Source organism: Flavobacterium sp. CG_9.10 (assembly GCF_015752245.1).
GTDB lineage: Bacteria > Bacteroidota > Bacteroidia > Flavobacteriales > Flavobacteriaceae > Flavobacterium.
This window is the reverse complement of sequence record NZ_JADOVD010000017.1, coordinates 1-57,671: the sequence shown is the minus strand read 5'-3', so window position 1 is coordinate 57,671 and position 57,671 is coordinate 1. Positions and strand designations below refer to the sequence as shown.

The window sequence follows — 57,671 nt, the reverse complement described above, 5'->3', positions numbered from 1 at the left end:
CCAGCGACGGTTCCGTTATACGCTCCTCCAGTTTCTTCACCCACAAAAGTGGCTCTTTTTGAACCTTTTAGATTCGAGGAAATAATGCTAGATGCCGAAAAGCTAACGCCATTAATAAGAACATAAATTTTTCCTTTAAAGGAATTTTTATTCACTTTATTATGTTTTGTTTGTGTTGCGTAACTATTTTTTCCGTCTTTATCCTTGTGAACCGTCAAAGCTAAATACGAATATAGTAATGGAGAAAAAATAGTTTTTATCGTTTTTACAGCAAAGGAACCTCCATTAAAATAGGCACCTTCAAATAAACTTGATTTTGAGACTACTTCAGATTTGTCCAAAAATACAAAGGCAGAGTCTGATAAGTAGGAGTATAAGTTAACGATTTCACTCAAGCGTCCACCTCCATTATTTCTCAAATCAAGAACAAGTATTTTAGATTTATTTATTTCAATTTTTCTAAAACTTTCTTTGTAAAAAGTTCTAAAATCTCCGTTCTTAAAGCCTCTGATTTTGATTACCGCAACACTGCTGTCTTTCTCCTCAAAGTGTATGTTTCGACTATAATTTTTTGAAACGGAGTCATAACCATTAACTCTTTTCTTCTTTTTAATTGCCTTTGATTTTGCTTTCTCCACCGCAGTTAACTTGATTGGAATTTTTTTTACCCGTTTTTTAGTTGTGTCTTCCTTAAGTCTTCTGATTGTAATTACTTTTAAGCTATCATTAAATTTAAAATTATAAGTAAGACTATCTTTTATACCATTTTGAGTGCTAAAAAATGAAGAAAATCTCCTGCCAGAACTACGGCTTTTTAAAGTAGAATTATAGCCATCGGAACTATAGTACTGATTGTATTCTTGAATTAAATCTGCAGGTTTTGTTCCGTTTACCGCAACAACTTCTGTTCCCGCTTTTATGGTTTTATTATAAGATTTGTTTTTGATAACATACAATTTATCATCAATAAAATCAAAATCAAATTGAGATAATGGCCCTGTTCCTTTTTTAAGAAGTGCTTTAGTTTCCTTTTTTGTCATTAATTTTTCAGGAGGATATAAAAAGGTATGTCCTTGCCTTACTGCTGAAACTACGGGACTCAATTTTTTGTAAAAAGCAAGAGGAGTGAGGGGTTCAGTAATCGTTGATTTTAGACTGTCAAATTTATAATCTAGATCTTTTTTAGCTATATACCAATATAAATTAGGATGTAAATGCTGTAATTTTTTATAAGTAAAATCAACATCCGATTTCAGCTTATCTACTCTTATTAGATCAGTTAACTGCTCATTGTGTTTTTTTACAGAACTACATTGGGCAAAAAATAAGAGGATGAAAACGTATGGAATTATTTTTTTCATGCTTTTTGAAAAAGGGTTTTTGTCTTTTGTTGTTCTAGTATGCAACCGAGTAGCTATTTTGTTTTTCAACTTAAATTTATCTTATTTCTTCTTTAGTTATTACTTTCTCGTATGCTTTTCTGCTGCTTCCTCTAAAATACACTTCGCCACAATAGGTGTACCCTAATTTTTCAAGAACTTTCATCATGGCAAAGTTATCAAAATTAGTATCTGCTTTGATGCTGAAAATGTTGTTGCTCAACGCAAATTCTTCTATGAATCTCACTAATTTTGTTGCTAAGCCTTTGCCTAAATGATGTTCGGAAATCGCTATACGATGAACTACTACAAAATCATCGTTCGTTAGCCATTTCCCTTCTATTTTTTTATAAGCAGGTTCGTCATTGATTAACAGCGCACTATAGCCGATGATAGTATCTCCTTCTATCAAAACAAATCCCGCATTTTTGTCAATGTCGTTTTGTATCACTTCCGGATTTGGATAACCGTCTTGCCATTGATTACTCCCGTCTTGTTTTCTACGTGCTATTGCCTGCTGTAAAATAGCCCATATTTGAGGAAGTTCTGATGGTATGGCTTTTCTAAATTGGTAGGTCATTAGTAAGATAAGTTTTTTATTGGAGGATTGTTTTGGTTATTTTATGTTAGTGGGCATAAGTGGGACGCTCGCGCTAGCTAGCTTTGCAGGTAGTTTTTTAAATATGAGGAGTAATTCTGTTTTCGATTTTGTCATCAACTTCTTGTTGAAGTATGTTTTTGATATAAGTTATAAAATCTTCAACAGCTTGAGCATTCAAGGGATTTATTTTTATATATTCTTCTCTTTTTTCCTTTATTATTTGGGTCCATCTTCTTTGTGTATACTTAACTGCCATGTCTTTATAAAGATTTTCTTTTATTATTCTCAAAGTAGCACTTATATCCAGTGATAAAATGCAAAACATTGTTTCCATATCTTCTTCTAAATTTTCTCCATCTTCGTCAACTTCAAATATTTTTTTTAGTTTTTTATAATTATTTGTAACAGTGAAACATTTTTCAAACGTATCAATAGAGTTTATATGAGCAAATTTGTTTCTAATCTCCATGAATATTTGGAATTTTTCCCTATGTAATTTGTCAAGTTGATTCAAATCTAATAACAAGTTTGCTTTGGCATTAAAGCTTAGAGCTTGGGTCGTAATACCAAAAGATTTAGATTCTTCCGGTATTATCCCAAGTAGTTTTGCAAGTACAAGATTGATTGCTTCTTCTGTTTTTACAGATAACTCTATTACTAATCCTCTAGGAGTATGTTTGATTTCGTTTTTCATAAAATTACTTCTAACTCTTAATTATTCGTGAAAAACCTTCATATTTCTAATCTAAAATAAATTAATCTACGAAACTTTGTTTTGTTTTATTTCTCAAATATAAAGAAATAAACTACAAGAAAAAAGTAGGAATCCTATTGTTTTTTAAATGAAATTGTTGTGAAAATAGTCCGTAGTCATGTAGCCCCGATAGCAGCGGCATCTCCCGCCTTTTTGGCGGGAATACAGCGGATAGCGGGAGGGATGTTGTTATGGAAATAGGTGTTTCTGCTCCTAGAAATAAAAACGATTAACTTCGTTGAGTCTGAAGGTTTCTCGATAAATTTTTTGTTGCATTTCATTGCACAAAAAAACACTCGAATCGACGTTTTTAATAATGAATTACACCTGAATCACACCTAAATTAAATTTCTTTTCAATAGGGGAGTGATTCGCCGCTTCGATACCCATAGATATCCAAGTTCGAGTGTCCAACGGATCAATAATAGCATCGGTCCACAATCTGGAAGCGGCGTAATACGGAGAAGTTTGCTCGTCGTATCTTGCTTTGATTTTGTCAAATAGTGCTTTTTCTTTGGCCTCATCAACGATTTCTCCTTTTGCTTTAAGCGAAGAAGCTTCAATTTGTGCCAATACTTTCGCTGCTTGTGTTCCGCCCATAACGGCTAGTTCCGCGCTTGGCCAGGCGAAAATTAATCTTGGGTCATACGCTTTTCCGCACATGGCATAATTTCCGGCTCCATAAGAATTTCCAACAATTACGGTGAATTTTGGAACTACCGAGTTAGAAACCGCATTCACCATTTTGGCACCATCTTTAATGATACCGCCATGTTCTGATTTGGATCCAACCATAAAACCGGTAACGTCTTGAACAAAAACCAAAGGAATTTTCTTTTGGTTGCAATTGGCAATAAAACGAGTGGCTTTATCAGCGGAATCAGAGTAGATAACGCCCCCAAATTGCATTTCGCCATTTTTGGTTTTTACTACTTTTCGTTGGTTAGCAACGATTCCCACTGCCCAACCATCGATTCTGGCATAGCCGGTAATAATTGTTTGACCGTAACCGTCTTTGTAAGCTTCAAACTCGGAATTATCAACCAAACGATTAATGATATCCATCATGTCGTATTGCTCATTACGAGCTTTCGGTAAAATTCCATATAGGTCATTTTCATCTAAAGCTGGTTTTGCCGCTTTTATTCGGCTGTAACCTGCTTTGTCGAAATCACCAATTTTATCAACTATATTTTTTATTTTGTCTAATGCGTCTTTGTCATCTTTGGCTTTATAATCGGTAACTCCCGAAATTTCACAGTGCGTAGTTGCTCCGCCCAATGTTTCATTATCGATGCTTTCGCCAATGGCTGCTTTGACTAAATAACTTCCTGCCAGGAAAATACTTCCTGTTTTTTCAACTATAAGCGCTTCATCACTCATAATTGGCAGATAAGCTCCACCAGCGACGCAACTTCCCATAACTGCGGAAATTTGAGTAATTCCCATGCTGCTCATCTGCGCGTTATTTCTAAAAATCCTTCCAAAATGTTCTTTGTCCGGAAAAATTTCGTCTTGCAAAGGCAAATACACTCCCGCACTATCCACTAAATAGATGATTGGCAATCTATTTTCCATGGCGATTTCTTGCGCACGTAGATTTTTCTTAGCGGTAATAGGAAACCAAGCGCCTGCTTTAACCGTGGCATCATTGGCCACGACAATGCATTGCTTTCCTCTGATGTATCCTATTTTTACAACAACTCCACCGGAAGGACAACCACCATGTTCTGCATACATTCCTTCACCAACAAAGGCTCCAATTTCAATACTTTTAGCTTTGGCGTCAAGCAAATAATCAATGCGTTCTCGAGCAGTCATTTTGCCTTCGCCATGTAATTTTTGGATGCGTTTTTCGCCACCTCCCAATTTAACGATGCTCAATTTTTGTCGTAATGCAGAAAGTAAAAGTTTATTGTGGTCCTCGTTTTTATTGAAGTTCAAATCCATGATGAAATAGTTGTTAAATAATTAGTGCTAAATTAAAAAAATTATGGAATAAATTTCATAAAATTATTTAGTTTAGAACATTAATCGAATATATTCTTGATATTAAAGCAAAAAAACAGAACCTAAATCCTGTTTTTTTATGAATTTAATAATAAACTTGATATTTATTTTTTTGAATCAGTAACCATTCTTTTTAAAATAGCCCATTGTCGTAATGCATCACGTGCTTCTACAGCCGGGTATCCTAGCATTGTTTTTCCCGCGGGAATATCTCCAGTTACCCCGGAACCAGCGCCTATCACAGCTCCGTCACCAATAGTTACGTGGTCTTTTATCGAAGCGCTTCCGCCAATAATAACACCATTTCCTAACGTAACTGAACCTGCCAATCCACTATTTCCGGCCATAATGCAAAATTTACCCAATTTACTATTATGACCAATTTGCACTAAATTGTCAATTTTGCAGCCATCTCCTATTATTGTAGAACTGAATTTTCCTCTATCAACACAACTGTTTGCTCCAATTTCGACACCATTACCTATAATTACATTTCCAATATGTGGAATTTTCACTAAACCTTTTTCGGCACAAGGTCTAAATCCGAAACCATCTGCTCCAATTGTTGCATTTGGGTGGATGATACAATCGTTTCCAATTTGGGACCGTTCTCTAATTACAGCTCCTGACCAAATGATCGTATTTTTTCCTATAGTACATTCGTCGAGAATAGTTGCGTTTGGATAAATGGTGGTGTTTTCTCCAATTTTGACCTTTGGCCCAATATAGGATCCCGCTCCAATTTTTGAGCCAACACCAATAAGCGCTGATTTATCTACAGTGGCAGTTGGATGAATTTCTACATAGAATTGAGGCATTGGACGTGCAAAAAGTTCCAATACTTGCGACATCGCTAAATCCGCATTTTTTACTTTTATAAAAGCCCTATTTTCTCCTGGTGCGATCGAAATATCTTCGTTTACAACAGCTACACAAGCTTTGGATTTTTCCCAAAATTTTTCGTATTTTTTATTTCCAATAAACGAAATTTCCGAAGTCTTAGCAACTTCAAGTTGTTCTGGTGCAGTAATATTTTGGGAAGTATTCCCTACAAGAATTCCTTTTAGGACTTCATTTATTTCTTGGACTGTGTAGGATTTCATTGGATTTGTAATAGATTTGTTTGGGTATTTTCACCAAATAAAACAATTTACAGTTGTAATTCCAAATCTTTCATAATTTCTTAACAAGTTCAAAACTGGTCGAGTTTGAGCTATCATCCTAAAATGCAATATTTTATCCTTAAGTTTGCCGGTTAATTTATATACGTTACTATGAGAATTCTTCGACTAAAAATTTCTTTCTTTCTAGTTCTTTCTTCTTCTTTTATTGCAAATGCTCAGATTCAAGCTTTATTTAATAATAAAACCCAACTCCGAAATATGACGGAACGCTGGGAACTAGATACAACTGCCGTTAGAGGAACTTTTTTAGTCACTCCTTATAAGCCGATGTATGTTTTACCGGTTCAATGGACTAGTTCATCTAATGAAAGACCTACTTCTGGAAATGTCGATCCTGATTATATTGCGCCTGATGGAGTTGATTATAATAACGTTGAGTCAAAATTTCAATTAAGTTTTAAGACAAAAGTATTACAAAACTTTTTTTGGGGACACGGAGATTTTTGGGTTGCCTATACTCAAATATCCCACTGGCAGATTTATAATACTAAATTATCGCGCCCTTTTAGGGAAGTAAATTATGAACCGGAATTGATTCTAAACTTTCCTGTAAAATTTAAACTTTTTGGTTTTAATACTCGAATGATTGGTATGGCCGTAAATCATCAATCAAACGGAAAAAGTGATCCCTTTTCTCGTAGCTGGAACAGAGTTATACTTCATGCCGGATTTGAGCGCAATAATTGGAGTATTTATGTTAGGCCATGGTTTATATTGCCAGCCGCAAAAAATGATAATCCCGATATTGCAGAGTATATTGGACGGGGGGATGTGAATATAATTTATGCTAAAAACGGAAATATTTTATCATTTATTGGAACTCATAATTTGAATTTTAATTCAAAATCAAAAGGTGGCGCTTCATTTTCCTGGTCGTACCCAATTAAAAATAATTTAAAAGGTTTTTTTCAGGTTTCTCATGGTTACGGGGAATCATTGATAGATTATAATCACTCTCAAACTACAGTTGGTCTTGGAGTTTCATTAATAGAATGGCTTTAGGTTTTAAAATTACTGTTTTAAAAATCTGTACTCAAACATTGTAATGGTCTTGCGATAAATTGGCTAGGTTTGTTAATGAGAGTAAAAGTGCTTTTAAAATACTACCGTGAGTTTTTGCTAGTTTTTAAATAATAAATCCATCATTAAAATGAAAATATTAAACCGTTTTTTGTTTTTGCCCGCAGTACTGTTTTTTTATAATAGCCTTCAGGCTCAAACAAAAAATAGTACGGTCAAAAATGCATTATTAATTGCAGAGCAAAATAAAAGTAAATTAGAAAATAGTGAACAATTATTGGTAGTGTATAATTATCAGCCAGAAAGTTATAGCGCTTTTTTTGTAACCTTAGAGAGAAAAGAGGGCTATTGGATGGTTAAATATGATCCGGTACAAGTTGGTATTGGGAAAAATGGTTTTGCATCACCGCTTAGTAAACTTGAAGGCGACGGCAAGTCCCCAACTGGTATATTTCGTTTAGGTAAATTATTTACTTATGAAAAACAGTTCGGCACACTACTGGAAAACCAACAAACAACTAAAGACGACAAATGGATTGATGATCCAAATTCTGATGATTATAATAGATACGTAAGAGGCTCTACCGATGCAAAATCGTATGAAAACCTTTTGCTAAATAATGATGCTTACAAATATTGTATGGTTATAGAATACAATACCAACCCAGTTGTAAAAGGAAAAGGTAGCGCTATCTTTCTTCATTTGGGTGTAAAAAAACCTTATTTTACTGCTGGTTGTGTTGCAATTAATGAAGAAAATATGAAGTTGATAGTAAATTGGTTGGATCCCAAACTAAACCCAATAATAATTATGGGTAATTTTAATGATTTAAAAAATGGTCTGTAAATTTTGCGATGGCACTAGTCTAAAAAATAAGTTTTAAAAATTAAAAAAAGTCCCCTCAAACATTTCGATAAACGAAAGTTGAGGGGATTTTTATATAATTTAGTTTGTGTTTTATGACATTCACTGAAAACTGACTACTATTCCTCTTCCCGTTGTCCCATCATCATAAGATAGGCTTTAAGGAATTCATCGATTTCGCCATTCATTACGCCATCAACATTGCTGGTTTCGTAGCCTGTTCGTACGTCTTTTACCAATTTATAAGGTTGCATGACATAGTTACGAATCTGGGAACCCCATTCTATTTTCATTTTTCCGGCTTCAATATCAGCGCGTTGTGCTTGCTGTTTTTTTAATTCAATTTCGTACAACTGAGAACGTAACATCTGCATAGCACGTTGTCTGTTATCTTGCTGTGATCGGGTTTCAGAACATTGAATTTGGATTCCTGTAGGTTTATGAACTAATTGTACTTTGGTTTCCACTTTATTTACATTTTGTCCCCCCGCACCGCTGGATCGTGAAGTTGTAATTTCAATATCAGCAGGATTAATGTCAATCTCGATACTGTCATCTACAAGTGGATATACATAAACCGAAGCAAACGAGGTATGCCTTTTGGCATTACTGTCAAAAGGGGAGATACGAACTAAGCGATGAACGCCATTTTCTCCTTTTAAATATCCAAAAGAATAATCGCCTTCAAATTCGAGTGTAACAGTTTTTATACCAGCCGCTTCGCCTTTTTGAAAATTCAGTTCTCTTATTTTGTAGCCGTATTTTTCGCCCCACATCATGTACATACGCATCAGCATTTCTGCCCAATCACAACTTTCGGTACCACCGGCACCTGCTGTAATCTGAACAACTGCACTCAAAGTATCGCCTTCATCCGAAAGCATGTTTTTGAATTCAATCGCTTCGATATGAGATTGAGTTGATACGTATTGTTCGTCTAATTCCTCCGCTGTAAGTTCTCCTTCTTTATAAAAATCATAAGCAAGCTGCAACTCGTCAGTCATTTCGACTGCTTTGTTGTAATCCTCAATCCATTTTCTTTTATTTCTAAGATTTTTTACAATGAGTTCAGCTTCTTTTGCGTTATTCCAAAAGTCGGGCGCAAAAGTTTTCTCTTCTTCGTTAGAAATTTCAATTAATTTGGCATCAACGTCAAAGATACCTCCTTAACGCACCAAGGCGCTCTACAATACCTTTAATTTGTTCGGTAGTTGTCATAAATTATGTAATTTTGTGGCACAAAAATAGATAATTTTTTACGTAGAGACAAGTCGCGACTTGTCCGTATCAAAAATAATAAAAAATAATATGGAAATAAATTTAGTTAGCGATACGATTACTAAGCCGTCATACGAAATGTTACAGTATATGTTTAAAGCCCAAGTGGGTGATGATGTGTACAAACAAGATCCTACAGTTATTGAACTTGAAGCCAAAGTTGCCGCAATGTTTGGCATGGAAGCCGGTCTTTTTTTTCCGTCAGGAACCATGGCTAATCAAACGGCGATAAAATTGCATACACAACCCGGAGAACAATTGATAGCCGATAAATATGCGCATGTTTATCATTACGAAGGTGGTGGTGTTTCTTTCAACAGTGGCGTTTCTTGTTGTTTGTTAGACGGAAATCGCGGAATGATTACTGCGGAGCAAGTTGCCGGAGCGATTAATGATCCTGAGTTTTATCACAGTCCGTTAACGAGTTTGGTATGTGTGGAGAATACAACTAATAAAGGTGGCGGTGCTTGTTATGAAATTGAAGATTTGCAAAAAATAAAGCAGGTTTGTGATGCCAATAATTTGAAGTTTCATATGGATGGAGCCCGAATTTGGAATGCATTGGTAGCCAAAAAACAAGACCCAAAACAATTCGGGAAGTTGTTTGATACCATTTCTGTTTGTTTGTCCAAAGGTCTTGGAGCACCAATTGGTTCGGTGTTATTGGCAGATAAAGCAACTATTCACAGGGCTTTAAGAATCAGAAAAATTTTAGGAGGAGGAATGCGTCAGGTGGGATATCTTGCTGCAGCAGGAATTTACGCTTTAGATCATAATATCGAGCGTCTTGCCGAGGATCATCGAAGAGCGAAAGAAATAGCCGACGTATTGAAAAAAGTGAATTGGGTAGCATCGGTAGAGCCTGTTGAAACTAATATTTTAATTTTTTCTTTGGCAAGTAACGTTAATGATACCGTTTTGATAGAAACATTAAAACAGAAAAATATTTCCATTAGTTCTATGGGTCATGGAAAATTAAGAATCGTTACACATCTTGATTATCGAGAAGTAATGCATACGTATGTACTAGAAACTTTGGAGAAATTAACCTTCTAGTTTAAAAAAGTTTAAGGTTTAAAGTTGTGCAATAATCAACTTTAAACCTTAAACTTTATTTTTTTTATTTAAATAAATTATCCATTCCTGGAATCATTGGCATATCCATTTTTGCAACAGCATCAAGTTCAGCTTCATTTGTTTTAGTAGCTTTTTCAATTGCTTTATTCAAAGTTAAAATCAAATAATCTTCCAGTTGCTCTTTGTCTTCCAGTAAAGAATCGTCAATTGTAATTGATTTTATTTTTCTATTGGCAGTCAAAGTTACTTTCAATAAACCATCTGTACTTTGCTCATCGATAAGAACAGTGTCCAAACGTTTTTTTGTATCCTCTATTTTTTGTTGGGTTTCTTTAAGATTTCCCATCATTCCCATTAAATCCATTTTGATAAATTTTAAATTATTGAAATACGAAATTACTACATTCAAAGGAATAACCAATGTTAAATTAGATGAAAAACGGAGTCGTTTTGAAATGACTTTGTGTTATTTTTGTAAATTCACATAAATAATAAACTCGTAAAATGTCAGAAAATATACAACCGCCTGTCGCTAAAATAATTCCTAAAAAACTAGAAAATTTAGGAGATTCAAGAACTGATAATTATTTTTGGATGAACGATAGAGAAAATCCGGAAGTTATTGACTACTTGAATAAGGAGAATGAGTATTATCAAAAAAGTACTGCGCATACCAAAGATTTTCAAAAAGATTTATTTGAGGAAATGAAAGCCCGCATCAAGGAAGACGACGAATCGGTTCCTTATTTATATAATGGTTACTTCTACATTTCTCGTTTTGAGAAAGGAAAAGATTACCCTATTTATTCTCGAAAAAAGGAAAGCCTTTCGGCAAAAGAAGAAATCATGTTCGACTGCAATGAAATGGCTAAGGGACAACCTTTCTTTCAATTTGGGGGGATGAGCATTAGTATGGATAATAAATTAGCGGTTTTTAGTTTTGATATTGTTGGAAGAAGAATATATACTGTTCAAGTTAAAAATTTAGAAACCAATGAAATTTTAGATGATAAAATAGAAAAAGTGACCGGAACTGCGGTTTGGGCAAATGACAACAAAACTATTTTTTATTCCAGTCAGGATGAAGTTACCTTACGATCGGATAAAATTTTCAAACATAAATTGGGTACAAAAACTACGGAAGATATTTTAGTTTATTTCGAAAAAGACGATACTTACAATGTTGAAATTGCCAAATCTAAATCCAAAAAATATTTGGCAATAGAATCGGGTAGTACATTAACAACGGAATATAGAATCCTAAATGCCGACAATCCTGACGGGAAATTTGAAATTTTTCAAAAACGAATTCGCGGAGTAGAATATAGCATCAATCATTATAAAGACAGTTTCTATATTATGACCAATGCTGATGATGCGGAGAATTTCAAATTGATGAAAACACTCGAAACGGCTACAACCAAAGAAAATTGGACAGAAGTTATTGCGCATCGAGAAGATGTTTTATTGGAAGATATCGAGATTTTTGCCAAATATTTAGTGGTCGAAGAGCGTTCTAACGGTTTGAATAAAATCCGTATTATGCCTTGGAGTGGAGAAGGGGAATATTATTTGCCTTTTGAAAGCGAAACCTATACGGCATATAGTACGACCAACGTTGATTTTGACACAGAAATTTTGCGTTACGGGTACCAATCTTTAGCGACACCTTCTTCGGTTATTGATTTCAACATGAGGACTAAAGAAAAAGAAATCAAAAAGGAGCAACAAGTTCTTGGTGGTAAATTTGATAAAAATAATTACACCGAAGAACGAGTTTGGGCTACTGCCGCTGATGGTACAAAAGTGCCAATCTCAATGGTGTATAGAAAAGACATAAAAAAAGACGGTAAAAATCCCTTGCTGCAATATGCTTATGGTTCTTACGGACATTCTATGGATGCCACTTTTTCTTCTACCAGGTTGTCATTATTAGATAGAGGATTTATATACGCTATTGCACATATTCGAGGAGGTGAAGATTTAGGAAGACAATGGTATGATGACGGGAAATTATTAAAAAAGAAAAATACTTTTACTGATTTTATAGATTGTTCTAAATTTTTAATAGCGCAAAAATACACCTCACCAGAGCATTTATATGCCGAAGGCGGTTCAGCAGGAGGATTATTAATGGGGGTTATAGTAAATATGGCACCAGAATTATACAAGGGTGTTATAGCACAAGTTGCTTTTGTGGATGTAATAACCACGATGCTTGATGATAGTATTCCGCTTACAACCGGGGAATATGATGAATGGGGAAATCCAAATAAAAAGAAATATTACAAGTATATGCTGTCTTATTCACCTTATGATAACTTGAAGAAACAAAATTATCCTAACATGTATGTTTCTACGGGTCTTCATGACTCTCAGGTGCAATACTGGGAACCGGCTAAATGGGTGGCTAAATTGCGAACTATGAAAACAAATAATACCGTTTTATATCTTGATACAAACATGGATGCAGGTCATGGAGGAGCATCTGGACGATTTGAGGCGCTAAAGGAATTAGCTAAAGAATTCAGTTTTTTATTAGATTTAGAAGAAATTAAAAAGTAATTCAAAAAATTTTGTTAAATTTGCAATGTTTCGAGGTTAAATAAAAAGCTCCTTGAGTAACTATTTTTTTATGAAAGAAGAAATAAACGCTTATAATAATGTATTAGAATTAATAGGTAATACTCCACTTATTAAGCTAAATAGAGTCACCGAAGAGTTAGAAGGTAATTTCTACGCGAAGGTTGAAGCTTTTAATCCGGGACATTCTTCTAAAGACAGAATAGCATTATACATAATCGAAGAGGCGGAAAAAAAGGGGATTTTATCTCCAGGTGATACCATAATTGAAACTACATCCGGAAATACCGGTTTTAGTTTAGCAATGGTTAGCATTATAAAAGGCTATAATTGTATTCTTGCGGTTAGTTCAAAATCATCCAAAGATAAAATAGATATGCTTCGTAGTTTAGGAGCTAAAGTTTATGTTTGTCCTGCCCATGTTTCTGCCGATGACGAGCGTTCGTACTACAATGTTGCCAAACGTTTGCATGAAGAAACGAAAGGTTCTGTATATATCAATCAATATTTTAATCAATTGAATATTGACGCACATTATAAATCTACCGGACCAGAAATTTGGAAACAAACAAATGGTAAAATTACGCATCTTATCGCTTGTAGCGGAACGGGTGGCACTATATCAGGAACTGCAAAGTACTTGAAAGAGCAAAATCCAAATATTAGAGTTTTAGGTGTTGATGCTTTTGGTTCAGTATTAAAAAAATACCATGAAACAGGAGAGTTTGATAATGATGAAATTTATCCTTACAGAATAGAAGGTTTAGGTAAAAACTTAATTCCATCAGCTACCGATTTTGATATGATTGATAAGTTCATCAAAGTTACCGATGAAGAAAGTGCTCATGCAGCCAGAGAGATTGTAAAAAAAGAAGGTTTATTTGTAGGATATACTTCAGGTGCGGTAATGCAGGCCATAAAACAATATGCCGAAGACGGAGAATTTAACAAGGACAGTAATGTAATTGCTATTTTTCCAGATCATGGTTCTCGTTATATGAGTAAAGTATTTAGTGACGACTGGATGAACGAACAAGGATTCTTTGACAGCATCAATGAAGAAGAAGCTCAAAAAATAGAATTTATAAAATAAATTTAAAATTATAGTTTTATAGTCCCATTTGCTGATGCAAGTGGGACTTTTTTTTGACCATTGATAACACTATTTATTTTAGTAATTCAGGATTACTAAGTATCAATTCTATCTTTTTAATAGTGATTGTGATCTGACTCATTTGCAGCTCTATATTTCTAAAAAAGAGACTAATATCTCTATTGACCCAACTTTCAGAAATAACTCTTGAACCCAAACTAATTCTTAAAATAGCACTTTCAATTTCGTTAGTATATTTTACATCAACTGCTTGACCAATATGACATTTTTGGGCAGCAAGTCGGATGATTTCTAAAGAGGAATCTACAAACTGATCGGATAAATCGGAATTTAATAAAGTATAAAGTTTTTTTACTTTATCGACGGATAAGACTTCATTATCTTTAAAAATAAAGAAAGGAAAAATGGTGCGAATATTTCTTATTCCAAACTCTTTACTGCTGTAACACTTCGTTTTGGTTTCATCACCATAAATAGGCTGTAAAAAAGTAGCCTCTTTTATTGAGTCGTCAACAAAATTGCAAAACATCTCGATACCCATATTTCGGTATAAAATAGGTGTTTTGTAATATCGGTCCATTTCAACTACGGCAGCATTCCAGCGCATATAGGAACCATAGTTGTAACCATCAGATAATTCATTTGAACAGAACCAAGAAGTTGGCCAATCAGAATGATTGTAATATTCTATTAAACCTTTTGGCAATGTGGTTTTTACAGAATGAATTAATTTATTGACACTTTCAGGTAGGATTAATGCGCCGCAATATGGAGGACCCGTGAAGAATTTACTCCCTGTTATGGTAACAATATATCCTTTATTTAAATAATTTTGTATGTCTTTTGGATCTAATCTAAGCTGTGAACCATCTACAATTATCTGAATTGATAAATCTTTAAGTGTATTTAGTTTTTTAATAAAATCATCACTAGGAGATTGATAGCCTAATTTCGATTGATCCATTGTATGCAACACTGCGTGCCTGCCTAGATCTTTGGTTCTGGAAACGGCATTAAATACCTCTTCATCTAATTGATCAGAAGATTTTAACGCGCCATTTTCATCTCTAAAAGGGATTTTAATTAAATCAACATCTCTAAAACCTTCAATTTTATCGCCTTTTTTTATCGGATAATTTAAAGCTGTTGTGTTTTCAAAATGATATCCTTTTAAGGCTGCAGCAACACCACTACCAGTTTCATCAGACGCAACCAGAATATGTGTAATTTCTTTGTCGGAAATAATTTGCGTTATAGCTGCTATTTGAAGTGAAGAATCAGTCCCTGATGGTGAAAATATTATTTCGCATTCCTCATTTAATTTGAATATTTTTCTAAGGTTGTTTTTTAGTAATTCAGAAAACTCGATAGTAGTATTTTTAAAACCATTTTTCAAACTGTTTCTAATTAATATACTTCTAACTTTATCTGTTTTATCAAAAGCAAAATTCGAAACGCTTGACGCTGTCGACGAGGCAAAAGTGAATGCATCAGGTCTTGGAAATGGGCGGCATCCGTACTTATTTAGCAAATGAATTTCGTCGATATTTAATCTGAGATCACCTCCAGACATCAATAAGTATTCTGTAGGTTTTGCTAGATTTTCAACAATAGGTTTCCAAGATTCTTTAAGTTCATAGTTTGAATTTTTTAAACCATGAAAAGATTGTAGCTCTTCGTGTTTTAATGTATATTCTCTATTTAAATCAGTATCATTTTTAATTAAATTAATTAAAACATAATCAAGATTTTCTAATTTTTCTTTATCATCTTTAGGTAGTAAATTATAAAATATTCGAAGCACTTCAAGTGCCGCGATATCACATAATACAGTATCTTTTTTTTCGTGGTCCAAAGCTTTATACCATAGCTGCCATTCGATACCATATCTTAAATAAACTAACGCTAATATGGGCTTGTCTAAAAAAGACGAACCAATTATAATCGATTTATTGGGTACAATTTTGAAAATAGTTGGCTCACTAGTTGAGGTGATAATATTGATGTTATTTATCTTTGGTACGGTATTGAATCTTTTTAAAATGCGAACTAAATAGTTTACATTTTCTTTTTCAAATAAACTTGTTCTTTTATATTGATTTTCAATTAGAATGTTGTTTGTCATAGGTATTATAATTTAAAGCGTTCCTTAGAACGATATTCTTTATTAGCAATATTTCGTTGATTAAATAAACTAATTCAATCAACGACTATATTCTGTAGAAAAATCATCATTAAAACCTGATTTTTCACTTTTGTATTTTTTATTTTAAGCGATAATGTTCTATTTATAAAATAATGATGCTCCAAATTTTTTTTTGGTTTCGCATTTATCAAAAATTCAACAAATATACTGAACTTGCAAACCATGAAAAAAAATATTAAAAGATACTCGTTTGAAAATCTCCCCCATTTAATTTTAGTCTGTTATTTAAACTGTATTTATAAAGGTGGTAATATACCAATTAAAAATAGTATCTAATACGTATATTGATTTATTAACTAAAGGACCTGAGAAAAGGTGATAAGCACAATAGCAACTATGGCTAATAGTAATCCAAAATAATTGTAACCGCTAACTTTCTCTTTAAATACAACTATTCCTACGATGCTTCCTATAATGATTACGCCCATATTCATTGCAGCAAATACTGTAGATGGATTTTTGGCGAAAGCCTGATGTGCTTTAAGATAAAATAAAATATTTCCAAAATTAAACACTCCTACAAGCGCTCCAAAAAGAAAATTTTTACTTTTAAACTGGGCTTTTTTAAATGCTATTTCGTAAAGAACTACTGCCAAAATTAAGATCAGTGAAATTCCAAAAACAATAAATAGCGAAGTTGTAAAAGGTAAGCTTGTCGCCAAAGCGATTTGTTTGAACAAGATGTCTATTGCTCCAAAACCCACTAATACGACCGCTGGATATATCCATTTGTTATTTAAATTGTCGGTTTTTTTTGAAAGTATTAATAGTAAAGCGGGTAGGGCTATCAAGAAGGCAATCAGTTTGATACTGTTGAATTCTTCATTGAATAATAACCAAGCTGCAATTACAGGAATAAAGAGGGAAAGGCGTTGTGCAGCATCTGTTTTTACAATTCCCATGTGCTTGATGGAAGCAGCTAAAAATAAAAATATGGTGGGTAATAAAATCCCTAGCGGAATATAAATACTCCAAGGTGCTGATGTATTAATTGCGGTTAAATCAGGGCTATAAAAGGAATAACAAAGCAATAGGGCAACTACATAATTCCACGCAACTACTTGGGTTGTATTTAAAATGTATTTTCGGCCTACTTTGAAAATCACCCCTACAGTTACGCTACAGAGAATACTTAAAATAAGAAATAACATGGGCTTACTATTAAATGCATACAATTGGAGACAAAAAACTCCAGCCGGAGCCAGAGTTTTATTTATAATTTGGAATGAAGTTTATGCCTCTTCCATTGTATGATACACGTTCATTACGTCATCATCTTCTTCTAATTTTTCAATAAGTTTTTCTACATCGGCCACTTCAGCTTCCGTTAAAGTTTTGGTGATTTGAGGAATTCTTTCAAAACCAGAAGAAAGGATTTCAAGACCTCTGCTTTCCAATTCTTTTTGAATCGTTCCAAAACTATTAAATGGAGCATAAATTAGAATACCATCTTCATCTTCAAAAACTTCTTCAGCACCAAAATCAATTAATTCTAACTCTAATTCTTCTGGATCCATTCCGTTAGCCGGAATTCGGAAGTTACAAGTATGGTCAAACATAAATTCTACTGAACCTTGAGTTCCCATTGTTCCATTACATTTGTTAAAATAACTTCTAACATTAGCAACAGTTCTGTTATTATTATCGGTAGCCGTTTCCACTAGAATCGCTATTCCATGAGGTGCGTATCCTTCAAATAAAACTTCTTTATAGTTGGCAGTATCTTTATCAGTTGCTTTTTTAATAGCGCGTTCCACATTTTCTTTAGGCATATTTGCAGCCTTTGAATTCTGAATAACTGCTCTTAATCTTGAATTAGCATCAGGATTTGGTCCACCTTCTTTAACAGCCATTACGATATCCTTCCCAATTCTGGTAAATGCTTTAGCCATCGCAGACCAACGTTTCATTTTTCTACCTTTTCTGAACTCAAACGCTCTTCCCATTTCTATTTGTTATTTTGAACTGCAAAAATACAGTTATTAGTTATTTTACCAAAATCAATTTAAATTCTTTTCATCTATTAAAGATGATTTGGTCTGTTATTTTTTTATTTTAAGGTATTAAAATCTTCAATTATAGTAATTGCTTCATTTAGATAATGATTTGTTTTCAAAGCGTCTAATTGGAATTGATTGTAGGTTTTTTCTAAAGGGTGATTAGCGAGAAGATATTGATTTAAATTGGAGTTGTACACATTCAAATCAATACTCTTAGAGTTAAACGCACTAATATCTTCCCACAAACTCGTTGCATTATTTTGTTCAGCAAAAATAGCATCAACTGTAACTACTATCGCTGTTTTTGGTTGGTTAACTAAATTATCTATTCTCGTATTGATAGTCTTAATACTATTGAAATAAGGATCGTTTGCAATCCTTTGATTACTGTTTTTTGTTATTTTTACGATTAAACTATTTTTAAAATAAGTCCTGAATTTAAGAGAGGTATCGATGCTGTCGTTTTTAAAAGCCGTTGGAAAGTTACTTTCTTTTTGAAAGATGGTTTCGTAAATTTCAGGAAGGATTACATTTGGAGATATACCCACACTTTGATGGCTTTTTCCTGTAATTCTATAAAATTTGTTGATGGTTACTTTTACAAAATTTTCCTTGTCATTTTCTTCCAATGGAATAATGGTTTGCATAGTCGCTTTTCCCAAAGTCGTACTTCCTATTAGTAGCGCTCTATTGTAATCCTGAAGAATCGATGAGAAAAATTCACTCGCTGACGCTGAATTTCCGTTTATAAGAATTACGATAGGATCTTTATAGAACATTCCTTTAAATGGATCTTCTATTACTGTTTTGGTTTTGTTTTTGTCAATTACCACTGAAATGGGACCCTTATCAACAAATATTCCAGCGAGTTTTATAGCTTCTTCCATTGAACCGCCACCATTATCTATTAAATCAATAACCAGTCCTTTGATATTATCTTTTTGTAATTTGATTATTTCCTTTACAACATCCTGAGCACAACCTTTGCTGTTATTTCCTTCGAAATCAGAATAAAAACTGGGGATTTTTATATATCCTATTTTGATATCTTTTTCAATGATAAAACTGTAAACCGTGTTTTCTTCATCTTTGATAACTTGCTTTTCTACAAGTACATCAAAGTTTTTTCCCGCTTTACGCTTTAAGGTTAACAGAATATTTTTATTTGTCTCTGATAAAATCATATTCGAAATAGATTCTAACGTAGCACAGGTAACCAGTAAAGTTTCCTTTTGGTTTGAAATCGACACAATTTGATCTCCTTTTTTTATTTTTCCGGTTAGAAATGCAGGACCATTCGGGTCTAACTCATCTATTATAATTTCACTTTTTTCATTTAGGCTTACGTTTAGCCCCAGCGATAAATGTTCTTTTGATAAGGAGGCGACAAAACTGGATTTAGTATCATCACTAAAATAAGAAGTATGTGGATCGAAATAATTGCAAAAGTCATTGTAAAGACTTTCTTCGAAATCCATGTCGTTTTGTAAAACAGTATTTATTTTACAAAGTTCGTTTTGTATAATTGTATTTTTTGCTTTGGATTCCAATGCCTTAAAATTGGATTTTATAGAATCCAGATTTTTGCTGCTATTAGAAATATCATCCAGAATTTCATATCTAATTTTTTTTCGCCAAACTTTCTCCACCTGGCTTTCCATTAAATAAATAGGAAATGCTTTTTTATAAAACCGAATCGTATCTTTCAATTCATAATCGATAGCTTCGCGATTAATTTTTTCTAAAATAACTTTATTTCTCAAAAGGTCGTTTTTGTAAACAGTCGAGATTTCCGTTAGAAAAGAACAATCGTTGCTTTTGATGAGATCATCAATGTTTAATCGGTATTTTTTAGAAAGGATATCGTATTCTGATTTCAGGAAGATGTTCCTTGAAGGATCAATTTTGTCAATAAAACTATCAAAAACAAAAACCGATAAACTGTCGTCTACCGGTTTTGGATTAACATGCTCACGCTGAATTAACGCATTTATTTTGGTAAGTTTTTCACAAGTTGCAGCATCATTTTGACCAAACAGGGAAAATGTAGCTAAGAATAGTGCGAGTGAAAAAATTCTCATTTAAATTTTATTTCTTGTAAAAAGGCAATTTTACCACTTTGGCAGATACATCATTTTTACGAATTCTTATAAAGATATCACTATCTAAAGCGCTATTTTCAACAGTTACGTATCCTAAACCAATTCCTTTATTCATTGACGGAGACATCGTTCCCGATGTCACGATTCCAATTACGTTTCCTGCAGCATTCACAATTTCATAATCATGTCTTGGCACCGCGCGTTCTTGCATTTCAAAAGCAACCAGTTTTTTAGTAACTCCGGCTTCTTTTTGTTTTTTCAAGTTTTCTGAATTGGTGAATTCTTTATTGAATTTTGTAATCCAACCCAAACCAGCTTCAAGAGGAGATGTAGTATCGTTAATGTCATTTCCGTACAAACAGAAACCCATTTCTAAACGCAACGTATCACGGGCAGCCAATCCAATTGGTTTAATACCAAATGCAGCACCCGCTTCAAAAACTTTATTCCATACTTGTTCCACTTCTGAGTTTTTGCAATAAATTTCAAATCCTCCAGAACCGGTATAACCCGTAGCCGAAATAATTACGTTCTCAATTCCTGCAAAATCACCCACTTCAAAATGATAATAAGGAATCGCTGATAAATCTTTTGATGTTAATGATTGCATTGCTTCAACGGCTTTTGGTCCTTGAATTGCCAACAAAGAATAATCATCCGAAAGGTTTTTCATTTCCACACCCAAATCATTATGAGCTGAAATCCAATTCCAATCTTTTTCAATATTCGAAGTATTTACTACTAGTAAATACTGTTCCTCTTTCATTTTATAGACAATCAAATCATCTACAATTCCGCCGTCATTGTTTGGCAAACAAGAATATTGCGCTTTTCCAATCGTCAAAGTGGAAGCATCATTCGAAGTCACTTTTTGAATCAAAGCCAATGCATTTGGACCCGTAAGCAAGAATTCTCCCATGTGTGACACGTCAAAAACACCCACGGCATTTCTAACCGTTTCATGTTCCGCATTCACCCCTTCATATAAAATTGGCATATTATATCCGGCAAACGGAAGCATTTTTGCTCCCAAACTTTCATGTATGTGCGTAAGCGCAGTATTTTTCATTGTGATTTTGTATAAAATTTGATGCCGCTAATTTATCGCTTTTATTCCGAGTGACAAAGGCGATGGCAAGCAAAGTTTAAAGTTTCAAACGTTTTCGAAAATCATAAATAACTTTTCAAGATAATTGTTTTTTGGAGCTAATTCCAGCTATCCATTTCAAGTCCTCGTCTCGCCAACAAAAGGCGTGACTGTGGGCTTTCCATTGCTATCTGGGCTAGGGCATTTGTTTTTTCAATTCAATCTTTTTTTAAGACTTAGCTTGGTTTACGAAACAAAAAAGACAAATCAAAAATAGGTTTGATTTGTCTTTTTTAGCCAAAAGTCTCGCTCTTAATACTTTGCTGATTGTCCTGCTTTTGGCAATGAATTTTTTATGAACATTCTAATATCTTCATTTGCGGTTTCCAAATCCTTTTTTCTTAAATACATCATGTGTCCGCTACGATAACCTTTCCAACTCATTCTGTCTTTTAGTTTTCCGCTGGGATCCATTTGCCATAAATTGTATTTTGCATTGAAATAATCACAAGCGCCATCATAATATCCGGATTGAACCATGACATTTAGATAAGGATTTTGCGCCATGGCCTGACGTAAATTTTCACCAGTTTCATCATTTGATTTATCCCAAGGATTTACGGAACCAAACATATTGTATTTGAAGTCGGTTTTAAAATTCAAATCATTACGAATATAGGTATTGATTGCGGGTGTAAAGGAATGCAACCACGAAGTGAGTTCAGCATTAAAATCAGGACCTTCACCGGCATCTTTACGATCAATTCCTTTATAGCGGGAATCGAGTCTTCCCACTGTAAAACCTTTATCGCGCAACAATTCTTTCCAAAAATAATTATAAGGAACGTCCAGATTATTTTGCATAACGACTTTTTCCGAAATCCCAGAATAACGCGCTATTTTCGCAGCTATTTCCTTTCTTTTCTGCTCGTCAAGTGAACCACCTTTGCTTAACGATGGAAGAAGTTCATTGATGGTAAAATCTTCGACTTCTGGGAGCATATCAGTTAAATCTTTATTCTGTAAATCGGGAGGTAACATTTTATGATACCATGCTGTAGCTGCAAAATACGGGAGTTTTAGCGCTCCATCAGCAGCTACGCCACGAGTAATTCCTAATGTTGTTGGGGACACTAAGATAACTCCGTTTAGATACATCCATTGATTGTTTTGCAATTGGAGCGCCAATCCGGAAACACGAGTTGTACCGTAGCTTTCGCCAATAAGATATTTAGGCGAAGCCCAACGGTTCGTGCGAGTTACAAATCCACCAATCCAATCAGCTAAGTATTTAATATCGGCATTTATGCCAAAAAATTTAGTTGTTGGTATCTCTTTGCTTGTGGCTCTAGAATAGGCAGTGTTAACGGGATTTACAAAAACGATATCCGCCACATCTAAAATAGAATAGGGATTTTCTTTGATTCCATAAGGTTGCAAAGGATATCCTTCCTCATCAATATTTAATAAACTGGGACCGGTGTAAGCAATTTGCATCCAAACGGAAGCAGAGCCTGGGCCACCATTGAAAGAAATCACCAATGGGCGTGAAGCGCGATCTTTAACATCGGAGCGTTCGTAATAGGTGTAAAATAATCCTGCAATTGCTTTTCCATCTTCGTCCCAAACTGGCATCGTACCCGTGGTTGCTTTGTACGGAACTCGCTGTCCTTTTATGGTCGTTGTGTGTTCTGTAACCACATTTTGATCGGGATTGAATACAAGATTAGCGGGAGAAGGTTTTTCCTCTTTGGTTACCACTTTTGTTTCTTTAGATTCAGAACCAGTTTGTTGTGCGTACGAATGATTTATAAATGCGGTGAGTAATAATAAGAATACTGTTTTTTTCATAAGATAATTTATCTGGTTTCGTTTTAGTAGTAAATTTTGAAGTTACTAATGTATTGTTTTTTAAAACAATGACAATAATGTCCTAACTATTTGTCAGAATTAATTACGATTTAAAATGTATCGTTGAAGCAAATCTGCTGTATCTTAAATGTTTTGATTCCCAAATTTTAAATTAGAATAAACGATTTTGATTTATAATGTGTAATTTTAGACAAACAAATCCTACTATGAATACCATTTATATCGACCAAAAAGAAATTCTAAAACGCTATAAACCCATTGATAAACATACGCATAAAGGTATTCAAGGTCATGCTTTATTAATTGGCGGAAGCTATGGAAAAATAGGAGCTATTTGTCTCTCTTCCAAATCAGCGCTAAAAACTGGTTGCGGTTTAGTCACTGCTTTTATTCCCAAATGCGGGTATGAAATTGTGCAAATCTCCATTCCCGAAGTGATGATTTTGACAGATGTTCAAGAAAAATTCATCTCGAATATCACTTTCGATATTGTACCGCAAGCCATCGGAATTGGACCTGGAATCGGACAGGAACTTGCTACTCAAAATGCCTTACATGATTTCCTGAATACCAATACAATCTCCTTGGTTATTGATGCCGATGCGTTGAATATTTTATCTCAAAACAAATCATGGCTTTCATTATTGGCTCCAAAAACTATTATCACGCCACACCCGAAAGAATTGGAACGATTGATAGGAAAGTGGAATTCGGAGGAAGAAAAATTTGAAAAAACGAAAGCCTTTTCAAAACAATATAATTTGATTGTAGTCATGAAAGGCGCACCAACGCATACTATTGATGGCGAAACAATTTATGAAAATTCCACTGGAAACGCAGCGCTTGCAACGGCAGGAAGCGGCGATGTTTTAACGGGAATGATTACCAGTTTATTGGCGCAATCCTATGAACCGGTGAATGCGGCAATTCTAGGTGTTTACCTTCACGGATTAACCGCTGATATTGCTTTGCCGGAAACTGGTTATCAGTCTTTTATAGCTTCCGATGTTATTGCGAATATTGGGAAAGCGTATTTGACTTTAGAAAATGCTCAGAAATAGCAATAGCGGCTATAAAGTCCATCACAGTTATTTGTAAGTTTGTATCAACGCAAAAAGCGTAATTAAAATTAGATTATGGAAAATAACCCCCATCTAAGAACTGTAAATGTTACCCGATATATTACTCCTTTGCGAGAAGGCGGTTCTTTGCCTGCATTGGCGGAAGCCGATGATGATTTTAAATACGTTTTAAAATTTAAAGGAGCTGGTCATGGTGTAAAAGCTTTAATCGCCGAATTGATTGGCGGAGAAATTGCCCGTGTTTTAAAATTAAAAATCCCCGAATTAGTGTATGCCAATCTGGATGAAGCTTTTGGACGTACTGAAGCCGATGAAGAAATTCAAGATTTGTTACAAGGCAGTCAGGGACTTAATTTGGCTTTGCATTTTCTATCTGGAGCCATTAATTATGATCCTGTGGTAACAGTCGTTCATGCAAAACAGGCTTCAGAGATTGTTTGGCTAGATTCATATATTACAAATGTGGATCGAACGTTTAGAAATACTAATATGTTGATTTGGCACAAGGAATTGTGGCTGATTGACCATGGCGCTTGTTTGTATTTTCATCATTCCTGGACCAATTGGGAAAAACATGCCCATAGCCCCTTCGCACTGATAAAAGATCACGTATTGTTGCCGCAAGCTTCAATGCTACAAGAAACCGATGTTTTATTCAAAAGCATTTTAACGCAAGAAGTTTTGCAATCTATTGTTAATCTTATTCCTGAGGAATGGCTCAATTGGGAAGATAGCGATGAAGCTCCCGAAGCGCTTCGGGAAGTCTATCTTCAGTTTTTATTAATACGATTGAACCATTCTGAAATTTTTATAAATGAAGCCCAAAATGCAAGAGAAACACTTATATGAGTACTCCGTAATCCGGGTTGTACCTAGGGTAGAACGCGAAGAATTCCTCAATGTAGGGATTATTCTTTTTTGTAAACAAGCCAGATTTATAAAGGTACTTTATACCATTAATGAAAAAAAAATGCAGCTGTTTTCAAGCGAATTAGATTTGGAACAACTGCAATTAAACCTGGAATCTTTCCAAAAAATAGGTTGTGGTGCTAAAGACGGTGGACCTATCGCACAATTTGATATTCCATCTCGTTTTCGCTGGCTAACTGCATTGCGAAGTTCTGCCATACAAACATCAAGACCACATCCGGGATTGTGTAATGATTTGGAACAAACAATTCAAAAATTATTTGAAGAGATGGTTTTGTAAGTCTAATAATTAGTAGTTTATTACATTGTTCGTTTGTTTGTATCCGTTTTTTTTATCAAATATCACTAAAAGTGGGTATTGTCGTATCCTATTATTTAAAATACTTTTCGTCCTATAATTTTGAAGTATTGAGCTTTATATAATTGTCAGATAATCAATAATATTGTCTCAATCAAGGAATGATAAAAACAGTTTAGAAACTAATAATAGAAGAGGATGACAAATTCAGAAAAAATCAGAAAAGTAAATGAATTGCTTATTGAAGTAATCAAAGACGAAGAATATCAAATGGAAAGTTCTTTGAGCGGCTTAAAAGATGTAGTATTGAGCATAGTTGCAGATTATTGGCAAACGGTGCGAGAACCTGAAATTTTCATGGAAATTGGTATTGTTGAAATTGATGAGTTGCAACAATAGAAGGTGTCATAATAAGTCATCGCAATTTTTGTTTCGCTAATAGAGGTTAAGCAAGAAAGATTTAATCTAATCAAGAAAAATCGTCCATCAACTGGCGTTTATTGTCCATTTTATACTGTTTAGAGCTGTCGCATCTTTGCTAAGTCAATACCGACAATCAATTTAAACAAAAATAAAATGACAACATTTACAGTTCCAACAAGAGATCAAGTAGCACCGGCTAACCAAGACATTTTCGACAACTTACAAAAATCATTGGGTTTTGTTCCAAATTTGTACGCCACAATTGCTCATTCCGATAATGGTTTATCTCGATTTTTAGCGTATCAAAATGCTAAAACGTCTTTGTCTAACAAAGAAAAAGAAGCGGTAAACTTAATTGTAAGCCAAGTAAACGGTTGTGTTTATTGCCAAAGTGCGCATCTCGTTTTAGGCAAGATGAATGGTTTCTCCGAAGACCAACTATTGGATATCCGAAAAGGAAAAAGCACCGATGCGAAGCTAAGTTCTTTGGTGCAATTGGCTGCTGGTATTACCGCAAACAAGGGAAATGCCAGCACCGAGTCAGTAGATAGTTTTTTCGCACAGGGTTATACCAACGAAAATTTGGTAGATTTAATTCTGCAAGTGAGCGATAAAACCGCGATGAATTATTTGCATAATTTGACTCAAATTCCTGTTGATTTTCCTTTGGCTCCGGCTTTAGAATTAGAGACTGTCTAAGACTTCAGGGAATTTCTTCAAAAGGATCACACTACCGTTTTCTTTTAAATAACAGATAAATAACTACTAAAAAGCCACTCGAAACTGATTTCTGGAGTGGCTTTTTGTATTTTTTTTGGACGGGATTATTGAATCTTTTTTTTCAAAACTATAAATTCCAAAGGCTGTTCGGTAATTGGAATATGAACATCGCTTGCGGGAAACGGTTCTCTTGCACCTGTATCGATATAACCATTGCGTTTATACCATGAAATTAATTCCTCCCGAACAGAAATTACTGTCATGACAATTTTTGGTAATCCTAAAGCCAAAGCATGAATTTCAGCCTGCTGCAATAATTTTTTTCCAATACCGCTATTTTGCAATTCAGGAGAAACCGTCAGCATTCCTAAATACAATTGCTGCGCTTTTTCAATCAACAATACACAACCTATAATTGCATTGTTCTCCGTAAATTTTAGAATAGTATTTTTAGGATTGGCAATGGTTTCCGTTAGTTCTTGCTCCGTAGTTCTCAGTCCTTCTAATAAGTTTGCTTCCGTGGTCCATCCTTTTTTAGAAGATTCACCGCGATAGGCTGAATTTATTAATTTATTTAAGGAAGAAACGTCTTCTAATGTTGCTCTTGTAATCATGAAAAATAAATATTTTCTGGGTTGTAATTTTGAATTGTCAAAGGTAAAAAAACAAAATCACAATTGCTTTTCTTTTCGTTTTGAGTCTCATTGTTGCGGATACCGGAAAATTATACTCGTTTTGTGACATATCCACGTAGTGGTTTTTTAGTTATATTCTGCAATATTTTTTTCTAGATTTTTCCAAATATTGAATAATACTTTGTTGTTTTCTGATGCGTTTTCGTACTCTAATTTGCCTTTTTCACTCAAATGGTATCTTCTTTCTTGTTTGATAATTAGGTCATTTTTGATAAGCCATGAAATTGAAGATTGCAATTCTCTTGGAGTTGGAATTGCATGATTAATACCGTCTGCAATCATTGAAATTTCAGTGAGATTAGCTGCTGTAGTCTCAGATGCCATTGCAATTGCCAAAAATATCCATGATACGATTTGTTCTTGAATCATAAAATTAGATGTAATCTGTTCCATGTTGTTCCAGAAAGCTTTCATTTGTAAGTGTAGAATATTTCAATAAATTTTGTTTTTGTCTTGTTAATAAGCATAAGCTAGATCAGCGAAGTCTTATTTTCAAGTAACAGTATTAATTTTCGAATTTTATCCACATTTTTTTCCAGTCTTTCAAAGTTAAATTATTGATATTTATAGGAGCATCTTCACAGCAAATTTGAAGAGATTGATTTTTTTAATTTCTGAGGACCAAATAAATGTTCCAAATATTTTAGATGATGAAATTTTACCATTAAACTTGATTTTTGTGTTATCTAAAATGCTTTCAAAATAAAATGTTTTTTTTCTGAATTATATTTAACATTAGAAATGTAATTAGAAATTTGGTCTCCAATTAGCCCTTCATTATATGAAAGTTTACCAATTAAAGTGTTTCTATATTTCCACAATTGTAAAGTATAGCCTTTAGAATGTTCACCATCATTACTTTTTTCATTTGAATAGAACCCAAAAGTTTTTACTTCTTTTTCAATATCGAAAGCTGTCAATATTACAAATAAAGAGAATATAAAGATTCTTTTTTTTATACGATTTTTTTTCAATACTGCTATTAACACATTTAAGTTCTTTATCTACTTGAGAAAAGCTTCCTAAATTATGGTATGGTTGCGCTATAAAAGCAGCTTCTCTAAATTCAATCAAACTTAATGAATTTACTTACAGAAAACTAATTAACAATAAAAAAAATCCCTAAATAGTCGATAGAGAAAATTGTCCATGCCTTTGCGTACATTCTCCATTATTGTATTATGATTATATGATAACTGTGTTATTATAAAAATAAGGAATAATATAACCACTAAAAATAAATTCATGGAACAGTTACTGCCGCTTTCTCCATTTGACATGGAAAAGGCTTTGCTAAAAGTACAACTGGTCGAAAACGCTTGGAATAGCAAAGACCTGGAGCGAATAGCGTCAGCTTATACAATAGATGCGGAATGGCGCAACAGAGTGGAGTTTATCAATGGGCGAGAAGTGGTGAAGGAATTCCTGAAACACAAATGGGAAAAAGAACTGGATTACACACTCGAAAAAGAACTGTGGAGCTTTCGCGAAAACCGCATGGCCGTTCGTTTTGATTATGAATACCACAATGCCGAAGGACAATGGTTTAGAGCGAACGGAAATGAAAATTGGGAGTTTGATGAAAACGGTTTGATGCGTAAACGATTTGCCAGTATTAATGACTTGGCGATAGCAGAAAAAGACAGAAAGTTTAGAGAAAGATTGTAAAAAGCTGTCTGTTGATTTTTTGGAATCACTTTTTTTTGATAAAATTATGGTAAAATAATGGTTTCCTGTGATGCTTTGTTGGTTGTTTTTAGTATTTTGCCATCGAATCATTTTTATAGATTAAATTAGATTAATATGAAATATAGAGTAGCAACTTCGTCACTAAATCTGAGAGATTTTCCGTCGGCGAATGATAATTCTAAAATTTTAACACAAATCCCTTTTAGACATACCGTCAAATTAATTGAGAAAACAACAGCAGACTGGTGGAAAGTGAGGCTTTTAAACACGGAAACAGAAGGTTTTGTCTTTTCTAAAGACATTGAGCACGTTGACGAAACAACTGTAAATATTTCAGATATAGAAGTGCCTAATTTTGAACCAGGTTCGAAAGGAAGTCTTGATAACAAGGCGGAGACGTACAAGCCACTTGGCAATCCCGCCATTCCGTTTAGAGATTTAACAAGTGTTGAGTCAAAGCTATCGTCAATCAGAAAAATTATTGATGCGCTGGATGTTGAAAAAAGTTTCAGGTATCAGAAAGATGAATCCGACACGTATTGTAATATTTACACTTTTGATTATTGTTTTTTTGCCAAAGTCTATATTCCCAGATTAAGATGGACGGATAAAGCAATAGCAGAACTCAAAAAGGGGAACGAAGTACCATTAATTTTTGAAGATACGGTGAGGCCTTTTTATTCGAACTATATCTATGACTGGTTTTTGCAATCGTCTAATGCCTTTGGATGGGAAAGAATCTTAGATATTCATGAACTTCAAAATAAAGTAAATGAAAACGGTGGAGTGGGAATCATCTGTGCCAAAAGGTTTATTTTAAATAAATCAGGGCACGTTGTCGTGGTCGTTCCTGAAACCGAAACCGAGAAAGCATATCGATTAGACGGCAAAGTCATTTATCCGTTGCAATCTCAAGCCGGAATGAATAATTATAATTATTTTTCAGAGATAAGAGAGGAATGGTGGGATAGTAAAGATCCTGAGAAGGGATATTCTTCTGCTATCTTTTACTATCATGATTAAATATAAATGTACTCTAAATAAAAAAGACTTCTTGAAGCTCGATGCTCAAGAAGTCTTTTTTTATAGGATTTAAGTCGTATTTAGAATTATACTGCTATAGCATTTTTTGTAATTAGTAATGAACTACAAAAACCATTTTCATAATACCTATCGTGTAAACTGGAATAAATTTGATTGTAGATTTCTATAGGATCATTCGATTCTATTTTAATAGCCAATATATTTTCTAAAAGAGCAATAAGGTTTGACGGAACTGCAGTTTCTTTTCCGTGTACAATAGATTCATATACAAAGTTATTCCATTCTAAATCGCAAATAGGATTTTCAATTTCATTTAATATGGCATGATCCATAATAAAAATCAGAAAATGTAAAACTTCCTTTAGATATTTTTCGTTAAAATAATCAAATATTCTAAACTCAATACCGTGATTTTTGTGCTTGTGAAAATTTACGTCAAGTCCAATTTTATCAATTTTCTCATAATCTGATATTTCAGAATACCGATTCACCCACCATAACGGATTATCGTGCATGGGATGCGCATTGAAATCCATTTGCACTATTTTTCCGGTTTTCATCACATTAGAATCGTACGTTCCAACCCCAATGTATCTTGACATCGCACATCGTTGTGATGCCTTGGTTAAATTGACACTGCTGTCATTATGGGATAAATAGTCAGAAGATCCAAACTTGATCATAAACAACGGACTCAACCATTGAAATAACCGAATCGTGCGCTGATGTTTTTTTATAAAATCTACTTTGTCTTTAATTTCACCTTCCTTGTTCAACTCCGTTGGAATGGTTAAATTAAAATGATAAGTCATGTTGTTGAAAACAGAATAGTTCTCATTGTTTGAAACAAATATGGCAAAAGGATGATTTTCCGAACAGATCTTTATATTGCCAAATTGTGAGAATATATTTTCTTTCTGCAATAGCTGTTGCAAATTTAGTGTGAATTCTCGTTTAATGTTTGACAGCTCCGAAATAACGGTATCTACATCTTTTTTATAAAAATCTTGCGTAACAAATTCAATTGTATCGCCATCAAAAATGAATTTTTTTTGATGTTCGTCAATAAAATAGCTATTGTGTTTTTGTAATTTTTCAAAAATGCTTTCGCCAATGTACTCCGGGTTTGGTTCATTGTCAATTACATCTAGAGTTTTATGCTGATTGTTTACATCTGTTTTTGTAAAAGAATGGGAATTCATTAAAACAGGAATACTGTAATCCTTATCAGTTAATATTTTTTGCAACGAATTTTCGAATACGTTTTCTTTGTAATTATTAAAATGGTTTACACTATACTTTTCACGTATCCCATTTGTTAAAAAGAAATTCTTGTCTACCGTACGCTGATTGTCAAACTCTAAATAACATTCATTTTCGATACCTACTCCCCAATAAAAATCATTTGATTGATATTGGCTCATATATTCTTTATGCTTATCTAATACCTCAATTTCAAAACTAACTTCATTCATGTTTTGATCTGTCATAAACTTCTTTCTCTTTTTCTAAAAATTTGTTAATATAGGGTAACTACTGTGTCAGGTAGTGATGCTTGAGGGAGTGCATAAATCCGAAGATTTTTTGTTTCTAACAAGAGTAAATCAGTATTGGATACCTGCCAATTTTGCATTATGAAAACCGAGCTTTTTGTTACGAGTTTTAAACCTGAATTTGGACGCTCAATTTCAATGCAAAAGTAGATAAAATTTATGGCTAAATCAAGAGGTGTTTTTAAATTATTTTTTTTGCTGATTGCTCAATTTTACTTCTATGTAAATTTTTAATTTTTAAAGGTTTAGCTATAATGTTTTGGGACAAAACAGGAATGGAAATAATTAAGCGAAATAGTATCGTTCAATTTAATTTCCCAATGCTATATTGACTTTTTTTTAAGTGAAAACAAGTAGATTAAACGCAACCTTTCAGCAGTTGCATTAGGAGCACAAATTTTGCGGTTTTTCAAGACCAGTCGTCCCGCTATTCGCTTTATCTTTTGTCCCGAAAAGCCGGGACAAAAGGATGCCGCTACTATCGGGGCTACACGACACTTTTTTTAAATAGTAATACTTTTAGCCAAAAAAGGGGATGAAACAAATTATAATCTCAAAACGAATTCTAGATTTACAAAAACGAAAACAGAAATTTGCTATTTGGTTACAAGCAATACACTCAATTCTTAGGTTCATTCATTACCCAGAAACCAATTGAGTAGTTTCCCTCCATAAAAACAGGAACATTGTCCTATCCTAAAAACGCTTTCAATTCCTCAAAATTCTTGATTTTTACACTTACTTTTTCCTTATTCATCACGCTTTCTATTTGAGCAGGAATAGGCAATTTTACGTTTAAAACAGGTTCGACAACATCCAAAAATTTGATCGGATGAGCAGTTTCTAAGAAAATCCCAATCGCATTTGGGTAGTTTTTCAACTCTTTTTTCAATCCCAAATAACCCACGGCTCCGTGCGGTTCAGCAATATAACCGTTGGCATTGAAAATGGTTTTCATTGCTATTTTGGTTTCTTCATCGGTAAAAGTATAAGAAGAAAAATCTTTTTTGAATTGCTCCAAATCATTTTGATACATTTCCTGAATACGAATAAAGTTACTCGGATTCCCTACGTCCATCGCATTAGAAATCGTGGCGATGGAAGGTTTTGGATCGTAAATTCCGTTTTCTAAAAATCTTGGTACGGTATCATTTACATTGGTAGAAGCTATAAAATGTTCGATTGGCAAACCCATTTTTTTGGCAATGATACCAGCGCAAATATTTCCGAAATTTCCACTCGGACAAGAAAAAACCAGTGCTGCATTCTGTTTTTTCAAGGCTTTGTAAGCAAAGAAAAAATAAAACATTTGTGGCAACCAACGCGCAATATTGATTGAATTTGCCGATGTCAGATTTTTATGTTTCAAACTTTCGTCCAAGAACGCTTTTTTTACCATATCCTGGCAATCATCAAAAACGCCGTCGACTTCTAACGCTTTTATATTTTGTCCTAAAGTCGTTAATTGTTTTTCCTGAATGTCGCTCACTTTTCCCGATGGATAAAGAATAATTACTTCGACACCTTTAACACCCAAAAAGCCACTGGCAACAGCACCTCCCGTATCTCCAGAAGTCGCCACGAGAACGGTATTTTTACTGTCTTTTTTATCTTTGTTAAAGTACGCCAAACAACGAGACATGAATCTCGCACCTACATCTTTGAAAGCCATAGTCGGACCGTGGAATAATTCAAGAGAATAGATTCCTTTTTCGACTTCTACAAGAGGGAAATCAAAACATAAAGTTTCGTCAATAATTTCTTTGAGTACTGCTGCAGGAATTTCATCGCCCACAAATTGTTGTATAGCTTGATAAGCAATCTCTTCGTTGCTTAAATTCTGGATGCTGTCAAAAAAATCTTGTGGTAAAGGGGTAATTGTTTCAGGAAAATACAATCCTTTATCAGTTGCTAATCCTTGTATTACGGCTTCTTTAAAAGAAACGTTTGGCGCGTTATGGTTTAAACTGTAATATTTCATTTTGTTGTCATTGCGAGGCACGAAGCAATCTCGTTATTGTTAACTAATTATTCTCATTCCATCCGGATTAACCTTTGAGACGTGAATTTCATAAGGCAAATTCATTTCATCATAAACAGCGCTCATGGCTTTGGCGATTTTGTCTGCGGTTTCCTTTCCTTTGCTTAAAGCAAAAATGGAAGGACCAGAACCTGATATTCCAGAACCTAAAGCCCCGTTTTCAAGTGCAGTTTTCTTGATTAAATCGAAGCCTGGTATTAACACACTTCGAAGTGGTTCCACAATTTCATCATGAAGGGAACGACCTATTAAATCGTAATCTTTGGTATATAAACCGGCAACTAAGCCGCCCACATTTCCCCATTGCATAATAGCACTTTTAAGAGAAACGGTTTGTTTCAATACGGAACGTGCGTCTGATGTTTTCAACTCAATTTGTGGATGAACAACAGTTGCATACAATTCTGATGGGCTTTTAATTTTTATAATATCTAATGGACTGTAACTTCTAACCAATGTAAATCCGCCCAATAATGCTGGAGCAACATTATCAGCATGGGCGTTTCCACAAGCCAATTTTTCACCTTGCATCGCAAATTGCACCAAATCTTTTATTTCGAATGGATTCCCTAATAAGGCATTGATTCCAAAAACTGCTCCTGCGGCACTTGCAGCGCTACTCCCAATTCCGCTTCCGGCTTTGATGTGTTTATAAATTTCTATATCAAATCCAAAGTTGGTTTCTACCGCATTCAATAACGCTAATCCGGCAACACCAGCCACATTTTTTTCGGTTTCTAAAGGCAAATCGGCACCAACAATTTTAGTAATACGAATCCCTTTAACGTCTGATTTTTTAATAATCATTTCGTCACCCACATTGTCCAAGCAAAGTCCAAGAACATCAAATCCGCAGGAAAGATTGGCGATAGTGGCGGGGCAAAATATTTTTATTTCATTCATAATTTTAGTCTTAAAGTCTAAAGTCTTAAAGTGGTAAAGTCTTAGTATTGAATATAAAATCAAGTTGATAACTTTCAGACATTACGACATTCGACTTTACGACTTATTTACACGTTTCCAATTCTAATTACATCAGCAAAAATTCCTGAAGCCGTAACTGCTGCTCCAGCACCTGCACCTTTTATCAATAACGGCTGGTCTACATAACGGTCTGTAAAAAATAATACAATATTATCTTTTCCTTCCAGATTGTAAAAAGGATGGTCTTTAGGAATAAATCGTAAGCCAACATTAGCTTTTCCATTTTCGAATTGAGCAACATATTTTAGTCTTGAATCTTTGCTTAGTGCTTCTTTGTAAATAGCTTCAAAATGAGCAGCATTTCTATTTAAAGAGGCGAAAAAATCCTCATTCGATGTTGTTTCCAAACATTCAGCAGGCACGAAAGATTCATTGGCAATTTCGTCAATTTCCATTTTGTAACCGCTTTCTCGTATCAGAATTAATATTTTACGTGCTACGTCAATTCCGCTCAAATCTATTTTAGGGTCTGGTTCTGTAAATCCTTGTACACCAGCTTCTTTTACAACATCATGAAAAGTGTTGTTTTCATCAAAATTGTTGAAGATAAAATTTAAACTTCCGGATAAAACAGCTTGAATTTTATTCACTTTATCACCTGATGCAATTAAATTTTTTACGGTGTCGATAATTGGCAAACTTGCTCCAACATTAGTTTCGAATAAGAATGGAGCGTTATATTGTCTGGATAGTTTTTTTAGATTCTTGTAATTATCATAAGCCGATGAACAGGCAATTTTATTGCAAGTTACCACGGCAACATTTTGTTTTAAATAGTGTTCGTAGGTTTTAGAAACACTTTCATTAGCAGTAATGTCAACAAAAATACTGTTGCGCAAATTCAATGCTTTTACATTAGAAATAAAAGTTGCTGCATCTGCAGTTTCTCCATTCTCTAAAAGTGATTGCCATTCTTTCAAAGAAATTCCTTCTTCATCAAAATGCATTTTTCTAGAATTGGACACCGCAATAACTCTCAAGTTTATTTTTAAGTTGTCTTTCAGGAATTTCTTTTGTTGGTTAATTTGTTCAATGAATTTTTCCCCTACATTTCCAACACCCATCACAAATAAATTCAACTGTTTTGTGTTTTCTTCAAAAAAGTTTTCGTGTAAAGTATTCAATGCTTTCTTAACATCTCTTTCATTAATCACTGCTGAGATGTTCCTTTCTGAAGCACCTTGCGCAATCGCTCGGATGTTAACATTATTTTTCCCTAAAGTACTAAACATTCGGCCGCTTAAACCTTGATGGTTCTTCATGTTTTCACCTACCAAAGCAATGATGCAAAGGTTTTTTTCAACAATACAACGGTCAATTTTGTTTTGTAAAATTTCAATTTCAAAAGCTTTATTGATGGCATCTTCAGCAACCTCGGCATCAGTATCTAAAATTCCGATACAAATAGAATGCTCAGATGAAGCTTGAGTAATAAAAATCACATTGATATTTTCATGTGATAATACCTCAAAAAGTCTTTTGGAAGAACCGGAAACACCAATCATTCCAGGACCTTCAAGCGTAATTAAAGTAATGTTGTCAATATGGCTAATTCCTTTTACAGGATAAGAGTTTGGCGTAACATTATTCGAAATATAAGTTCCTTCTGCTTCTGGTTCGAATGTATTTTTGATAAGAATTGGAATATTCTTTCTCAAAACGGGTTGAATAGTAGGTGGATAGAGAACTTTGGCACCAAAATGCGATAGCTCCATCGCTTCTTGATAAGAAATGCTGGCGATTGGAACGGCTTGTTTTACTATTTTTGGATTAGCGGTAAACATACCGTTTACATCAGTCCATATTTCTAAATTAGTTGCGTTTAAAGCTCCCGCTAAAATTGCTGCAGTATAATCGGAACCGCCGCGACCAAGTGTAGTGTTTATTCCGTCTAATGTAGTAGCGATAAAACCAGGCATGATTACCACTTGATTCTCATTCGAGGCAAAAAAATCAGCAATCAATTGATTTGAAATTTCAAAATTTACTGCTGCTTTTCCAAAATGATTATTTGTTTTTATCAATTCGCGACTGTCCTTATAGCTGCTATTTTTTAGGTTTTGTTTTAATGCTTCTGCAATGATATAAGAAGACAATAATTCACCAAAACTTAAAATTGTATCCGAAGTTCGAGGGGATAGTTCGCCCAAAAGAAAACAGCCGTCTAACAAAGTTTCAAGATGATTGATGATTCGTTTTATATGGCTTAATAAACCACTTTGCTCGCTGACCGGAATTAATTCTTTTAGCGCGTCAAGATGTTTCTTTTCAATTTCGGCAACAATTTCTTTATAACTTTCATCATTTGAAGCCGCATTGATGGAGGCTAGCTGAAGCAAGTCAGTTACTTTGCTAAAAGCAGAAACCACTACGACTAGTTTTTCTTCGTTAGCTTTATTAATTATTATATCTAGAACTAGTTTTATATTTTGTGCATTGGCTACCGAAGTTCCACCAAATTTTAATATTTTCATTTTGTCTGTTTTAATTTAAAAATGCGAATTCTTATATATATCCATCAACCGTCTTTCTTTAGAAAAAAAGTATAAAAAATAGGATTATATGTGAAATGTATACCCCTAAGGGGTAGTTGTAGTTGTTGCAGCAGTAAATGTCAAAGAAGCATCAACCCAAAATTGAGTTGTTATCGAAGAGTGATATGTTGTTCTGTTGTTTGCCATTATTGTATATCAAAAGTACAGTTTTTTATAAAAAGCTAAACAGCCAATTCCTTTTTTGCGAATATTTTAATAATCCAACTATTAATTGGTCAAAATTATAGATTATTTAATTTACTTCGTATTTCTTCGATCTATTCCTATAAAAATCTAAATGTTTAAATAATTGTTGAATTATTTAAGCTGGTTTTTTTTATGTTTAAATTCTAAATTTATCCTTTTCAGGTTTTTATACTTAATTATTTTAATTTTAAATAAAAGAAATTGGATATTTTTTCAATTGAATTTGCAATCATTTGATAACAAAATAGAAAGAGATTTTTAAGTAATAATAAAATATAAGATTAATTAGATGAAATTTATTATTTAGGTTTTTTTAGACTTGAATTTTAAATTATCAACAAAATATGTTGCTTTTTAATATTGATTTATTCAATTTTGGACAATAAAACAAAACCTGAAATGGATAACATACATTATATAAGTACAGCCGTTCTTTCACTAGAAGATTTAAACGAAATTATAGCTCACCATAAATCTTTGGAACTCTCTGATGAAGCAAAAATTAATATTCAAAAATGCAGAGATTATTTAGATAAAAAGATGGCAACGCACTCAGCGCCCATTTATGGAATAAATACTGGTTTCGGGTCGCTTTGTAATGTGAAAATATCAAACGAAAATTTATCAAAACTTCAGGAAAATTTGGTAAAATCGCACTCTTGTGGGACAGGGGAGGAAGTGCCAAATGAAATCGTAAAATTGATGTTGTTGCTCAAAATTCAATCATTGAGTTATGGTCATTCAGGAATACAACTGCAAACGGTTGAACGATTAATTGCATTTTATAATAATGATATTTTACCTATAATATATACGCAAGGTTCCCTTGGTGCTTCAGGTGATTTAGCGCCGCTAGCGCATTTGTCATTGCCTTTATTGGGTGAAGGCGAAGTGTTTTTTGAAGGCAAAAAAGTGCATTCTAGTGTGGTATTAAAACATTTCAATTGGGAACCAATTGTTTTGCAATCTAAAGAAGGTTTGGCTTTATTGAACGGGACTCAATTTATGAGTGCTTATGGTGCGCATATATTGATGAAAGCTAATAAATTCTCCTATTTAGCGGATTTAATTGGAGCGATTTCTCTGGAGGGATTTGATGGGAGAATTGAACCTTTTAATGAATTAATACATTATATACGACCTCATAAAGGTCAGATTGTAACTGCCAATCGTATAAAAGGACTTCTTGAAGGGAGCGAGATTATCGAACAAGAAAAAACTCATGTTCAGGATCCGTATTCTTTTAGATGTATGCCTCAAGTTCATGGTGCCTCAAAAGATGCTATGGATTATGTGAAAAAAGTTTTTAAAACTGAAGTTAATTCGGTTACCGATAACCCGAATATATTCGCTGAAAGTGATCAAATTATTTCCGGCGGAAATTTTCACGGACAACCGTTAGCATTGGCGTTAGATTTCATGGCAATTGCATTGGCTGAATTGGGAAGTATTTCCGAAAGAAGAACCTATCAATTGATTTCGGGATTGCGTAAACTTCCCGCATTTTTAGTAGATAATCCAGGACTGAATTCGGGTTTAATGATTCCACAATATACTGCTGCAAGCATCGCGAGTCAAAATAAACAGTTAGCAACACCTGCAAGTGTCGACAGTATTGTGTCCAGTAATGGACAAGAAGATCATGTGAGTATGGGTGCAAACGCCGCGACAAAAGCTTTGAGAGTCATGGATAATTTAGAGCGAATTTTGGCTATTGAATTAATGAATGCATCGCAAGCCATAGAATATAGACGTCCGTTACAATCTAGTGATTTTATAGAAATGTTTTTAAAATCGTATCGCAAAGAAGTTCCATTGGTAAAAGAAGACCGAATTTTGCATTATGATATAGAGAAATCAGTGTCTTTTTTAAATAGCTTTGAGATAGAAGATGATTTGTTAACATTAGCATAACATTAGCATAAAATAAAGAAGTAATTTTGTCGCCTAAAATTAATAAAATGTCAATAAATAGTATTTTCCAGTTTTTAGTTCCAAAAGACAAAAAATTCTTTCCTCTTTTTGAACAAGCATCTAGTAATTTAATTGAATTGGCTTCCAATTTGCATGAAGCAGTAAATCTTCCTTTGAAGGAACGTGAGGTTCTTTTTCAAAAAATTGATGCATTAGAGCAAAAAGGAGAAGATATTACCCGCCAAACGAATCTTGAGCTTAGCAGAAATTTCATTACTCCATTTGACCGAGAAGATATTCATTCCCTGATAACTTCAATAGACAATGTGGCTGATAATCTACATGGAGCGGCTAGTAGAATGAGATTATATCAAGTGGATAAAATCACTAAATCAATTAGAAAACTGACGGAAATTAATCTTGAAGCTTGTCAAAACATTGATGTTGCGGTTAAAGAATTGAGAAATTTAAAAAAAATAAAAAACATCACCGATGCTTGTGCTCGAATAAGTAAACTTGAGAATAAGTCAGATACGGTTTATAATAAAGCAGTATTTGAAATATTCGAAAATGAAACAGATGCAAAAAATATAATCAAGTACAAGGAAGTATTATCAGTTTTAGAATCTGCTACGGACAAATGTAAAAGTGTAGCCAGCGTTTTAGAATCTATTTCTGTAAAACATTCTTAAGAACTGATAAATAAAATATGACTTTACTTTTAGTTATTATAGCACTAGCCTTAATGTTTGATTACATTAACGGTTTTCATGATGCAGCAAACTCCATTGCTACAGTTGTAGCGACCAAAGTATTAACACCCTTTCAAGCGGTAGTTTGGGCAGCATTTTTCAATTTTGTTGCTTTTTGGGTTTTTGGATTTGGAGTTGCAGATACTGTTGCAAAAACAGCCAAAACAGAAGAGATTAATTTAGTCGTAATTCTTGCAGGAGTTATTGCTGCGATAATTTGGAATTTAATTACCTGGTGGAAAGGTATTCCATCTTCATCATCACACACTTTAATAGGTGGTTTTGCAGGTGCTGCAATTGCTCACGGATTCTCTGGAGCAGTTACTAATCCAGACCATTATGGTTTTAAAATCGTAAACTGGTACAAAGCAACAAAAGAAGGTGAACTTTTACCAAGCGGTATTTTGGTTGTAATTTGTTTTATTGTTTTAGCGCCTTTATTAGGAATGTTAATTTCGTATTTCATTTCGTTATGGCTGATGTATTCCTCTAAAAAGAGCATTTATCCAAAACTATTGACAGGATTTATAATGATATTGACGGTCTTTTTTATCTATTCGATGATGGAAGGGATTGATAAACCATTAGAAAAACCAAGATTTGATTCTAATTTCCTAAGCATACTATGTGATCCTAAAAATATTAAATGGTTGTTAGTTGGATTTATTATAATGAGTATCTCTGTTTTTAATTTAATTTTCAGCAGTTTGTCTACTGCAAGAGCTGAAGGGATTTTAAAAAGAATGCAATTATTATCTTCCGCAGCATTTAGTTTAGGACATGGTGGTAATGATTCCCAAAAAGTTATGGGAATTATTGCAGCAGCAGTCGCTGTTTATTTACATACAAATCACGTTGATGCTTCAAGTATGCCAAGCTGGTTGAACGTTGTACTTCCAAATGATGATAAAGGAATCAAAGCGGAAATGCCAGATTGGATACCGTTAGCGTGTTATTCTGCTATAGCAATAGGAACTTTAAGCGGAGGTTGGAAAATTGTAAAAACAATGGGCTCTAAAATTACAAAAGTAACCGCTTTTGAAGGTGTTGTAGCAGAATCTGCCGGAGCATTAACTTTGTTTTTTACAGAACATTTTAAAATACCAGTTTCAACTACACATACAATCACTGGGTCAATTATTGGGGTTGGAGTAACCAAAAGAGTTTCTGCAGTTCGTTGGGGTGTTACGGTAAGCTTATTGTGGGCTTGGGTACTTACTATTCCAATTACTGCACTATTAGCAACCTTAGTTTATTATATGCTTAGTTTATTCCTTTAAGTTCAGAAGCTAAAATTCATAAAAAAAAGACCATCTGGCTTTGTGACAGATGATCTTTTTTTATGAATAAAATTGAACTTAAATGCTTTAAAAGAAAGGTTTATATCAAAATTTTTTTTCGTCTGAGTTTTCTTTTATAATGTGTTTGTCTTAGATTTTTATCGCCAGAAATGATACTGATATTTCCGTCGGTTTCAAGAATTGCTAATTTTACATCTTTAAAATTCTCAACACCGTGTTCTCGCATGGCTTCTCTTAATTCGTCAGATGTAATGTTTAGTTTGCTTAATGATTTAAAATCTAAATTTCCATTATGGATTAGAATCACCGGTTTTTCTTCTAATAGTTTACTGAAAGCCGGGAACTTGTACATCAGTTTTTTTAAAGTAAAATTTATAAAAAAAAGTATGGTTGCTGCTGCCAAACCTCCCCAAAGAGTAGTGTCATTGCCTACCATCGCGTTTTGAACGGAGTTACTGATTAATAGAATCAGAATTACATCGGCTGTATTGAGTTGCGATAATTCTTTCTTTCCAAAAATCCGTAAAGCTATAATCATAAAAATATAAACTGCTACGCTTCTGACTATAATGTCAATATATGCACTCATTTTTTATTCGAATAAATTTAATTATTTCAATTTAAAATTCTTTTCAATGGCTCTTATCATTTCACCTGCAATGTCTTTATTGGTAGCGCCTTCAATACCTTCCAATCCAGGAGAGGAGTTTACTTCCAATAATAAAGGTCCTTTTGAAGAACGGATTATATCAACACCGGCAACTTTTAAATCCATTGCTTTAGCCGCTTTTATCGCGATGCGTTTTTCTTCGCTTGTTACTTTTATAATAGACGCAGTTCCCCCAAGATGAATGTTGGCTCTAAATTCGCCAGGCATAGCTTCACGTTGAATCGCGGCGACCACTTTGCCGTCAATTACAAAACAACGGATATCTTTCCCGTTGGCTTCTTTAATAAATTCTTGAACTAATATATTTGCGTTTAAACTTTTGAAGGCGTTAATAACGCTTTCTGCAGCCTTTTTTGTTTCTGCCAATACCACTCCTTTTCCTTGAGTGCCTTCCAGTAATTTTACAATTAGAGGGGAACCTCCAACCATTTTTATCAAGTCATCCGTATCTAAAGGTGAATTTGCAAATCCTGTGGTGGGGATGTCAATTCCGCTATGAAGCAGTAATTGTAAAGAATATAATTTATCTCGCGATTGTGTAATTGCATTAGATGAATTCAAGCAAAATACATTTAAAGCTTCAAATTGTCTGGTCAAAGCACAGCCATAAAAGGTAATGCTAGGACGAATTCTAGGAATAATCGCATCAAATTGATTTAATATTTTCCCACCGCGGTAATGAATTTCTGGTGTTTTTGCATCAAGTTTCATGTAACATTCCTTGATATTTAAAAAATGCATTTCATGACCACGCATTTCACCCGCTTCCATAATACGCTTATTGCTGTATAATTCTGGATTACTGGCTAAAAGACCAATTCGCAAACCAGAGCTTGCTTTTTCAGAATTTTTATAAAGTTCTTTCAGGTTTTCAGCTGACGGCTGTCCTAAAAGATATTTTTGCTCGGGATCAACAAGAACTCTACCACTCATTGCTTCTCGTCCCAAAAGCATGCGAAAACCCATGGAATCTCGATTGGTCAATGTCATTTCGATTGGCCATATTGAATTTCCAATCTGTAGATTTGTTTGAATAACGTAACGCTGCTCTCTAAACCCGCTTGAACTTTTCACAATACGTTTATCTACCAAAGGAGCCTCGCAATGAATAACGGTTTTTAGGTTATTCTGAATAGGATTGATATCAAATTTAACCCAATTATTTTCATTCTTAATAAATGGGGCAATATTTATTGCGTGTAAAGCAGATGTTTTAGCACCTGAATCGACACGTGCTTTTATAGTTGGTATTCCTAATTCAGGAAATGAACACCATTCTTCGCTACCCAGGATGACTTTATTTTGAGACATAAATTGATTTTATTTAATCTATTTTTTAAGAATCAAATGTAAATATTTGTTTTTAAAAAAATGGAAAATTTATATAAAGAATAAACCCGCTATGTTATAAAAACGTAACGGGTTTGTTTAGTATTTCGAATGAGATAATTATAGGTTAGTTGCCTCTCCGGCTTTGTGAACTTGCACTGTTAATTCTTGCGCTCCCTCTTCGATATCCATAAAAATTTCGTCTCCAGAAGTAATTTTTGAAGTGATAATTTCTTCCGCAAGTGCATCTTCAACATATTTCTGAATCGCTCTTTTTAATGGTCTGGCACCAAATTGTCTATCAAAACCTTTTTCTGCAATAAAAGCTTTGGCTTTGTCAGATAAATTTAATTGATAACCCAATTCTGCAACACGAGCAAATAATTTTTTTAATTCAATTTCGATAATTAAATCGATATCATGTTTTTCCAATGCGTTGAATACAATTACGTCATCTATCCTGTTAAGAAATTCAGGAGCAAAAGTTTTTTTCAATGCATTTTCGATAATACTTTTCGAATTATCATCGGCTTGCGCTACTTTGGCAGCTGTACCAAAACCAACTCCTTGACCAAAATCTTTTAATTGTCTGGCTCCAACATTGGAAGTCATTATGATTATAGTGTTTTTGAAATCAATTTTTCTACCTAAACTGTCCGTTAAATAACCGTCATCAAGAACCTGTAATAACATATTAAAAACATCAGGATGTGCTTTCTCGATTTCGTCCAATAATACCACACAATATGGTTTTCTGCGAACTTTCTCCGTTAATTGCCCACCTTCTTCATAACCTACATATCCCGGAGGCGCACCAACTAGTCGAGAGATTGAAAATTTCTCCATGTATTCACTCATGTCGATACGTATCAATGCATCTTCCGAATCGAATAATTCTTTGGCAAGTACTTTTGCTAATTGTGTTTTTCCAACCCCAGTTTGTCCTAAGAAGATAAACGAACCAATTGGTCTGTTAGGATCTTTCAATCCCGCACGATTTCTTTGGATAGAACGCGCAATTTTCATTACGGCTTCTTTTTGCCCAATAACCTTACCTTCAATAAGTTCTGGTAATTTTGCTAATTTATTACTTTCCGTTTGCGCAATACGATTTACAGGAATTCCTGTCATCATCGAAACTACATCGGCAACATTGTCTTCGGTAACTTCTATTCGGTTATTTTTAGCATCTTCTTCCCATTGTTCCTGAGCAATTGCTAAATCTTTCTCAATGCGTTTTTCGTCATCACGAAGTTTAGCAGCCTCCTCATATTTCTGTTTTTTGACTACCACATTTTTTAATTCTCGAACATCATCTAACTGTCGTTCTAAATCTAAAATTGCTTTAGGCACTTCAATATTGGTAATATGAACTCGAGAACCAGCTTCGTCTAAAGCATCAATGGCTTTATCCGGTAAGAAACGTTCCGACATGTATCTGTCTGTTAATTTTACACACGCTTCAATTGCTTCTTGGGTATACGTTACATTGTGATGGTCCTCGTATTTATTTTTGATATTATTCAAAATAGTAATTGTTTCAGGAACCGATGTTGGTTCAACAATTATTTTTTGAAAACGTCTTTCTAAAGCACCATCTTTTTCTATGTATTGTCTGTATTCATCTAAGGTTGTCGCACCAATACATTGGATTTCACCCCTAGCTAAAGCTGGTTTAAACATATTGGAAGCATCCAAAGAACCTGTAGCTCCACCGGCGCCTACAATAGTGTGAATTTCATCAATAAAAAGAATGATATCATCATTTTTTTCTAATTCGTTCATTACCGCTTTCATGCGCTCTTCAAACTGTCCACGGTATTTAGTTCCGGCTACAAGGCTGGCTAAATCTAATGTTACTACGCGTTTGTTAAAGAGTATTCGAGACACTTTCTTTTGAATAATTCGCAAAGCTAATCCTTCTGCAATAGCTGACTTTCCTACTCCCGGTTCCCCTATAAGTAGTGGATTATTTTTTTTGCGACGGCTCAAAATTTGGGAAACACGCTCAATTTCTTTTTCTCTACCCACAACAGGGTCAAGTTTACCTTCCTCAGCCATTTCTGTTAAATCTCTCCCAAAATTATCTAAAACTGGTGTTTTGGATTTTTTGTTTGATTTATTGGCGGGGTTGTTAAAAGTTCCTTCCTTAAGACTGTCATCTTGTCCTGAATCATCATTATAAGATTCGTTTTTTGGCAAGTTTTCTAAAAATTCTTCATCGTTTGGAGTCATATTTATATATTGTTCTTTAGCTATGTCATAATCAATTTTAAGTTTATTCAATAGCTTGGTTGTTGGATCGTTTTCATTTCTTAAAATACATAGCAACAAGTGTGCTGTACTAATAGACGAACTCTGAAATACTTTTGCTTCAAGAAAAGTAGTTTTCAACGCTCGCTCTGCCTGTCTGGTTAAATGCAAATTTTTCTTTTCTACATTGACTTCAAGACTAGGACTTGCTGGACTTAGAATCTCAACCTTTCTGCGTAAATAATCCAGATCAATAGATAAGTTATTCAAAATTTGAATTGCCTTCCCATTACCATCTCTTAAGATACCCAGCATCAGGTGTTCAGTTCCTATAAAGTCATGACCCAATCGCAAAGCTTCTTCCTTGCTATAAGTAATAACATCTTTTACTCTTGGTGAAAAATTATCATCCATAATATATATTTGATACTGTAAATTTAGTGAATTAGTGATTGAAAAACAAAAACCGTTCCTTTAACAACTACTGTCAGCTAATAGACAAAAATTGTATTAATATTAGAGTTAAAATTTACTTAATTTATTAACTAAAAGAGAAGAAAATTTTGTTGATAAATCATTGAAATAAGTAGTGCAAAACAGGCTATAAAATTTCAAAAAGCTGTATATTGGCACGTTTTGAAACTAATATAATTTTTTAATATAACAACTTATGTCTGAAGGAGAAAAGTTAATTCCTATTAACATTGAAGATGAAATGAAAACAGCTTACATCGATTATTCGATGTCGGTAATTGTATCAAGAGCACTTCCAGATGTCAGAGATGGCTTGAAACCAGTACATCGAAGAGTACTTTACGGAATGCATGATTTAGGAGTTAATTCCAGATCTGCCCACAAAAAGTCAGCAAGAATTGTCGGAGAAGTTCTTGGTAAATATCACCCTCACGGTGACACTTCTGTTTATGATGCGATGGTTCGTATGGCTCAAGAATGGAGCATGCGTTATTTATTGATTGATGGTCAGGGTAACTTTGGTTCTGTAGATGGCGATAGTCCTGCAGCGATGCGTTACACGGAGGCTAGAATGCGTAAGATTTCGGAAGAAATATTGGCAGACATAGATAAAGAAACGGTTGATTTTAAATTAAATTTTGATGATACTTTAGAAGAACCAACAGTAATGCCAACTCGTGTTCCTACTTTATTAATTAATGGTGCGACAGGAATTGCGGTGGGTATGGCAACGAATATGCCACCTCACAATCTTACCGAAGTAATCAACGGTACATTGGCTTTCATGGATAACAATGATATCGAAATTGATGAGTTGATGAACTATATTAAAGCCCCTGATTTTCCTACAGGAGGTATAATATATGGATATGAAGGAGTTCGTGAAGCTTTTAAAACCGGTAGAGGACGTATTGTAATGCGTGCCAAAGTTGGTTTTGAAGAAGTGGATGGTCGTGAGTGTATCATCGTTACCGAAATTCCATATCAAGTCAATAAGGCAGATATGATCAAACGTACTGCTGATTTAGTGAATGATAAAAAAATAGACGGTATCGCTAATATCCGAGACGAATCGGATAGAAACGGGATGCGTATCGTATATATCTTGAAACGTGATGCAACGCCGAACGTGGTTTTGAATACGCTTTATAAGTTTACGCAATTACAGTCGTCGTTTAGTGTAAATAATATTGCAATTGTAAAAGGTCGTCCGCAAATGTTGAATCTGAAAGATTTGATTCATTATTTTATCGAACACCGTCATGATGTGGTGACTCGTAGAACGCAATTTGAATTGAAAAAAGCGGAAGCGAGAGCACATATATTAGAAGGTTTGATTATCGCTTCTGATAATATTGACGAAGTAATTGCTTTAATCAAAGCTTCAAAAAGTACCGAAGAAGCAAGAGAGAAATTAATCGAAAGATTCAATTTATCGGATATTCAATCTCGTGCAATTGTGGAAATGCGTTTGCGTCAATTAACAGGTCTAGAACAAGACAAGTTAAGAACAGAATACGAAGAAATTATGAAGTTAATAGAGCATTTGAAAGCTTTATTGGCTGATGTAAACTTGAGAATTGCATTAATTAAAGAAGAGCTTACGGAAATCAGAGATAAATACGGAGATGAGCGTCGTTCTCAAATCGAATATTCAGGTGGAGATGTAAGTATTGAAGATTTAATCGCTGATGAAAATGTAGTAATTACCATTTCTCATGCAGGATATATCAAACGTACAAATTTAACTGAATACAAGACTCAAAATAGAGGAGGAGTAGGGCAAAAAAGTGCAGGAACAAGAGATCAAGATTTCTTAGAGCATATGTTTGTGGCTACGAATCACCAATATATGATGTTCTTTACCCAAAAAGGAAAATGTTTCTGGATGCGTGTTTATGAAATACCTGAAGGAAGTAAAACAGCTAAAGGTAGAGCGATTCAAAACTTGGTGAACATAGAAAGTGACGATAAAGTGAAAGCGTTTATTTGTACGCAAGATTTAAAAGATCAAGATTACATAAAAAGCCATAATTTGATTATGGTAACTAAAAAAGGTCAGGTTAAGAAAACATCATTGGAGAAATATTCTAAACCTAGAGTAAATGGTGTCGCTGCTATTACTATTAAAGAAGGTGATGAACTATTGGAAGCCAAATTAACTAATGGTGAAAGCCAAATTATATTAGCTGTAAAATCAGGTAAATTAGTTCGTTTTGAGGAAACTAAAACTCGTCCAATGGGAAGAACAGCTTCCGGAGTTCGTGGAATTACACTTAAAGACGATACCGATGAAGTTATTGGCATGGTTACTGTAAACGATATGAGCAGTGAGATATTAGTTGTTGCTGAAAATGGTTACGGAAAACGTTCAAGCCTTGATGAATATCGCATTACAAATCGTGGTGGTAAAGGAGTTAAAACTTTAAATATTACCGAAAAAACAGGCAAGCTTATCTCTATAAATGCAGTTACAGATGCGGATGATTTAATGATTATCAATAAATCTGGATTGACTATTAGAATGGCTGTTGAAGATTTGAGAGTGATGGGACGTGCTACACAAGGTGTGAAACTGATTAATATCAAAGGAAATGATTCAATTGCCGCTGTTACAAAAGTTATGAAAGACGATGTTGCAGAAGTTGTAGTGGATGAAGATGGAAATGTAATTGAAACTGAAGCTATCGAAAGAGTAAAACCAGTTTTGGAAGTTCTTGAAGACGAAGGAGCTGAGGAAGAAGACGAAGATGAAGAAGAGGAGTCTGAAGAAGATGAAGAATCAGAAGAGGACGACTCTGATGATGAAGCATAGGAACGTAAAAAAAAAATAATTATTAAACAAAAACAGAATATTATGAAAAGTAAATATGTAATACTTGCATCAGCATTATTGATATCAGTAGCTACTTTTGCTCAAAAAGATCAAATAAAGGCAGCTGAAAAAGCACTTAAAGGTGGGAATTCGCAGGAGGCAGTAAATATTTTGCAAGCGGCTGAATCAGCTTCCGCAACTGCACCTGATGCCGAAAAAGCACAATTTTTCTTTGTGAAAGGAAATGCTTATTTAGATCTAGCTAATAAAAAAGTGGATACAGATAAAAATCTTTCTCTAGCTGCAAAAGCATATCAAGATTTAATTTCAGCTGAAAAAGCTTCTGGAAAAATAAAATTTTCTACTCAAGCAGCAGCCTCTGTTACTGAAATAAAATTTAAATTAATAAATAATGCCATAGCGGATTCTAAAGTTGAAAAACATGCGGATAGCGCTAAAAAGTTATATGATGCTTATTTATTAGATAAAAAAGATACTATCAATTTATATTATGCAGCTTCTACTTATATAAATGCTAAAGATTATGACACGGCGTTGAAGTTATATGACGATTTGAAAACTTTAAATTATTCTGGAAAAGGAACCAGTTATTTAGCAGTTAATAAGTTGAGTAGTCAAGAAGATGTTTTTGCAACTGCTCAAGAAAGAGACAGGATGGTTAAATTGGGAACACATGAGAAACCAAGAACTGAGGTTATACCTTCAAAAAGAGGAGAGATATATAAAAATATGGCTTTAATTTTAGTACAAAAAGGAAAAACTGAAGAAGCTAAAAAAGCGATTGCAGCGGCCAGAATTGCAAATCCAGATGATGTTTCGTTAACTTTGACTGAAGCTAATTTATATTTAGATACTAAGGATTTTGATATGTATAAAAAGTTAATCGCTGAAGTATTAACAAAAAATCCTAATGATGCAGATTTGACTTTTAACTTAGGAGTAATCAGTGGAAATGCGAAGAATTATGTTGATGCTGAAAAGTATTATAAACGAGCAATTGAAATAAAACCAGATTACATCAATGCATATCTTAATTTGGCTATTATGAAATTAGATGGTGATAAAGTTATTTTTGACGAAATGAATAAACTTACCAATTCTGAAAAAGATAATAAACGTTACCTTGTTCTGAAGAAACAAAGAGAAGGAATTTTTATGGGTGCGTTGCCATACTTAGAAAAAGCGAATGAATTAGATCCGAAAAATAAAGAAGTAGCGTCAACACTTTTAAGTGTTTATAGTGCTTTAGAAATGACTGATAAGAAAAAAGCACTTAAAGCAAGGATGTAAATCTTATTATTAGACAATAAAAAAAACCTATCTTGAAAATAATTCTTGATAGGTTTTTTTAGTTATATAATTTTCTTGATGACTCGAAGTTTATGCGTGTGTTTGTTTGTTTCGGCATTGAATATTCCCAGATGATCCAATCTATCGACCCTAACTTTTCCGCTGGCATGAATGATATAATTGTCATCCATAATTATTCCTACATGGATAATATTACCTTCTTCATTGTCAAAAAAAGCTAAATCTCCAGGTTCGCTTTCTTCAATAAAACTTAGAGCTTCTCCTTGGGTTGATTGTTGTGAAGCATCCCGTAATAATTTGTAACCGTTCAGTTTGTAAACCATTTGGGTAAAACCCGAGCAATCAATTCCAAAAGGAGTTTTTCCTCCCCAAAGATATGGGGCATTTAAATACATAAATGCAGTGTTAATCAAGTATTCTTTATTTTTCTCTCCGCTAGTCCTAGTTCCTTCAAAATCAAAATTGGAAGTATTGATCTCATTGTGATTTATAAATGATAAAGAGGAGCCCAAAGGAATTGGAATCAATAAATTTGATGGAGCGGTTACGTATTCTATTAAATCAGCATTTAGAATAATAGCCTCTGTGGATAATTGATTAAAACTTGATTCAGAAATTAATTGAAACTGTTTAGAATCAACCCAGCCTTCATAACCATCATATTGCATTTTGATAAAAGACCACTGCTTGAGTTGTTCCAAAATTTCAAAATGTTCGCCAAATAAAACTTGAGAAACAATTTCGCTTTTATCACTGGCTTCAAACCGAAGTGGTATCATAGCAAGATTACAAATTCCAAACATCTATGTTAAATTATGAGTTAAGAGTTATGAGTTATAAGTATCAAAACTCATAACTCACAACTCATAATTATTTAAATTCTTTCAATAACAATTGCCGAAGCACCACCACCACCATTACAAATTGCAGCCGCACCGATTTTACCATTGTTTTGTTCTAAAACATTTAACAAGGTTACAATGATTCTTGCACCCGAACAACCTAGCGGATGTCCCAGGGAAACGGCACCACCATTTACATTGACTTTGGTTTCTTCTAGTCCCAGGATTTTCGAATTAGCCAAACCAACTACAGCAAAAGCCTCATTAAATTCAAAATAATCAACGTCACTGATGGATAGTCCTGCTTTCTCTAACGCTTTAGGTATCGCTTTTGAAGGACTCGTAGTGAACCATTTTGGCTCTTGAGCTGCATCAGCATAACTTTTTATGTATGCTAATGGTTTCAATCCTAATGCCAATGCTTTTTCTTCACTCATCAAAACTATTGCAGCAGCTCCATCGTTAATGGTAGAAGAATTTGCGGCTGTTACCGTTCCTTCTTTAGTAAATGCTGGATTTAAAGATGGGAATTTATCAATTTTTACATTTGTAAATTCTTCATCTTTAGAAACGATAATTGGATCGCCTTTTCTTTGTGGAACAGCAACAGGAACTACTTCATTGTCGAATTTCCCGTCTGCCCATGCCTTAGCGCTACGCTCATACGATTGAATTGCGAAGTTATCTTGATCTTCTCTCGTAAAGTTATATTCAGAGGCACATAAGTCTGCACAGACACCCATAGCATTGTTGTCATACGCATCAGACAACCCGTCTCTTTGCATTCCGTCAATCATGGCTGTTGGACCAAATTTTGTTCCATTTCTCAAATGCATATAATGCGGAATCAAACTCATGTTTTCCATTCCACCTGCAACAACAATTTCAGCATCGCCGCACATAATAGCTTGTGCACCCATCATTACTGATTTCATTCCAGAAGCACAAACTTTATTAACAGTTGTGCAAGTAACACTATTTGGTAAACCAGCAAATATTGCCGCTTGACGAGCAGGAGCTTGTCCTACGCCAGCTTGAACAACATTACCCATAAATACTTCATCAACTAAATTTGGATCTAAATTAATTTTTTCCAAAGCACCTTTTATAGCAATTGCACCTAATCTCGGCGCAGCAACTGTAGATAGGGCTCCCATAAAACTTCCGATAGGTGTTCTAACGGCAGAAACAATAACAACTCTTTTGTTCATGATCTTTATAATATTAGTTTATGAAGCAAATTTAACCTTTTTTAAACAATTTCATATTTTGATTGCTTCATTATATTTTTTAAATATTTATTTATCTCTATATGTTTGATTGTGAAGTGTTTTTATAAAAAGCTTCAAAAATATTAAAAAAAAGCCCTCAAATACTTGTGAGTAACGTAAAGTTGTCTTAAATTTGCAACCGCAAAACAGGACACGTTTCCTTGAGTTTGGAGGGGTGCCAGAGTGGTAATGGAGCAGTTTGCTAAACTGTCACCGAGTAATCGGTGCCAGGGTTCGAGTCCCTGTCCCTCCGCTTAATAATTTTTGTTTCAAAATGTAGCGTTTTGATTATAATCTCAAGAGATTTTTACAAAAATCATTAAAATAATATTATGTTTTTCGGGGTGTAGCGTAGCTCGGTTATCGCGCCTGCTTTGGGAGCAGGAGGCCGCAGGTTCGAATCCTGCCACCCCGACTATATTTTTTTACATGAGCAATGGAGGCATAGCTCAGCTGGATAGAGCACCTGCCTTCTAAGCAGGCGGTCGAAGGTTCGAATCCTTCTGCCTTCACAAAAACCGATACTTTAATTAGTATCGGTTTTTTTGTTTCTATATTATTTTAAATCCTTAAATTATCTTATTTTTATAAAAAATAATCTTATGACTTTCTGTTTTAAACCGTTCATACTTCTTTGTTTTATTTTTTTGATCGTTTCCTGTAAAGCACAAAGTACTATTCCTATTGTTATAGAGAAAAATAGTTCAGTTATAAATGATACTACATTTGTAAACTTAAAAGACTACAGTACCGACTTTGTGTATGATATGAAATATGCCACAACCGATAATTTTCTTAAACAAAAAGTGTATGATTGTGCGGAATGTTTTTTGCGTTTAAAAACGGTACAAGCTTTAGTTGAAGCGAATCAAAAGTTTATAAAAAAAGGATATAAAATCAAAATCTTTGATTGTTACCGTCCCTTAGATATTCAGAAGAAAATGTGGGCGATTGTTCCCAATCCGGAATATGTAGCCAAACCCAATAAAGGTTCGATACATAATAGGGGTGGAGCGGTTGATATCACTCTTGTAGATTCAAAGGGGATAGAATTGAATATGGGAACTCCATTTGATTTTTTTGGTAAAAAGGCGAGTCATAATTACACCAACTTATCGCAAGAGATAAAAGAAAATCGACTTTTATTAAAAAGAATAATGACAGAGAAAAATTTTAATTCATTTGATTCCGAATGGTGGCATTATAATTTAAAATCAGGATTGAATGATACCGTTTCTAATGTCAAATGGATATGTGATTAATTATTCTACACAGCGAATTGTGTTAATGAAGTAATTTTCAGGTTGGTAAACTACATTATCTAACTCAGATGTAAATTCTTTTTTGATTACATAATCTTCAGTATCGGTTAAATATTTAATACGCATCATAGATATCGGGGAACTCTTCAATTCCTCAAAGCTATCTTTCATAAACATGAAACTTGCTGTGATTACTCTGTTATCGTAATTTTTGTCATCGCGAATCATCGCGCCACAATTTTCTTCATCAATATGAATCAAGGTGATGATTTTTCCATTGTTTAATTGTAAAAATAATTTCGAATTTTTATCAAAACAATTGGCTTTCATGAAATCTTTGCTTTTTTGAATCAATTGAACATTTAATGTCGGTAAATTATCGGTCAATGCTAACGAAAAAAAGATATAACTGGCAGTTCCACCAAAATTTTTCTCACATATCAAATATTCTTTCGTGGATTTGTAATTCCCAATTGAATCGGTAACGTTCACACTATAGGCGCATGGTTTTTGCGCAAATGAACTAAGGGATAAGAAGAATAAAGTGATTGTAAGCAGGTGTTTCATTTTTATTTGATTTTTGCGCAAATTAATACTATTTTATGATTATTTAGATCAGTTGTAAAAAAACAATAGACATTTCCTCCGTCTTTTATTTTCCATTTTTTTCGAATACTTTCAACTGCATCTGGAAAATTTCGAGTGGTAATATTGGCTTGTTTACGTTCTAAAAAGATTTTCATTTCCGTTTTACTGTATGGGACAGAATTTTGAATTTCAAAAACTCTTCCTGGAAAAGGAATTAAAACTTCGGATGTATATAAATGGGAATGTTTATGGAGTTTGTTTAGATTATAAAACGACCCAACTTCATCAAAACCTCCCGATTTCATTATAGCGCTATTTGGCTCATATAGATATTTTTGTGGTAAACTATAATGGGCTATTTCGGATTCTTGGTTTAAAATAAAATCGAAATGCTCAGTTTTTTCCTTTATAATATTGATGGCTTTTAAAGTTATTACACCGGAAAAATCCTTGTGTAATTCCCATAACAGTTCTTTTACTTCATTTTCCAATGCTACAATATGAACGGTCTTTACATTTTTTAATTCTAATAAACCAGCCGAAATATCTAGTAAAGGAGCTGTTTTTATTAAAATTGAGTTTGAATTTTTAAAATAGAAATCCAGATTTTCAGGAACATTTGGCAAACAATCCTTCAGCATAAATACTTTACCTTTTGCATCATTTCTTCTGGAAGGATCAATGTATATCCAATCCCAATACTTATTTAATGAAGTTAAAGTCGCTAAACTGTCTCCCGAATAACAATTAATATTCTTTGTGTTTAATTGTCTAAAATTGTGTTTTACCAAATTTGATAATTCCGGATTAATTTCGCAGTGAGCAACTGTTTTTATTTTTTTTGCAAAATAATAATCATCTACACCAAAACCTCCCGTCAAATCAATCAGGCTATTGCCTGAAACAATCGTAGATTTGTAAAAAGCTGTTTTTTCGGATGAAGTCTGTTCAACTGAAATTTTAGTTGGATAAATGATATTTTCTGTAGAAAACCAGGTGGGAAGTTTATCTTTAGCTTTTGTTTTAGCTTCTATTTGATTCAAAATAGAAATCCATTCCACTTTTGGAAAAGGGTTTTTTTTCAGCGCTAATTTTGAAATAGAAACCCCTATATTTTTTACCATAAATTCTTGAATTTCAACATTTAGAATATGTAGATTCAAAATTAAATGTTTTTAGTTAAAAGTTGAATGACTTTGTTCTCCGGGAAAAATTCTTTACCTATTACCTTTAGAATTGTATATAGTGGAACAGCGATAATCATTCCTAATATCCCGAAAAGAAAGCCTGCTATTAATATAATAAGAAATATTTCTAAGGGATGTGAACTGACACTTTTCGAAAATATTATTGGCTGTGATAAATTATTATCAATAATTTGTACGATCCAGAAACCGATTAATACGTAAATCGTAGTTGGTAAAATTTCTGTTTGAAAGTCACTTCCAAAATTGCTAAGCATCGTTAGAATTGCTGCTAAAATAGAGGCAATTAATGGACCGATGTATGGTATGATATTTAAAACAGCACAAAGAAAAGCAATGACAATTGCATTTGGTGCACTAAAAATAAGCAGAACAATGAGGTACAAAACGAATACAATAAATAACTGGAGCAGCAATCCAATAAAATAGCGAGATAATAAAATGTTTATTTTTTCTAATGAGTGTAAAATTTGGTCCTCATGTGAGTCTGGAATTAATTTTTTTGCACCCACGATGAACAATAGTCGATCTTTAAGAAAGAAAAAAGTAATGAATAAGACGGAAGCTAATCCTATTCCGAAACTACTGATGGTTCCAAGTATTGTATTCAAAAAATTTGGAATAAAATTAAAATTTATTTTCGAAGTAATATTTGCTTCTTTGAGTATTTTTGCGGAGTCGATCTGATGACTCTCCAGAAAAATAGAAATTTTATTGATTAATTGAAGTATGCTTTTTTCAATCTCAGCGGTATTCAACAAAGATAAATTTTGTCCTTGTGTTAAAATCAAAGGAATAAATAACATTATGAATCCAGCGACAATGAGAATAAAAATAAACAGTGTTGCTATAGTTGCAAAAACATGATTGAATTTTAATCGTCTTTTGAAAAAATCTAATATTGGATTTCCAATTAAGGTAAGAATTAAAGCTACAACGAGATAAATCAGAACAGATTGAATTTGATATAAAAAATATAAAGAAAGTGCTATTAAAACAATTACTGTCACTGCTTTTAAAATTCCGGTAGCTATAATTTTTGATGTTAGCATTAATTTTTTTTTAGGGAATAAAGATAAAAAAACTCGCTAACAAGTAGCGAGTTTTATATTCTAAAATCTAAAAAAAATTATATTCCGAAACCAGCTCTAGCTCCACCTGTTACGAATAACGGAGTCATTCTAGCTTTTTGACCAGTTGTGAACATATACATTCCTCTGTCATCAGTATAATCCATATAGTTCATTGTCATTTCATTGTGAGCAGGAAGACAAGTACTAACGTATGGGTAAACAGGAACTCCAAAGTTTGAAGTTTTATGAACTGGAGTGTCAGAAACTAAATCATTTCCACAAGATGCATCACCCCAAATGTGTCTAAGGTTCATCCAGTGACCTACTTCATGAGTTGCTGTTCTTCCTAAGTTGTAAGGATAACTTGCAGCAGATGACAATCCAAAATAATTAGAATCAATTACAACTCCATCAGTTGCTAATGATCCACCAGGAAATTGAGCATAACCTAAAATTCCACCACCTATTGTACAAGCCCACATATTAAGGGTATTGCTCGGAGAAGTAGGATCTAAACCTCCTCGTTTTGTTTGTTTCATTGCATCTCTAGTTCCCCAAGAAGTTTTTGTAGTTGATTTTCTGATAATTTGTTTTAATTCAAAAGTAATATCAACATTTGCAGCAACTCCAGCAAACTCAGCAGGAGTAGTTGAGAAATCAGAGTTTGTAGCAGTGTAATCTTTGTTTAATACATCGATTTGTGATTGTATTTGAGCATCAGAAATATTTTCAGCCGCAGTATTGTACAATACATTTACTACTACTGGAATAACAACTTTACCATTTACTAAACGGTTAGTCAACATTGCTTTTTGTGTAAAAGCTTCAATTTGGTTCATTCTTAAAGCTAGAGTTGGATCAGCTTTCATTTGTTCTGCCAATACATCTTGAGAAGCACATGAACGACGTGCAGTAGCATTTGCTGCTAGGGCAGTCGATTCTGTTTGGTCGTTTTGACAGGAGAAAAGCATTAAAAATGCCGTTGCAGTTAAAAGAATTTTTTTCATAATTAATTAGGATTATTTGTTATAAAACATTGGTTTTGGTTAATACTATTGCAATTCTATAACAATTTTTTGAATAAAAAAAATATAATTTAAATTAAAAGATGTTAATTAGAGATAATGTTATTATTAAGCTATTATTATTATTATTATTAATTTTCATTGTTGTCCGATAAAAAATCACGGAACGTTTATTTTTCTATTTATTTTGGCACTTCACGAGGTTTTAGCCTGCTTTAGCTTGTTTTTGAGTA

At 33.7% G+C, this 57,671-nt stretch carries 47 protein-coding genes and 3 tRNA genes (1 of these 50 running past the window's edge); 21 read left to right on the top strand and 29 right to left on the bottom strand.

The window, feature by feature from the left end; translation table 11 throughout:
- The 5 genes from IWX84_RS13620 to lpxD all read right to left on the bottom strand — a co-directional run.
- Positions 1–1,361 carry the 5' portion of a S41 family peptidase gene (locus tag IWX84_RS13620; protein ID WP_196851308.1) on the bottom strand. It extends 193 nt beyond the left edge of the window, so 1,361 of the gene's 1,554 nt are visible here — the first part of the coding sequence; its start codon is at positions 1,359–1,361; its stop codon lies off the left edge, out of view.
- A 76-nt stretch (positions 1,362–1,437) separates the two neighbouring features.
- The gene (locus IWX84_RS13615) at positions 1,438–1,959 is read right to left on the bottom strand and encodes a GNAT family N-acetyltransferase (protein WP_196851307.1); all 522 of its coding nucleotides are present in this window, start codon (positions 1,957–1,959) and stop codon (positions 1,438–1,440) included.
- 97 nt (positions 1,960–2,056) lie between these two features.
- Positions 2,057–2,674 carry a hypothetical protein gene (locus IWX84_RS13610; protein WP_196851306.1) on the bottom strand — a complete coding sequence of 206 codons (618 nt, stop codon included), beginning with the start codon at positions 2,672–2,674 and terminating at the stop codon, positions 2,057–2,059.
- A gap of 381 nt (positions 2,675–3,055) precedes the next feature.
- Positions 3,056–4,684: an acyl-CoA carboxylase subunit beta gene (locus tag IWX84_RS13605; RefSeq protein WP_196851305.1), complete on the bottom strand. Its 1,629-nt coding sequence runs from the start codon at positions 4,682–4,684 to the stop codon at positions 3,056–3,058.
- 164 nt (positions 4,685–4,848) lie between these two features.
- On the bottom strand, positions 4,849–5,847 hold the full coding sequence (gene lpxD / locus IWX84_RS13600) for a UDP-3-O-(3-hydroxymyristoyl)glucosamine N-acyltransferase (RefSeq protein WP_196851304.1): 999 nt from the start codon (positions 5,845–5,847) through the stop codon (positions 4,849–4,851).
- A 171-nt stretch (positions 5,848–6,018) separates the two neighbouring features.
- On the opposite strand from lpxD, the gene IWX84_RS13595 reads away from it, so the two are divergent.
- Positions 6,019–6,930: a phospholipase A gene (locus tag IWX84_RS13595; RefSeq protein WP_196851303.1), complete on the top strand. Its 912-nt coding sequence runs from the start codon at positions 6,019–6,021 to the stop codon at positions 6,928–6,930.
- A 148-nt stretch (positions 6,931–7,078) separates the two neighbouring features.
- Complete coding sequence (locus IWX84_RS13590; RefSeq protein WP_196851302.1) at positions 7,079–7,795, top strand: L,D-transpeptidase; 717 nt, start codon at positions 7,079–7,081, stop codon at positions 7,793–7,795.
- 137 nt (positions 7,796–7,932) lie between these two features.
- On the opposite strand, the gene prfB is transcribed toward IWX84_RS13590, so the two are convergent.
- Positions 7,933–9,031, bottom strand: a protein-coding gene (prfB, locus tag IWX84_RS13585) for a peptide chain release factor 2 (RefSeq protein WP_196851301.1) whose coding sequence is annotated in 2 segments (ribosomal slippage) — positions 7,933–8,967 and positions 8,969–9,031 — 1,098 coding nt in all. Because the reading frame shifts where the segments join, the coding sequence is not laid out codon by codon here.
- 90 nt (positions 9,032–9,121) lie between these two features.
- On the opposite strand from prfB, the gene IWX84_RS13580 reads away from it, so the two are divergent.
- A complete protein-coding gene (locus IWX84_RS13580; protein ID WP_196851300.1) occupies positions 9,122–10,147 on the top strand; it encodes a threonine aldolase family protein in 1,026 nt (341 codons plus the stop codon).
- Between the two features lie 64 nt (positions 10,148–10,211).
- Here the strand turns inward: IWX84_RS13580 and IWX84_RS13575 are convergent, their stop codons facing one another.
- Positions 10,212–10,532 (bottom strand): YbaB/EbfC family nucleoid-associated protein, encoded by a 321-nt coding sequence (locus IWX84_RS13575; protein WP_196851299.1) that lies wholly within the window; start codon positions 10,530–10,532, stop codon positions 10,212–10,214.
- Between the two features lie 140 nt (positions 10,533–10,672).
- Between IWX84_RS13575 and IWX84_RS13570 the strand changes: the two genes are divergently transcribed.
- Together IWX84_RS13570 and IWX84_RS13565 are read left to right on the top strand one after the other, a co-directional pair.
- Entirely contained in the window at positions 10,673–12,733 is a 2,061-nt protein-coding gene (locus IWX84_RS13570) for a S9 family peptidase (protein ID WP_196851298.1), read from the top strand.
- A gap of 70 nt (positions 12,734–12,803) precedes the next feature.
- The gene (locus IWX84_RS13565) at positions 12,804–13,844 is read left to right on the top strand and encodes a PLP-dependent cysteine synthase family protein (RefSeq protein ID WP_196851297.1); all 1,041 of its coding nucleotides are present in this window, start codon (positions 12,804–12,806) and stop codon (positions 13,842–13,844) included.
- A gap of 73 nt (positions 13,845–13,917) precedes the next feature.
- Here the strand turns inward: IWX84_RS13565 and IWX84_RS13560 are convergent, their stop codons facing one another.
- The 6 genes from IWX84_RS13560 to IWX84_RS13535 form a co-directional block, all read right to left on the bottom strand.
- Entirely contained in the window at positions 13,918–15,990 is a 2,073-nt protein-coding gene (locus IWX84_RS13560) for a hypothetical protein (protein ID WP_196851296.1), read from the bottom strand.
- A 377-nt stretch (positions 15,991–16,367) separates the two neighbouring features.
- Positions 16,368–17,222, bottom strand: a complete 855-nt coding sequence (locus tag IWX84_RS13555) for an EamA family transporter (RefSeq protein ID WP_196851295.1) — start codon at positions 17,220–17,222, stop codon at positions 16,368–16,370.
- Positions 17,223–17,303: 81 nt separating this feature from the next.
- Entirely contained in the window at positions 17,304–18,017 is a 714-nt protein-coding gene (locus IWX84_RS13550; protein ID WP_196851294.1) for a YebC/PmpR family DNA-binding transcriptional regulator, read from the bottom strand.
- 104 nt (positions 18,018–18,121) lie between these two features.
- The gene (locus IWX84_RS13545) at positions 18,122–20,152 is read right to left on the bottom strand and encodes a carboxy terminal-processing peptidase (RefSeq protein ID WP_196851293.1); all 2,031 of its coding nucleotides are present in this window, start codon (positions 20,150–20,152) and stop codon (positions 18,122–18,124) included.
- A gap of 7 nt (positions 20,153–20,159) precedes the next feature.
- Positions 20,160–21,242 carry a glycine cleavage system aminomethyltransferase GcvT gene (gene gcvT / locus IWX84_RS13540; protein WP_196851292.1) on the bottom strand — a complete coding sequence of 361 codons (1,083 nt, stop codon included), beginning with the start codon at positions 21,240–21,242 and terminating at the stop codon, positions 20,160–20,162.
- A gap of 330 nt (positions 21,243–21,572) precedes the next feature.
- Positions 21,573–23,111 (bottom strand): S10 family peptidase, encoded by a 1,539-nt coding sequence (locus IWX84_RS13535; RefSeq protein WP_196851291.1) that lies wholly within the window; start codon positions 23,109–23,111, stop codon positions 21,573–21,575.
- Positions 23,112–23,338: 227 nt separating this feature from the next.
- Here IWX84_RS13535 and IWX84_RS13530 point away from each other — a divergent pair, with 227 nt between their 5' ends.
- The 5 genes from IWX84_RS13530 to IWX84_RS13510 all read left to right on the top strand — a co-directional run bounded on the left by IWX84_RS13530 (position 23,339) and on the right by IWX84_RS13510 (position 26,564).
- Positions 23,339–24,193 (top strand): NAD(P)H-hydrate dehydratase, encoded by an 855-nt coding sequence (locus IWX84_RS13530; RefSeq protein ID WP_196851290.1) that lies wholly within the window; start codon positions 23,339–23,341, stop codon positions 24,191–24,193.
- A gap of 75 nt (positions 24,194–24,268) precedes the next feature.
- The gene (locus tag IWX84_RS13525) at positions 24,269–25,063 is read left to right on the top strand and encodes a HipA family kinase (protein WP_196851289.1); all 795 of its coding nucleotides are present in this window, start codon (positions 24,269–24,271) and stop codon (positions 25,061–25,063) included.
- Complete coding sequence (locus IWX84_RS13520; protein WP_196851288.1) at positions 25,041–25,424, top strand: DUF3037 domain-containing protein; 384 nt, start codon at positions 25,041–25,043, stop codon at positions 25,422–25,424. Before IWX84_RS13525 ends, IWX84_RS13520 begins: the two co-directional genes overlap by 23 nt.
- Positions 25,425–25,640: 216 nt before the next feature.
- Positions 25,641–25,841 (top strand): hypothetical protein, encoded by a 201-nt coding sequence (locus IWX84_RS13515; RefSeq protein ID WP_196851287.1) that lies wholly within the window; start codon positions 25,641–25,643, stop codon positions 25,839–25,841.
- Between the two features lie 177 nt (positions 25,842–26,018).
- The gene (locus IWX84_RS13510; protein ID WP_196851286.1) at positions 26,019–26,564 is read left to right on the top strand and encodes a carboxymuconolactone decarboxylase family protein; all 546 of its coding nucleotides are present in this window, start codon (positions 26,019–26,021) and stop codon (positions 26,562–26,564) included.
- A 125-nt stretch (positions 26,565–26,689) separates the two neighbouring features.
- Here IWX84_RS13510 and IWX84_RS13505 read toward each other — a convergent pair whose 3' ends face one another.
- The 3 genes from IWX84_RS13505 to IWX84_RS13495 form a co-directional block, all read right to left on the bottom strand.
- On the bottom strand, positions 26,690–27,199 hold the full coding sequence (locus IWX84_RS13505; RefSeq protein WP_196851285.1) for a GNAT family N-acetyltransferase: 510 nt from the start codon (positions 27,197–27,199) through the stop codon (positions 26,690–26,692).
- 147 nt (positions 27,200–27,346) lie between these two features.
- On the bottom strand, positions 27,347–27,694 hold the full coding sequence (locus IWX84_RS13500) for a hypothetical protein (RefSeq protein WP_196851284.1): 348 nt from the start codon (positions 27,692–27,694) through the stop codon (positions 27,347–27,349).
- 272 nt (positions 27,695–27,966) lie between these two features.
- A complete protein-coding gene (locus tag IWX84_RS13495) occupies positions 27,967–28,200 on the bottom strand; it encodes a hypothetical protein (RefSeq protein ID WP_196851283.1) in 234 nt (77 codons plus the stop codon).
- Between the two features lie 325 nt (positions 28,201–28,525).
- Here IWX84_RS13495 and IWX84_RS13490 point away from each other — a divergent pair, with 325 nt between their 5' ends.
- Both IWX84_RS13490 and IWX84_RS13485 read left to right on the top strand, forming a co-directional pair.
- Positions 28,526–28,948, top strand: coding sequence for a nuclear transport factor 2 family protein (locus IWX84_RS13490; protein ID WP_196851282.1), 423 nt, complete (start codon positions 28,526–28,528; stop codon positions 28,946–28,948).
- Positions 28,949–29,083: 135 nt separating this feature from the next.
- Positions 29,084–29,992, top strand: a complete 909-nt coding sequence (locus tag IWX84_RS13485) for an SH3 domain-containing protein (protein ID WP_196851281.1) — start codon at positions 29,084–29,086, stop codon at positions 29,990–29,992.
- Positions 29,993–30,078: 86 nt separating this feature from the next.
- Here the strand turns inward: IWX84_RS13485 and IWX84_RS13480 are convergent, their stop codons facing one another.
- The 4 genes from IWX84_RS13480 to thrA form a co-directional block, all read right to left on the bottom strand.
- Positions 30,079–31,503, bottom strand: coding sequence for a hypothetical protein (locus IWX84_RS13480; RefSeq protein WP_196851280.1), 1,425 nt, complete (start codon positions 31,501–31,503; stop codon positions 30,079–30,081).
- A gap of 754 nt (positions 31,504–32,257) precedes the next feature.
- Positions 32,258–33,547: a threonine synthase gene (gene thrC, locus IWX84_RS13475; RefSeq protein WP_196851279.1), complete on the bottom strand. Its 1,290-nt coding sequence runs from the start codon at positions 33,545–33,547 to the stop codon at positions 32,258–32,260.
- Between the two features lie 39 nt (positions 33,548–33,586).
- Complete coding sequence (locus IWX84_RS13470; protein ID WP_196851278.1) at positions 33,587–34,510, bottom strand: homoserine kinase; 924 nt, start codon at positions 34,508–34,510, stop codon at positions 33,587–33,589.
- 107 nt (positions 34,511–34,617) lie between these two features.
- Positions 34,618–37,065 carry a bifunctional aspartate kinase/homoserine dehydrogenase I gene (gene thrA / locus IWX84_RS13465; RefSeq protein WP_196851277.1) on the bottom strand — a complete coding sequence of 816 codons (2,448 nt, stop codon included), beginning with the start codon at positions 37,063–37,065 and terminating at the stop codon, positions 34,618–34,620.
- A gap of 666 nt (positions 37,066–37,731) precedes the next feature.
- On the opposite strand from thrA, the gene hutH reads away from it, so the two are divergent.
- From hutH to IWX84_RS13450, 3 genes are read left to right on the top strand one after another with little or no spacing between them, the layout of a single operon-like run.
- Positions 37,732–39,246, top strand: coding sequence for a histidine ammonia-lyase (gene hutH / locus IWX84_RS13460; RefSeq protein WP_196851276.1), 1,515 nt, complete (start codon positions 37,732–37,734; stop codon positions 39,244–39,246).
- 47 nt (positions 39,247–39,293) lie between these two features.
- Positions 39,294–39,938 carry a DUF47 domain-containing protein gene (locus IWX84_RS13455; protein ID WP_196851275.1) on the top strand — a complete coding sequence of 215 codons (645 nt, stop codon included), beginning with the start codon at positions 39,294–39,296 and terminating at the stop codon, positions 39,936–39,938.
- A 17-nt stretch (positions 39,939–39,955) separates the two neighbouring features.
- A complete protein-coding gene (locus IWX84_RS13450; RefSeq protein WP_196851274.1) occupies positions 39,956–41,278 on the top strand; it encodes an inorganic phosphate transporter in 1,323 nt (440 codons plus the stop codon).
- 100 nt (positions 41,279–41,378) lie between these two features.
- On the opposite strand, the gene IWX84_RS13445 is transcribed toward IWX84_RS13450, so the two are convergent.
- The 3 genes from IWX84_RS13445 to IWX84_RS13435 form a co-directional block, all read right to left on the bottom strand.
- Complete coding sequence (locus tag IWX84_RS13445; protein ID WP_196851273.1) at positions 41,379–41,888, bottom strand: DUF421 domain-containing protein; 510 nt, start codon at positions 41,886–41,888, stop codon at positions 41,379–41,381.
- Between the two features lie 21 nt (positions 41,889–41,909).
- The gene (rimK, locus tag IWX84_RS13440; RefSeq protein ID WP_196851272.1) at positions 41,910–43,280 is read right to left on the bottom strand and encodes a 30S ribosomal protein S6--L-glutamate ligase; all 1,371 of its coding nucleotides are present in this window, start codon (positions 43,278–43,280) and stop codon (positions 41,910–41,912) included.
- Positions 43,281–43,418: 138 nt separating this feature from the next.
- Positions 43,419–45,965 (bottom strand): ATP-dependent Clp protease ATP-binding subunit, encoded by a 2,547-nt coding sequence (locus IWX84_RS13435; RefSeq protein WP_196851271.1) that lies wholly within the window; start codon positions 45,963–45,965, stop codon positions 43,419–43,421.
- Positions 45,966–46,221: 256 nt separating this feature from the next.
- On the opposite strand from IWX84_RS13435, the gene gyrA reads away from it, so the two are divergent.
- A complete protein-coding gene (gene gyrA, locus IWX84_RS13430; protein WP_196851270.1) occupies positions 46,222–48,840 on the top strand; it encodes a DNA gyrase subunit A in 2,619 nt (872 codons plus the stop codon).
- A gap of 42 nt (positions 48,841–48,882) precedes the next feature.
- The gene (locus IWX84_RS13425) at positions 48,883–50,151 is read left to right on the top strand and encodes a tetratricopeptide repeat protein (RefSeq protein WP_196851269.1); all 1,269 of its coding nucleotides are present in this window, start codon (positions 48,883–48,885) and stop codon (positions 50,149–50,151) included.
- A gap of 62 nt (positions 50,152–50,213) precedes the next feature.
- Here the strand turns inward: IWX84_RS13425 and IWX84_RS13420 are convergent, their stop codons facing one another.
- Positions 50,214–50,975, bottom strand: coding sequence for a C40 family peptidase (locus IWX84_RS13420; protein ID WP_196851268.1), 762 nt, complete (start codon positions 50,973–50,975; stop codon positions 50,214–50,216).
- A gap of 71 nt (positions 50,976–51,046) precedes the next feature.
- Complete coding sequence (locus tag IWX84_RS13415) at positions 51,047–52,225, bottom strand: acetyl-CoA C-acyltransferase (protein WP_196851267.1); 1,179 nt, start codon at positions 52,223–52,225, stop codon at positions 51,047–51,049.
- Positions 52,226–52,454: 229 nt separating this feature from the next.
- Between IWX84_RS13415 and IWX84_RS13410 the strand changes: the two genes are divergently transcribed.
- From IWX84_RS13410 to IWX84_RS13395, 4 genes are all read left to right on the top strand, one after another.
- Positions 52,455–52,538, top strand: a tRNA-Ser gene (locus IWX84_RS13410).
- 87 nt (positions 52,539–52,625) lie between these two features.
- Positions 52,626–52,700: transfer RNA gene (locus IWX84_RS13405), tRNA-Pro, on the top strand.
- 23 nt (positions 52,701–52,723) lie between these two features.
- Positions 52,724–52,797, top strand: a tRNA-Arg gene (locus IWX84_RS13400).
- A gap of 90 nt (positions 52,798–52,887) precedes the next feature.
- The gene (locus tag IWX84_RS13395; protein WP_196851266.1) at positions 52,888–53,547 is read left to right on the top strand and encodes a M15 family metallopeptidase; all 660 of its coding nucleotides are present in this window, start codon (positions 52,888–52,890) and stop codon (positions 53,545–53,547) included.
- On the opposite strand, the gene IWX84_RS13390 is transcribed toward IWX84_RS13395, so the two are convergent.
- The 4 genes from IWX84_RS13390 to IWX84_RS13375 form a co-directional block, all read right to left on the bottom strand.
- Complete coding sequence (locus IWX84_RS13390) at positions 53,548–54,114, bottom strand: hypothetical protein (RefSeq protein ID WP_196851265.1); 567 nt, start codon at positions 54,112–54,114, stop codon at positions 53,548–53,550.
- Positions 54,115–54,116: 2 nt separating this feature from the next.
- Complete coding sequence (locus IWX84_RS13385; RefSeq protein ID WP_196851264.1) at positions 54,117–55,298, bottom strand: THUMP-like domain-containing protein; 1,182 nt, start codon at positions 55,296–55,298, stop codon at positions 54,117–54,119.
- Between the two features lie 2 nt (positions 55,299–55,300).
- Positions 55,301–56,392, bottom strand: coding sequence for an AI-2E family transporter (locus IWX84_RS13380; RefSeq protein ID WP_196851263.1), 1,092 nt, complete (start codon positions 56,390–56,392; stop codon positions 55,301–55,303).
- A 77-nt stretch (positions 56,393–56,469) separates the two neighbouring features.
- The gene (locus tag IWX84_RS13375) at positions 56,470–57,420 is read right to left on the bottom strand and encodes a zinc metalloprotease (protein WP_196851262.1); all 951 of its coding nucleotides are present in this window, start codon (positions 57,418–57,420) and stop codon (positions 56,470–56,472) included.
- Between the last annotated feature and the right edge of the window lie 251 nt (positions 57,421–57,671).

Excerpts from the sequence above, each read along its gene's own strand:
- IWX84_RS13445 (WP_196851273.1), bottom strand. The coding sequence starts at position 41,888 with ATGAGTGCATATATTGACATTATAGTCAGAAGCGTAGCAGTTTATATT.
- lpxD (WP_196851304.1), bottom strand. The coding sequence starts at position 5,847 with ATGAAATCCTACACAGTCCAAGAAATAAATGAAGTCCTAAAAGGAATT.
- thrA (WP_196851277.1), bottom strand. The coding sequence starts at position 37,065 with ATGAAAATATTAAAATTTGGTGGAACTTCGGTAGCCAATGCACAAAAT.
- IWX84_RS13485 (WP_196851281.1), top strand. The coding sequence starts at position 29,084 with ATGAAATATAGAGTAGCAACTTCGTCACTAAATCTGAGAGATTTTCCG.
- hutH (WP_196851276.1), top strand. The coding sequence starts at position 37,732 with ATGGATAACATACATTATATAAGTACAGCCGTTCTTTCACTAGAAGAT.
- IWX84_RS13490 (WP_196851282.1), top strand. The coding sequence starts at position 28,526 with ATGGAACAGTTACTGCCGCTTTCTCCATTTGACATGGAAAAGGCTTTG.
- IWX84_RS13500 (WP_196851284.1), bottom strand. The coding sequence starts at position 27,694 with ATGAAAGCTTTCTGGAACAACATGGAACAGATTACATCTAATTTTATG.
- IWX84_RS13610 (WP_196851306.1), bottom strand. The coding sequence starts at position 2,674 with ATGAAAAACGAAATCAAACATACTCCTAGAGGATTAGTAATAGAGTTA.
- IWX84_RS13530 (WP_196851290.1), top strand. The coding sequence starts at position 23,339 with ATGAATACCATTTATATCGACCAAAAAGAAATTCTAAAACGCTATAAA.
- IWX84_RS13390 (WP_196851265.1), bottom strand. The coding sequence starts at position 54,114 with ATGAAACACCTGCTTACAATCACTTTATTCTTCTTATCCCTTAGTTCA.
- IWX84_RS13535 (WP_196851291.1), bottom strand. The coding sequence starts at position 23,111 with ATGAAAAAAACAGTATTCTTATTATTACTCACCGCATTTATAAATCAT.
- IWX84_RS13525 (WP_196851289.1), top strand. The coding sequence starts at position 24,269 with ATGGAAAATAACCCCCATCTAAGAACTGTAAATGTTACCCGATATATT.
- IWX84_RS13395 (WP_196851266.1), top strand. The coding sequence starts at position 52,888 with ATGACTTTCTGTTTTAAACCGTTCATACTTCTTTGTTTTATTTTTTTG.
- IWX84_RS13380 (WP_196851263.1), bottom strand. The coding sequence starts at position 56,392 with ATGCTAACATCAAAAATTATAGCTACCGGAATTTTAAAAGCAGTGACA.
- IWX84_RS13605 (WP_196851305.1), bottom strand. The coding sequence starts at position 4,684 with ATGGATTTGAACTTCAATAAAAACGAGGACCACAATAAACTTTTACTT.
- IWX84_RS13615 (WP_196851307.1), bottom strand. The coding sequence starts at position 1,959 with ATGACCTACCAATTTAGAAAAGCCATACCATCAGAACTTCCTCAAATA.
- IWX84_RS13470 (WP_196851278.1), bottom strand. The coding sequence starts at position 34,510 with ATGAATGAAATAAAAATATTTTGCCCCGCCACTATCGCCAATCTTTCC.
- IWX84_RS13420 (WP_196851268.1), bottom strand. The coding sequence starts at position 50,975 with ATGTTTGGAATTTGTAATCTTGCTATGATACCACTTCGGTTTGAAGCC.
- IWX84_RS13595 (WP_196851303.1), top strand. The coding sequence starts at position 6,019 with ATGAGAATTCTTCGACTAAAAATTTCTTTCTTTCTAGTTCTTTCTTCT.
- IWX84_RS13570 (WP_196851298.1), top strand. The coding sequence starts at position 10,673 with ATGTCAGAAAATATACAACCGCCTGTCGCTAAAATAATTCCTAAAAAA.
- IWX84_RS13455 (WP_196851275.1), top strand. The coding sequence starts at position 39,294 with ATGTCAATAAATAGTATTTTCCAGTTTTTAGTTCCAAAAGACAAAAAA.
- IWX84_RS13480 (WP_196851280.1), bottom strand. The coding sequence starts at position 31,503 with ATGACAGATCAAAACATGAATGAAGTTAGTTTTGAAATTGAGGTATTA.
- IWX84_RS13520 (WP_196851288.1), top strand. The coding sequence starts at position 25,041 with ATGCAAGAGAAACACTTATATGAGTACTCCGTAATCCGGGTTGTACCT.
- IWX84_RS13415 (WP_196851267.1), bottom strand. The coding sequence starts at position 52,225 with ATGAACAAAAGAGTTGTTATTGTTTCTGCCGTTAGAACACCTATCGGA.
- IWX84_RS13580 (WP_196851300.1), top strand. The coding sequence starts at position 9,122 with ATGGAAATAAATTTAGTTAGCGATACGATTACTAAGCCGTCATACGAA.
- rimK (WP_196851272.1), bottom strand. The coding sequence starts at position 43,280 with ATGTCTCAAAATAAAGTCATCCTGGGTAGCGAAGAATGGTGTTCATTT.
- IWX84_RS13555 (WP_196851295.1), bottom strand. The coding sequence starts at position 17,222 with ATGTTATTTCTTATTTTAAGTATTCTCTGTAGCGTAACTGTAGGGGTG.
- IWX84_RS13375 (WP_196851262.1), bottom strand. The coding sequence starts at position 57,420 with ATGAAAAAAATTCTTTTAACTGCAACGGCATTTTTAATGCTTTTCTCC.
- IWX84_RS13560 (WP_196851296.1), bottom strand. The coding sequence starts at position 15,990 with ATGACAAACAACATTCTAATTGAAAATCAATATAAAAGAACAAGTTTA.
- thrC (WP_196851279.1), bottom strand. The coding sequence starts at position 33,547 with ATGAAATATTACAGTTTAAACCATAACGCGCCAAACGTTTCTTTTAAA.
- IWX84_RS13435 (WP_196851271.1), bottom strand. The coding sequence starts at position 45,965 with ATGGATGATAATTTTTCACCAAGAGTAAAAGATGTTATTACTTATAGC.
- IWX84_RS13550 (WP_196851294.1), bottom strand. The coding sequence starts at position 18,017 with ATGGGAAGAGCGTTTGAGTTCAGAAAAGGTAGAAAAATGAAACGTTGG.
- IWX84_RS13425 (WP_196851269.1), top strand. The coding sequence starts at position 48,883 with ATGAAAAGTAAATATGTAATACTTGCATCAGCATTATTGATATCAGTA.
- gcvT (WP_196851292.1), bottom strand. The coding sequence starts at position 21,242 with ATGAAAAATACTGCGCTTACGCACATACATGAAAGTTTGGGAGCAAAA.
- IWX84_RS13565 (WP_196851297.1), top strand. The coding sequence starts at position 12,804 with ATGAAAGAAGAAATAAACGCTTATAATAATGTATTAGAATTAATAGGT.
- IWX84_RS13545 (WP_196851293.1), bottom strand. The coding sequence starts at position 20,152 with ATGAGAATTTTTTCACTCGCACTATTCTTAGCTACATTTTCCCTGTTT.
- IWX84_RS13505 (WP_196851285.1), bottom strand. The coding sequence starts at position 27,199 with ATGATTACAAGAGCAACATTAGAAGACGTTTCTTCCTTAAATAAATTA.
- gyrA (WP_196851270.1), top strand. The coding sequence starts at position 46,222 with ATGTCTGAAGGAGAAAAGTTAATTCCTATTAACATTGAAGATGAAATG.
- IWX84_RS13450 (WP_196851274.1), top strand. The coding sequence starts at position 39,956 with ATGACTTTACTTTTAGTTATTATAGCACTAGCCTTAATGTTTGATTAC.
- IWX84_RS13575 (WP_196851299.1), bottom strand. The coding sequence starts at position 10,532 with ATGGATTTAATGGGAATGATGGGAAATCTTAAAGAAACCCAACAAAAA.
- IWX84_RS13590 (WP_196851302.1), top strand. The coding sequence starts at position 7,079 with ATGAAAATATTAAACCGTTTTTTGTTTTTGCCCGCAGTACTGTTTTTT.
- IWX84_RS13515 (WP_196851287.1), top strand. The coding sequence starts at position 25,641 with ATGACAAATTCAGAAAAAATCAGAAAAGTAAATGAATTGCTTATTGAA.
- IWX84_RS13510 (WP_196851286.1), top strand. The coding sequence starts at position 26,019 with ATGACAACATTTACAGTTCCAACAAGAGATCAAGTAGCACCGGCTAAC.